This window comes from Anaerococcus sp. NML200537, assembly GCF_026131715.1.
Lineage (GTDB): Bacteria > Bacillota > Clostridia > Tissierellales > Peptoniphilaceae > Anaerococcus > Anaerococcus kampingae.
This window is the reverse complement of sequence record NZ_JAMXSL010000005.1, coordinates 1-57,671: the sequence shown is the minus strand read 5'-3', so window position 1 is coordinate 57,671 and position 57,671 is coordinate 1. Positions and strand designations below refer to the sequence as shown.

Annotated in this window: 41 protein-coding genes and 1 pseudogene (1 of these 42 running past the window's edge); 33 read left to right on the top strand and 9 right to left on the bottom strand. The window is 36.5% G+C overall.

Annotation, left to right across the window (positions count from 1 at the left end):
* From NH288_RS02365 to NH288_RS02345, 5 genes are all read right to left on the bottom strand, one after another.
* Positions 1–55 carry the 5' end (the start) of an undecaprenyl-diphosphate phosphatase gene (locus NH288_RS02365; RefSeq protein ID WP_265212809.1) on the bottom strand. It extends 833 nt beyond the left edge of the window, so only the first 55 of its 888 coding nucleotides appear in the window; it begins with the start codon at positions 53–55; its stop codon lies off the left edge, out of view.
* Positions 52–864: a tRNA 2-thiocytidine biosynthesis TtcA family protein gene (locus tag NH288_RS02360; protein WP_265212808.1), complete on the bottom strand. Its 813-nt coding sequence runs from the start codon at positions 862–864 to the stop codon at positions 52–54. Before NH288_RS02360 ends, NH288_RS02365 begins: the two co-directional genes overlap by 4 nt.
* Positions 861–1,652 (bottom strand): MBL fold metallo-hydrolase, encoded by a 792-nt coding sequence (locus tag NH288_RS02355; protein WP_106461430.1) that lies wholly within the window; start codon positions 1,650–1,652, stop codon positions 861–863. Before NH288_RS02355 ends, NH288_RS02360 begins: the two co-directional genes overlap by 4 nt.
* Positions 1,645–2,466, bottom strand: coding sequence for a Cof-type HAD-IIB family hydrolase (locus tag NH288_RS02350; RefSeq protein WP_265212806.1), 822 nt, complete (start codon positions 2,464–2,466; stop codon positions 1,645–1,647). Before NH288_RS02350 ends, NH288_RS02355 begins: the two co-directional genes overlap by 8 nt.
* A gap of 129 nt (positions 2,467–2,595) precedes the next feature.
* Positions 2,596–3,753, bottom strand: coding sequence for an NADP-dependent malic enzyme (locus tag NH288_RS02345; RefSeq protein WP_265212804.1), 1,158 nt, complete (start codon positions 3,751–3,753; stop codon positions 2,596–2,598).
* Positions 3,754–3,911: 158 nt separating this feature from the next.
* Here NH288_RS02345 and NH288_RS02340 point away from each other — a divergent pair, with 158 nt between their 5' ends.
* Positions 3,912–4,832: a lactate/malate family dehydrogenase gene (locus NH288_RS02340; RefSeq protein ID WP_265212802.1), complete on the top strand. Its 921-nt coding sequence runs from the start codon at positions 3,912–3,914 to the stop codon at positions 4,830–4,832.
* A gap of 1,068 nt (positions 4,833–5,900) precedes the next feature.
* On the opposite strand, the gene groL is transcribed toward NH288_RS02340, so the two are convergent.
* The 3 genes from groL to NH288_RS02325 form a co-directional block, all read right to left on the bottom strand.
* Positions 5,901–7,520, bottom strand: a complete 1,620-nt coding sequence (groL, locus tag NH288_RS02335) for a chaperonin GroEL (RefSeq protein WP_265212800.1) — start codon at positions 7,518–7,520, stop codon at positions 5,901–5,903.
* Between the two features lie 15 nt (positions 7,521–7,535).
* Complete coding sequence (groES, locus tag NH288_RS02330) at positions 7,536–7,820, bottom strand: co-chaperone GroES (protein WP_106461435.1); 285 nt, start codon at positions 7,818–7,820, stop codon at positions 7,536–7,538.
* Positions 7,821–7,940: 120 nt separating this feature from the next.
* The gene (locus NH288_RS02325) at positions 7,941–8,429 is read right to left on the bottom strand and encodes a hypothetical protein (protein WP_265212797.1); all 489 of its coding nucleotides are present in this window, start codon (positions 8,427–8,429) and stop codon (positions 7,941–7,943) included.
* Between the two features lie 152 nt (positions 8,430–8,581).
* Between NH288_RS02325 and NH288_RS02320 the strand changes: the two genes are divergently transcribed.
* The 10 genes from NH288_RS02320 to NH288_RS02275 all read left to right on the top strand — a co-directional run bounded on the left by NH288_RS02320 (position 8,582) and on the right by NH288_RS02275 (position 34,492).
* The gene (locus tag NH288_RS02320) at positions 8,582–9,358 is read left to right on the top strand and encodes a retropepsin-like domain-containing protein (RefSeq protein ID WP_265212795.1); all 777 of its coding nucleotides are present in this window, start codon (positions 8,582–8,584) and stop codon (positions 9,356–9,358) included.
* A gap of 531 nt (positions 9,359–9,889) precedes the next feature.
* Positions 9,890–24,856, top strand: a complete 14,967-nt coding sequence (locus NH288_RS02315; RefSeq protein ID WP_265212793.1) for a SpaA isopeptide-forming pilin-related protein — start codon at positions 9,890–9,892, stop codon at positions 24,854–24,856.
* Positions 24,857–26,129: 1,273 nt separating this feature from the next.
* A complete protein-coding gene (locus tag NH288_RS02310; protein WP_265212791.1) occupies positions 26,130–28,274 on the top strand; it encodes an isopeptide-forming domain-containing fimbrial protein in 2,145 nt (714 codons plus the stop codon).
* Between the two features lie 402 nt (positions 28,275–28,676).
* Entirely contained in the window at positions 28,677–29,300 is a 624-nt protein-coding gene (locus tag NH288_RS02305) for an SIR2 family protein (RefSeq protein WP_265212789.1), read from the top strand.
* Between the two features lie 58 nt (positions 29,301–29,358).
* Positions 29,359–29,811: an SIR2 family protein gene (locus NH288_RS02300; protein WP_265212787.1), complete on the top strand. Its 453-nt coding sequence runs from the start codon at positions 29,359–29,361 to the stop codon at positions 29,809–29,811.
* Positions 29,801–31,690: an ATP-binding protein gene (locus tag NH288_RS02295; protein ID WP_265212785.1), complete on the top strand. Its 1,890-nt coding sequence runs from the start codon at positions 29,801–29,803 to the stop codon at positions 31,688–31,690. The genes NH288_RS02300 and NH288_RS02295 overlap by 11 nt, the downstream gene beginning before the upstream one ends.
* A gap of 723 nt (positions 31,691–32,413) precedes the next feature.
* Positions 32,414–33,373, top strand: coding sequence for a hypothetical protein (locus NH288_RS02290; protein WP_265212783.1), 960 nt, complete (start codon positions 32,414–32,416; stop codon positions 33,371–33,373).
* Positions 33,374–33,499: 126 nt separating this feature from the next.
* Positions 33,500–33,661 carry a hypothetical protein gene (locus tag NH288_RS02285; protein ID WP_265212781.1) on the top strand — a complete coding sequence of 54 codons (162 nt, stop codon included), beginning with the start codon at positions 33,500–33,502 and terminating at the stop codon, positions 33,659–33,661.
* 97 nt (positions 33,662–33,758) lie between these two features.
* Positions 33,759–33,965, top strand: a complete 207-nt coding sequence (locus NH288_RS02280; RefSeq protein ID WP_265212779.1) for a hypothetical protein — start codon at positions 33,759–33,761, stop codon at positions 33,963–33,965.
* Positions 33,966–33,967: 2 nt separating this feature from the next.
* Positions 33,968–34,492 (top strand): DUF2335 domain-containing protein, encoded by a 525-nt coding sequence (locus NH288_RS02275; RefSeq protein WP_265212777.1) that lies wholly within the window; start codon positions 33,968–33,970, stop codon positions 34,490–34,492.
* Between the two features lie 1,669 nt (positions 34,493–36,161).
* Here the strand turns inward: NH288_RS02275 and NH288_RS02270 are convergent.
* Positions 36,162–37,274 (bottom strand): Abi family protein, encoded by a 1,113-nt coding sequence (locus NH288_RS02270; RefSeq protein ID WP_265212775.1) that lies wholly within the window; start codon positions 37,272–37,274, stop codon positions 36,162–36,164.
* A gap of 793 nt (positions 37,275–38,067) precedes the next feature.
* On the opposite strand from NH288_RS02270, the gene gltX reads away from it, so the two are divergent.
* The 22 genes and pseudogenes from gltX to NH288_RS11380 all read left to right on the top strand — a co-directional run.
* Positions 38,068–39,549, top strand: coding sequence for a glutamate--tRNA ligase (gltX, locus tag NH288_RS02265; protein ID WP_265212773.1), 1,482 nt, complete (start codon positions 38,068–38,070; stop codon positions 39,547–39,549).
* The gene (cysS, locus tag NH288_RS02260; RefSeq protein WP_265212771.1) at positions 39,549–40,967 is read left to right on the top strand and encodes a cysteine--tRNA ligase; all 1,419 of its coding nucleotides are present in this window, start codon (positions 39,549–39,551) and stop codon (positions 40,965–40,967) included. The genes gltX and cysS overlap by 1 nt, the downstream gene beginning before the upstream one ends.
* Positions 40,967–41,671, top strand: a complete 705-nt coding sequence (gene rlmB / locus NH288_RS02255; protein ID WP_265212769.1) for a 23S rRNA (guanosine(2251)-2'-O)-methyltransferase RlmB — start codon at positions 40,967–40,969, stop codon at positions 41,669–41,671. Before cysS ends, rlmB begins: the two co-directional genes overlap by 1 nt.
* A complete protein-coding gene (locus tag NH288_RS02250) occupies positions 41,658–42,197 on the top strand; it encodes an NYN domain-containing protein (RefSeq protein ID WP_265212767.1) in 540 nt (179 codons plus the stop codon). The genes rlmB and NH288_RS02250 overlap by 14 nt, the downstream gene beginning before the upstream one ends.
* 7 nt (positions 42,198–42,204) lie before the next feature.
* On the top strand, positions 42,205–43,245 hold the full coding sequence (locus NH288_RS02245; protein ID WP_399525091.1) for a sigma-70 family RNA polymerase sigma factor: 1,041 nt from the start codon (positions 42,205–42,207) through the stop codon (positions 43,243–43,245).
* Between the two features lie 131 nt (positions 43,246–43,376).
* Entirely contained in the window at positions 43,377–44,111 is a 735-nt protein-coding gene (locus tag NH288_RS02240; protein ID WP_265212764.1) for an ABC transporter ATP-binding protein, read from the top strand.
* A complete protein-coding gene (locus NH288_RS02235; RefSeq protein ID WP_265212762.1) occupies positions 44,092–45,741 on the top strand; it encodes a hypothetical protein in 1,650 nt (549 codons plus the stop codon). Before NH288_RS02240 ends, NH288_RS02235 begins: the two co-directional genes overlap by 20 nt.
* 61 nt (positions 45,742–45,802) lie before the next feature.
* Positions 45,803–46,597, top strand: a complete 795-nt coding sequence (locus NH288_RS02230; RefSeq protein ID WP_265212761.1) for a nucleoside hydrolase — start codon at positions 45,803–45,805, stop codon at positions 46,595–46,597.
* Complete coding sequence (locus tag NH288_RS02225; RefSeq protein WP_106461451.1) at positions 46,588–47,073, top strand: FUSC family protein; 486 nt, start codon at positions 46,588–46,590, stop codon at positions 47,071–47,073. Before NH288_RS02230 ends, NH288_RS02225 begins: the two co-directional genes overlap by 10 nt.
* A gap of 113 nt (positions 47,074–47,186) precedes the next feature.
* A complete protein-coding gene (locus tag NH288_RS02220) occupies positions 47,187–47,732 on the top strand; it encodes an ECF transporter S component (RefSeq protein ID WP_265212760.1) in 546 nt (181 codons plus the stop codon).
* Positions 47,733–47,787: 55 nt separating this feature from the next.
* Complete coding sequence (locus NH288_RS02215; protein ID WP_106461453.1) at positions 47,788–48,426, top strand: CpXC domain-containing protein; 639 nt, start codon at positions 47,788–47,790, stop codon at positions 48,424–48,426.
* A 76-nt stretch (positions 48,427–48,502) separates the two neighbouring features.
* The gene (gene hemZ, locus NH288_RS02210) at positions 48,503–49,810 is read left to right on the top strand and encodes a coproporphyrinogen dehydrogenase HemZ (protein WP_265212757.1); all 1,308 of its coding nucleotides are present in this window, start codon (positions 48,503–48,505) and stop codon (positions 49,808–49,810) included.
* A complete protein-coding gene (locus NH288_RS02205) occupies positions 49,803–51,209 on the top strand; it encodes an aminoacyl-histidine dipeptidase (RefSeq protein WP_265212755.1) in 1,407 nt (468 codons plus the stop codon). The genes hemZ and NH288_RS02205 overlap by 8 nt, the downstream gene beginning before the upstream one ends.
* A 129-nt stretch (positions 51,210–51,338) precedes the next feature.
* Positions 51,339–51,605 carry an HPr family phosphocarrier protein gene (locus NH288_RS02200; protein ID WP_265212753.1) on the top strand — a complete coding sequence of 89 codons (267 nt, stop codon included), beginning with the start codon at positions 51,339–51,341 and terminating at the stop codon, positions 51,603–51,605.
* Between the two features lie 156 nt (positions 51,606–51,761).
* On the top strand, positions 51,762–52,493 hold the full coding sequence (gene sufC, locus NH288_RS02195; protein ID WP_265212751.1) for a Fe-S cluster assembly ATPase SufC: 732 nt from the start codon (positions 51,762–51,764) through the stop codon (positions 52,491–52,493).
* Between the two features lies 1 nt (position 52,494).
* Positions 52,495–53,907 (top strand): Fe-S cluster assembly protein SufB, encoded by a 1,413-nt coding sequence (sufB, locus tag NH288_RS02190; protein ID WP_265212750.1) that lies wholly within the window; start codon positions 52,495–52,497, stop codon positions 53,905–53,907.
* Positions 53,907–54,950: a SufD family Fe-S cluster assembly protein gene (locus NH288_RS02185; RefSeq protein ID WP_265212748.1), complete on the top strand. Its 1,044-nt coding sequence runs from the start codon at positions 53,907–53,909 to the stop codon at positions 54,948–54,950. Before sufB ends, NH288_RS02185 begins: the two co-directional genes overlap by 1 nt.
* A 1-nt stretch (position 54,951) precedes the next feature.
* Positions 54,952–56,172, top strand: coding sequence for a cysteine desulfurase (locus tag NH288_RS02180; protein ID WP_265212746.1), 1,221 nt, complete (start codon positions 54,952–54,954; stop codon positions 56,170–56,172).
* Entirely contained in the window at positions 56,172–56,603 is a 432-nt protein-coding gene (gene sufU / locus NH288_RS02175) for a Fe-S cluster assembly sulfur transfer protein SufU (protein ID WP_106461461.1), read from the top strand. Before NH288_RS02180 ends, sufU begins: the two co-directional genes overlap by 1 nt.
* Positions 56,590–56,775, top strand: coding sequence for a hypothetical protein (locus tag NH288_RS02170; protein ID WP_265212743.1), 186 nt, complete (start codon positions 56,590–56,592; stop codon positions 56,773–56,775). Before sufU ends, NH288_RS02170 begins: the two co-directional genes overlap by 14 nt.
* A 95-nt stretch (positions 56,776–56,870) precedes the next feature.
* Entirely contained in the window at positions 56,871–57,122 is a 252-nt protein-coding gene (locus NH288_RS02165; protein WP_265212741.1) for a hypothetical protein, read from the top strand.
* A gap of 218 nt (positions 57,123–57,340) precedes the next feature.
* A pseudogene (locus NH288_RS11380) lies at positions 57,341–57,631 on the top strand (Fic family protein); the annotation flags it as partial.
* Positions 57,632–57,671 lie beyond the last annotated feature (40 nt).

Below are 57,671 nucleotides of genomic sequence, written 5' to 3'. Positions count from 1 at the left end.
CTGTAACCCCTTCTACTATAGATAGGATTAGGACTTTGATTAGGTCAATTATCATTTAAATTCCTCCATGAATGAGTGTTTTTCTCCATTTATTTGGTAGGCTAAGACCATGTCGCAGTTGACATTTTCAGCCGATCTTAGGATTGATTTTTCTACTTCTGGGTTATCTTTTTTAATTTCTGCTATTAGCTTTTTGATCTCAGCCCTGGTGTGGGATGAGCTAGATTTGGTGACTGTGCAGGCACAATCTAGGGCAGAAAGGCCTGCAAAGTCCCTCCACCTGATGATGTCTTCTTCTTTAAGATAATATAAAGGCCTTATGAGGTCCATGTCTTCGAAGTTTTGGGCGGCTAGCCTTGGTTTCATGGTTTTGAAATTTCCTGCATAGAGGACATTCATCATGATTGTCTCGATGACATCGTTCATATGGTGGCCTAGGGCTAGCTTGTTACATCCAAGTTCTTTAGCCTTGGCGTAGAGAAAGCCCCTTCTCATCCTGGCACAGAGATAGCAAGGATTGCCTCCATCTGCTAGGGTCTCTGATATGTCAAAAACCTTGGAATCGTAGATTCCTGCTGGGATTTGTAAATATTCTAGGTTGTGCTTAAGAAGGTCAAGATTTTCCTTATCATAGCCTGGGTCCATGCAGATGTATTTGACATCAAAGCCTACCGGGCCATGCTTGTGGAGCTCTTCTATAAGTTTGGCTAGGATTAGGGAATCCTTGCCGCCTGAGATTGCTACTCCGACCACATCTCCCTCGCTTATGAGTTCAAATTCCTTGATGGCCTTGATAAAGGGCGACCATATTTCTTTTCTATATTTTTTTATAAGTGATTTTTCTATTTCTTTTATATCTGTCATAATATTATTTCTTTCGATGGTTGGTATCTTTTTGCTACTTCTAGGTCTATATCCTTGTCTGTGTCTAGGCCTAGGCCCTTAAGATAGGATTCGACTGTGATTTTTGAAAGTGCTTCGGTATTATTAGTCTCTGACAAGTGGGAAAGGAAGACTGCTTCATTTTTGCCCTCAAGGGCATCGCCTAGGGCCTCTGCTGCTTGGTCATTTGACAAGTGGCCCATCTTGCCCATGACCCTAAGCTTGAGCTTATAGGGATATGGGCCAATCTTTAGGGCCTCCAGGTCGTGGTTTGCCTCCATGTAATAGACATCAGATCCCTTTATTTGGTAGGCGATCTTTTCGTCAATTACTCCTGTGTCTGTGATTAGGCTTATCTTTTTATTGGCCAGGTAAATTACAAAACCTACCGGCTCATAGGCATCGTGGTAGGTTGAAATTGGATAAATATCCATGGCTTTGAAGTTTAAAAATTCATTGGACTTAAAAATCTTAATCGACTCGTCCTTGAGATTTTTGGTCTTTGGCAAAAAGGCCTTCCAAGTGCCTTCGTTGGCATAGATTGGTAGCTTAAACCTCTTGGCAAGGACTGCAGCCCCCTGGCTGTGGTCTGTATGCTCGTGGGTTAGGAAAATCCCGTCAAGGTCTGATGGGTGTTCACCAATTTCTGCCAAAAGATTTTCAATTTTCCTGCCAGAAAAGCCTGCATCGATTAGGATTTTGGTGCCTTCATAGGATAAAAAGCTAGTATTGCCAGATGAACCTGAAGATAGGACTACAAATCTATTCATCTATATCCAGATACTTTCTTATGAAATCTGCTATGGCAGGCTCGTCGTTTGTGCCAATGACATAGTCTGCGGCCTTTTTAGTAGGCTCTGCTCCATTTCCCATGGCTACTCCCACTCCCACAAGCTCGACTGATTTTAGGTCATTGAGGCCATCGCCAAAATACATCATATTATCAAGATTAATGCCTGTAAGCTCTGACAAGTCTCTTAGGGCCTCAGATTTGCCAGCCAGAGGATTTAGGATTTCGCTGATGAAGGGTGCATTTCTCATGTATTTAAATCTCGTCTCGATTGCCTGTCTGTGCTTATCCTCAAAGTCTTTTAAGATTTGAGGGCTTGCTGATAGGCAAACTCTGGCAATCTCATCAGGAATATCATCCAAGCTATCATAGGCTAGCCTTGGCATCCTTACTAGGCCCTTGTCCTTGAGGAAGGCCTCGTTTGGCTTATCTTCATTAATAAAAATGACATCCCTTGTATGAATTGACATCTGAAGCCTAGGGTCATCGATTTGGTCGAAGATATATCTTACATCCGCCTTGGTCAGGCTCTTGTCAATTAGGGCCTTGCCTGTGGAGTTTTTCCTGATGTAGGCGCCTGTGGATGTGATAGAAAGGTCGTCATAGGCCATCAAATCAAGCTCTTCCCTTATCCACCAGTGGCCATTGAAGGTCCTGCCTGTGCAAAGGATGATTTTGATGTCTTTGTCTTTTAATTTTTTTATAAGGGTCTTATTTTCCTTTAGAACTTCGCCCTTGCTATTTATAATTGTGCCATCTATATCAAAAGCTATTAGCTTTATATCTTTTTTCAATTTTTACCTCTTTACTAAATCTAAAACACTTTTCAAATCCTTATTATTTTACTAGTTTAAAGGCTCTTATTCAATAAGAAAAGCCCCATGCTAGGGGCTTGATTTATGGATGGATTTTCTTATTTATGCTTAGGCTTTTACTTCACTTTTTACGGCATCTGCTATGTGGGCTGCCACGCCTTCTTCGAAGGCTCCTGGGATTATGTGATCTTCGTTTAAATCTTCTTCGCTTACCATAGAGGCTAGGGCCTTGGCTGCGGCAAGCTTCATAGAATCTGTGATTTGGCTAGCTCTGGCATCTAGGGCACCCCTAAAAATGCCTGGGAAGGCTAGGACATTGTTGATTTGATTTGGATAATCAGACCTTCCTGTGGCTACTACCCTGGCTCCTGCAGATTTTGCTAGGTCGTAGTCTATTTCTGGGACAGGATTTGCCATAGCGAAAACTATTGGGTCATCGCTCATATTTTCTATGTCCTTGGCATCTAAGAGATTTGCTGCTGATACACCTATGAAGACGTCTTTTCCCTTGATGGCTGCCTTAAGGCTTGCTTTGAAGTTGTCTTCATTGGTTATTTCTGCTATTTGCTTTTTGACTGGATTTTCGCTTTCTAGGTGGTCTTTGTTGATGGTGCCTTTTGAATCACACACCACTATGTGCTTTACTCCCAAATCTATGAGGAGCTTGGTAATTGAGTAGCCTGCTGCACCTGCTCCTGAGACTAGGACTCTTATTTCATCGATCTTTTTATTTACTAGTTTTAGGGCATTGATTAGAGCTGCTGCTGTGACTATGGCTGTGCCGTGTTGGTCATCGTGAAAGACTGGTATATCAAGAATTTCCTTTAGTTTATTTTCTATGTAGACACATCTAGGTGATGAAATGTCTTCAAGGTTGATACCACCAAAGCCTGGGGCAATGTTTTTGACTGTTTCTATAATCTCATCAGGGTCTTGGCTATCTAAGACAATTGGAACTGCATTTACATCTCCAAATTCCTTAAAAAGGACTGCTTTACCTTCCATGACTGGTAGGGCTGCCTTTGGGCCGATATTGCCCAGACCTAGGACTGCTGACCCGTCTGATACTACCGCTATGGTATTGGCCTTTGATGTATAGATATAGGCATCGTCAGGATTTTCAGCAATCTTTCTGCATGGTGCTGCTACACCTGGTGTGTAGGCATAGGTTAAATCTTCGGCATTTTCTACCCTTGCCTTTACTTCTGTGGCGGCTTTTCCCTGCCAAGCCTTGTGTTTTTCTAATGCTTTTTCGTATACGTCCATATTATTTCCTTTCTTAGAATGATAAAACAATATATTCTTACTTAGATTATAACACAAGTTAGGCAGATGTGAAGTATTTTAATAAATTTATATCAAATTGTATATTTGAGTAGGATTATGTGAATATTTTGGTATAATAATTTGCGAGGTGAAAAGAAATGAAATTAGGAATAATTGGATCAGGTGCTGTAGGTTTTGCAGTTGGCTACACTGCTGCAAGGCTGGGACTAGTATCTGATATTAAATTTAATGACAAGAAAGAAGGCCTAGCCAAGGCCCAAGCGATGGATATAGAGGATGCTTCAAGCTTTTATCCTCATTATGTAAAGATGAGCTCAGGTTCCTACAGGGATATGGCCGACAGGGATATAATCGTTCTTGCTACAGGGACCCTTGATGGAATCAAAGATAGGCTTGAAGAATATGTAATGTATAAAGACCAAGTCGAATCCTATGTCAAGGAAGTAGTCGATGCGGGATTTGATGGGATATTTATAGTCGTATCCAACCCATGCGATTTGATGGCAGATCTAGTTTATAGGGTAAGCGGCTTTGAGAAGGAAAGAGTAATCGGTTCTGGCACAGCCCTTGATACAACAAGACTTAACACAACCCTTGCCAAGCTTTTAGATATTGATCCAAAAGATGTGAGGGGTGTAACTCTTGGCGAGCATGGCGAAAGCCAGTTTGTGGCTTGGTCCAGGGTAGCTATAGGCAATATGAGTCTTGATGAGTATCTCAAAGCAAATCCTTGCGAATTTTCAAGAGATGAGGTCGAAAACCTAGTCCGTGAGAGGGCCTGGAGGGTAATAGACGGCAAGGGCCACACCCAATGCGGCATAGGCTCTACAGTTTGCTCGATAATAGATGCCATAGTCAATGACAAAAAGTCCACAATCCTAGTAGCAAGCCTCCTAGAAGGCCAATATGGTATAGATGATATCTACCTATCTACTCCATGTGTTATAGGAAGAAAGGGAGTTGAAAAAGTCCTCGAGGTAGAATTAAATGATGAAGAAATAAAAAGAATAAAACACTCTGAAGAAGTCCTAAAGGCAAATAGGGCAAAGTATGAATAGACACAAGACCAGCGTAATGCTGGTCTTTCTCTCTTCGCTGCGAGGTGGTCTGCACGGGCCCTCAGCTACTGCACGCTCTCGGCCGCTTGGGCAATTTTAGCTTACCATCAAATCACTTCGTAATTTGGGATAAGTATAGACACGAGCAGGACGGGCTTATTTTTATAGTTTGATTGAATTATGATATAATTAAAATGTTATCGCACCCATTCTGATAGCAGAAGGGAGGTGTTCATATGGAAATTATATTAACATTTCTCTTATCCGTCATGGCAGAAGTGGTTAGCCACCTAATCTGCAAATGGCTGGACGGACGTAAAGGCGATAACTAGCCTAAATTAAAAACCAGGAGTAGCCGCTCCTGGTTTTTCTGTGTCCACATGGACATATATTAACATTTCTTCTTCAGTACTATTGTACCAAGGTTAAAAATAATTTCAATATTAATCTTGCTTCTCGCTTCGCTGCGAGGTGGACTGCACGGCTCCTCAGCTACGGCATGCTCTCGGCCGCTTGGGCAATTTGTTTATGCCGAATAATAGTGCGGTAGCACGGAGATCTTCGTAGAAGCTATTTTCGGACGGGCTTATTTTTATGGTTTGATAAAATTATGATATAATATAATTGTTATCACATCCATTCTGATAACAGAAGGGAGGTGTTCACATGAAGATTATTTTATCCTTCTTAATCTCTGTCATGGCAGACGTGGTTAGTCACCTAATCTGCAAATGGCTAGAAACTAGCCCGTCGGCTCTGGGAGACCCTCCACGGAGTGGTCAAGCGAAGCTTGATAAAGTAAACGTGATAACTAGCCTAAATAAAAAACCAGGAGCTGCAACTCCTGGTTTTTTTGTGTCAGCATGGACACATAATAATATCTTTCTTATTCAATGTTATTATACCAAGGTTAAATATAATTTCAATATTAATCTTGCTTTTCGCTTCGCTGCGAGGTCCTCTGCACGGGCCTACTTAATATTTCCACACTCTTTTAAAATATATAGCATATTTCTTATAAAATCCAAAATAAAAAGCACCCACAGGGAGTGCTTTTTATTTTGGATTTTAATACATTGGCATTTGTGGGCCAGCTGGCATAGCAGGTTCTTCTTTTGGTATGTCTGCTACTGCGGCTTCTGTTGTGAGTATCATTCCTGCTACGCTTACTGCGTTTTGTAGGGCTGATCTGGTTACTTTTGTTGGCTCTACTATTCCTGCTTCAAACATGTTTACGAATTCGTTGTTGTAGGCGTCGTAGCCTTCTTCTTTGCCGCTATTTTTAACTTTTTCTACTATTACTGATCCGTCTAGGCCTGCGTTTGCTACTATTTGTCTTAGTGGGGCTTCTAGGGCTCTTTCTATGATTAGGGCTCCTGTTTTTTCATCGCCTATTAGGCTTTCTCTTAGGGCTTCTACCTTATCGATTGCTCCTACTAGGACTACTCCACCGCCTGCTACGATTCCTTCTTCTACTGCTGCTCTTGTTGCTGATAGGGCATCTTCGATTCTGTATTTCTTTTCTTGCATTTCTGTTTCTGTAGCTGCTCCGACATTGATTACTGCTACTCCGCCTGCAAGTTTGGCTAGTCTTTCGGCTAGTTTTTCTTTTTCGTATTGGCTTTCTTCGCTTGCTTGTTGAGTTTTGATTACTTCTACTCTTTCAGCTAATTTTTCTTTATCGCCCTTGCCTTCTACTATGGTTGTGTTATCTTTGTCTACTTTTACTTTCTTTGCTGAACCTAGCATGTCGATTGTTGCTTCTTTTAGGTCCATGCCTAGCTCTTCGCTGATTACTGTTGAGCCTGTTAGGATTGCTAGATCTTCTAGCATGGCTTTTCTTCTGTCACCATAGCCTGGAGCTTTGACTGCTACTACGTTGAATGTTCCTCTTAGTTTGTTTAGGATTAATGTTGTGAGGGCTTCTCCGTCTACATCATCTGCGATGATTAGTAGTGGTCTTGATTCTTGGACGATTTGTTCAAGGAGTGGTAGGACTTCTTGGATGTTTGAGATTTTCTTATCTGTTAGAAGGATGTATGGGTCATCTAGCTCTGCTATCATTTTTTCGTTGTCTGTGGCCATGTATGGTGATAGGTAGCCCTTGTCAAATTGCATTCCTTCTACTACATCTAGGTAGGTGTCTGTTGTTTTTGATTCTTCTACTGTGATTACTCCATCGTTGCCTACTTTTTCCATGGCATCTGCTATTAGCTTGCCGATGTTTTCATCTTGTGATGAGATTGTGCCGACATTTTCTATAGCTTGTTTGTCTTCTACTTCTTTAGAGTTTTCTTTGATATAGTCTACTACTATGTCGGTTGCTTTTTTAAGACCTTTATTTAAAACTACTGGATTTGCTCCTGCTGCTAGGTTTTTAAGGCCTTCTTTGATGATTGCGTGGGCTAGGACTGTGGCTGTTGTTGTACCATCACCTGCTACATCGTTTGTCTTGGTTGCTACTTCTTTTACAAGTTGAGCTCCCATGTTTTCAAATCTATCTTCTAATTCTATATCATTTGCTATTGTCACACCATCATTTGTGATTGTTGGTGCACCATAAGCCTTGTCTAATACTACGTTTCTGCCCTTTGGTCCAAGAGTTACTCTTACTGCATTTGCAAGTTTATCGATTCCTCTTTCAAGACCATCTCTTGCGTCTTTTCCAAATTTAATATCTTTTGCCATCTATATCTCTCCTTCTTAAGCTTCTACTACTGCTAAAATGTCGTTATATTTGACAACTATATATTCGCTATCTTCTAGCTTTACATCTGTTCCTGCGTATTGAGAATAAATAACCTTATCCCCTACCTTTAGGGAATCTTTTTTCTTCTCGTCGTTTTCTATATCTGCGCTTATAGCTACTACTTCAGCATATTGTGGTTTTTCTTGAGCACTTTCTGGAAGCACGATTCCACTAGCTGTAGTTTTTTCAGCTTCAGCTTTTTTAATAACAATTCTATCTCCGATTGGTTTTAAGTTCATGTCTGATCCTTTCTTTTGCTTATCGCAAATGATTAATGATAAATGATAGGTGTTAGCACTCATTAACTTCGACTGCTAACTCATAATAGTAATATACTAAGAAGATTATTTTTTGCAAGCTTAAATGGTATTTTTTATTGTGGCTGTCAAAAACCTTATAGAAGAATTTTGCTCTCTCAAGATTCTCACCATCTCTTCAAACATCAATGATTGGGCTAGATTTTTGCTGGATATTAGGGCCTTTTCGCTGGCGAGTGTTGAGATTTTCTCTCCTGTTATTAGGACTATTTCGCTATTTTCTATTCTTTCGACATATTTCACATTTACAAAGGCTCTTGTTTCCTTGTCGTAATCGCTTTTTCTGTATTTGAAAGGGAAAAATACACCATTTGAGTCGATTACATAAGGCAGGTTGCGGTGGATTTGGTAGTTTGCCTTTATATGCTTGTCAATTCTTTGCTTATCCTTGCCATGATTGTAGTAGAGATTTTTAAGAAATAGGGCAGGGCCCCTTTGGTCAAGATAGGCACCGTCTTCACAATAGATTCTAGAATAAATCCCCTTGCCCTTCACATATTCTGGAAGGATGGCAATTATTAGTTCGTTCATGAAACCTCCTTTCAAACACTAGACAATGAGTGTACTATAATTGTACAATAAAAGTTAGATAAATACAATGGACATTCGCAAGGATAATTCATCTTTATACTTTGCCAATCTTTAAGGTATAATATAATAAAAATACATACAAAGGAGAGAACATGAATTTTTCATTAGTTCCAATAGCAGATACCAAATTTTTAAACTTCATCTACCTAGGCCTAGGTTCAAATGGCAAGGGACTTATCGCCTTATTTAACACCAGAGGCAATACCATGATAAAGGAATCAGTGGCCAAATCCCTAGAAATAGAATTGATTGATAGTGACTATATAGACGAGAAAAAGACCTACAAAAGGGGATTTTTGAGCGAGCTACTCATCGGAGGGCTTAAGCTAAATAGGGTACCAGTCCTTGTAGCAAAGGATGAAGTCTTTGACCTTGGAAGAGATCAATTGGGCAATACCAATGACTGCGACATGGTCATAGGTTGGAATGTCATAAGCCAATTTGCCTGGAGAGGAAATCTTGCCGAGGGCAAATTTGAAGTACAAACATCAGACTTTTTAGAGCCAAACGCTATAAAAACAAACCAACCAATCCTAAATATAAGCCTAAATGACAAGATTATAAAGGCAGCCATAGATACATCTAGACCTCTAACCATTGTCTCAAAGCCAATAGGAGCTGATATAATAGATGCAGATGCAGATCTTTCCCAAACGATGAAGCTTATGGGAGATGCCATAGAAGATGTAAAATTCCTCAATAGGTTCACCTTCAAATTAGACAATAAAGAAGTAAGGATTAGATCAGTTGCCATAGATGAGAGCCTAAATGACAAAGACATCCAAGTAGTCTTTGGAGCAGACCTCTTAAGACAGACCAAATGGTCAATCTATGGTCCACAAGCATTCATCAAATTAGAAAATTATTAAAATCTTTAAAAACTTATTCATATTTAATACAAAAATCACCAAGGCTGGGCGAAAAATTCTTCTCCCAGCCTTAAAATATTTCTAAATCTTCTCTCACAATCCATAATTTAAAATATCACAATATCTTACATTTTTAGAAATCTATAGAAATTTTATACATATTAACATTCCAAAAAATAAAATTAAATAAACTAATAATTAATTTAAAATTTTCCCAAGAAAATCCCAATATATATAAAATTATTCTGATATTTTTAAGAAATTTATATATATTTCGCTCAAAAATATATTTAAAACCAATTTTCCTTAGCATGCAAAAGCGTCAACCATGGCATTTTTATCTGTTGTCAAAAATCAAAAAGTATTATATGATAGATATATAGAAACTAGGCCAATGCGTCCAAAATTAATTATAAAAATATTTCTAAAAAATCACTTATCAATAAAAGGACTAGATATGATAATAATTATCCATAAAAAGAAATACCACAGAAGACAGAGAGCAAATTTAGACGAAGAAAGGAGGTCTATATGAAAGCAAGATTAAGCCTATTGACAAGAAAGGTCTTTGCCCTAATTATTGCAACGTCCATGTCCATTCCGACAAACGTATTCGCAAGCGAGCCTGAGCCACAAAATTATGATGAGGACACATCAATAATGGGCCTTGCTCAAAATGAGACCACAGAGGACGTCAAAGCAGCAGAAATAGATTCAACAAAGCTTGTAGAAAGCAAAGACTACCTTATAGATATGAAGGCTACACTCGATGAATCCCTCACAAAGATTGACTATGAAATAAGGCTAAAGAGAAAGAATCCTCTTGCAGAAGGAGAAGATAAGGACTTAAGCCTATCTCTAGTAGCCATGCCAAATATCAACTCCCTAAGGTTAGTTTCTGCAAGCGCCATAGATGCTAATAAGGAAAACGACCTAGCAGTAGAAACATCTGATGATGAACTTAATAGCCTTATACTAAAAAATAAGGCCCATGATGAAATAATCTATAAGATAAGTGCAGACATCAGAGAAGCAAAAGATGGCAGAAACTTCGATCTAGCCCTAGGACTAGCAGAGGATAATGATGAGGTCTTAACCTACAAGCTAATAGCCAAAGAAGAAGACCTAGATGATGGTGAAAATACCATCAAGACAATCAAGCTAGAACAAAGTGATGCTAACAATCTCACAGCTACATACAAAGAAGAAGGAATTTTAGGAGGCATATTTGTAAAATATGACCAAATAGAATGGACAGACTACCTAGCCAATGAAAAAGAAGAAGTAAGAACAGTAGACTATGTGCTAAAACCTGATGCAAATCAAATCACAGACGAAACAAAAATCAGACTAGACTACTACAAGATGAGCCCAGAAGGTTTTGTAATCAATAAGGAATTTAGCCAAGAAATCGATTTTGCAGAAAAAATAAATTTCGAAATTCCAAAAGCCTACCTAGCTAAGCTAAGCCTAAGTACAAAGGTAGATAAGAAAAACACCCATATCGCATCCTACCAGCTAAATAATAGGGAAATCAAAAACCCTATATATATAGAAGGAAGCGAAGAAGAAAATAAAGAGGGAGAAGAAGACCCAGCGCCGGCTCCTATAGAAAACCAAACTCCTGCCGCTGACAAAACTCCATCAGAAGAAAATGATAAACCAGCTAGCCAAGCTGAAAAGGAAGATGAAAAAGACCCTAGCGAGGAAGAGGAAGATCCAGCCGACAAATTATCAGCCCTCCTCCTAAATAGGGATAGCCTAGAAGCCAGACTTAAAAACGAGTCTAGACTCACAGAGGCCATGGCAAAAACTGTAGATGAAATCACATCCAGACTCTATGCCTACGACAAGGACCAAATCTATTGGGAAGACCTACTAAACTACACCAAGGCCATAGCCCAAAGAGACAAGCTCAATGAAGCTGACCTTAGAGAAATCATAGGAGATTTAATCACTGGTCTAAAGAAGGAAACCTACAAGGTAGCTAATATAAATATCGATGAAATAATCAAATTTGTCTACCCACAAGAAAAGGAAAATCCTGAAAACCAAGAAAACAAGCCAGAAGAACCAACAAATCTCGAAAAGGCCGACAAGGAATTAAAAGAAGCCCTAGCCGATAAGACTAAGGGCATCGAAGAAATCCAAGCCCTCCTAGATTCTTTTGAAAAAAAATACAAGCTTACAAGAGAAGACCAAGAAAAGCTAATGACAGCCAATAATGATGCCATTAATGCTCTTGTAGAAAAGGACAGGGAAGAAAATACAAGATTTAACAATCTTAGACAATTGCCACAAGGAAATTCAGACTCTTTTGAGGGTAAGAAGTTCAAGCTCAAGACAACTATGCAAGTTAAGGCATCTAAAGCCTGGCCAATCCCATCTAGTTGGTACTTTGATGTAAACTTAGGCCCATACCTAAGAGAAGATTGGGGTCAACAGCTTAAGGACCTCAACCATCCTAAACTTGGTCTAGTAGCAACTGCCCAAATGTTAAGGATTGGTAATAATAATGTTATTAGATACACCTACGTAAGAAAGGTTACAGAAACTATAGACCTAAATATAGACCAAAACTTAGAATTTGATGCAAAAGCAATTGGTAACCAAAACCCAATTACTCTTAACATCAAAGTAGCTCCAAAAAATAACCCGGTTCAAAACTTGTATCCAATAACAGTCTATAAAGATACACCGAGCCCAGTCACTAGCGAATATGTTGTAAAAGATGAGGGAGAAACAAAATCAGGTACTTATCCTTACCAACTAGACTGGAGGACAACCTCTCAAAAACTTAAAGACAATAAGGGAAAGGTAATAGACAAGTTAGTTGATTTGGATAAGTCCAGACTAACAGGAGCCTATGTAGAATGGGATATAGAAGTCGATACAGATAAGCTTGTTGACCCTAAAAACCCACTTGACTTTAATAATCTAAACCTAACAGTGTTTGGATCAGCTAACCAAGGCCTTACCAATATCTACTACAAGGCATCTAAAAATAAAGATGACCTAGAGACAACAGATGGTTATATTTCTTCAACAAACCTTGGAGAGCTTTTAAGCCAAAATTCTCAAATAAGTAAAGCTGATCTTGGACAGAAATTAGTTGATAATAAACCAGAAGGAAATAAGTTATACATCAAGGTCAAAGCAACAATTGACCCTGACCAAGTTCACGAAACCTACTCAATTGGCTTTAGACTAAACCCTGATAAGAACTATATTGATGGTTTGTTACAAGACATACTTAATAAATACAACTCTATCCCTACTCCACTCAAATGGCTAAAGGGAGTGAAAGAGGCTAGAAGATTTGCAGAAGTACCATTCAACCTAGTTGAAACAAATATTCCTGCAACCTTCCTCGGTCTAACAGATAGGTTTACCAACGAGAGATTCTACTACGACAACACTAGAACCATAGTTGCAAATAGAAAATCAGATACTAAGGTAGATTGGTACGCACTAGATTTAATCAGACGTGGCGAAAGCCAAGACCCAGCCTTAGATAATCCTGATTTTGATAGAAATAATGGCAAAGACAAGAAAACAATTAGGGCAAAAAAGGTCTACTACCTACCACTCAAAGACGGTGGCTATAGGAGAACGACCCAAGCAGGAGATGTTGTCTTACAAAATGGTCAGTATTTCCCAGGAACCATAGTTTCTTATGAATATCCTAACCACTCAGGAAAAAGAGACGACACCTACAACTTTAGGCCTAACCTAAAAGACAAAAAGAAATTTAACATCGACGAGTCTTACGATTATGAAGGCGGCCGAGTAAACCTCTTTACAGAAAAAATCTCTGCCCAAGACTTAGCCAAAGGCTACATAGCCTATATAGAAAGTCCATACCCAATCATGCGTATCAATAGAAACTTCGATATGGTATCATGTTTCAACGACCGTGTCAATGCCCCAGTATACACAGGCAACACCAAGATCTTCTTAGATAAGCATGAGGATGTATCAGGTGACTACCTCCTAAATAGACTAAATGAATCCATAGGAAACCAATCTGGCACCTATAGCTTAAAGAATTACCTAGCTGGGAACACTTACGACGGAGTTTCTCTAAACCATAATGGTGATTTAAGCCAGGGCCAAGCTATGGAAGAATTGATGAAAAAGATCTACTTCTATGGTGAGGAAGTCAAGAAGGAATATTCGAAAGACAATAACAACCAAGTGATGCACAGGCTCATCGAATCATCCATGTACCAAAGGGTAATTCACCACTTTACAGATGGTAAGTCCCTAGAAAAGGATTATTTCGATGCCCCATCATCCTACAACGTAGATGAGTGGAAAGTTCCTCACACCTTATCAGGTACCCGTCAAACCTACCCAAAAACTGGTTGGGACGGCTCTTTTGAAGGAAAGGACCCTAATAGAAGAATAAATAATGAGCCAGGAGCTCCTAGAAAATTAAAAGATAATGAAACCCAGATAGGAAACTACCCACCAGTCCAATCCACCCAATACGAAATGGCCCAAAAGCTTTATAAGAAGGTTATTGATTCTTATAGAGAAGGCAATAATTGGAATCCTGACAAGGCAGATTCTGTAAAATTAGTATTCTACTCCCACACCGACGAAGGCAAATACCAAGAGCTAATCGCAGGTCGTGTCATGGCTCCAATCGAGATTGATAAATATAAGAAAGACGGCAAAAAGCTCGCAGATGCCAAATTCAGATTTACCAATATCGATACAGGTGAGAAAAAAGAATGGACATCAACAGATGATAACAAGGCTCACAAACTTTACCTAAGACCAGGTAAGTACAAGGTCCAAGAAGTCAAAGCCCCACAAGGTTTTGAAAAAATCCAAGACTTTGATATCGAAGTAATAAGAAAAGAAATCCATCCAGACAATGGCCCATACGATGCCAAAAAGCTTCCAAGAATCCACGTCAACGATGGCTTTGAAACAGAAGTATCAATAGACCAAAAAACTGTTCCAAAAGATACAGACGGCAAAACACCTCTTGTAGTTCTTGACAAAGACAACAAAATCAAAGTCAAGGTCACAAATATAGAAGATAACCTCGGTAAACTTGAATTTATAAAAAGAAATAAGTTCATCAAACTAGACGGTGCAGAATTTAGACTCAGAAAAATAGAAGCAAGTGATTTAGCTGATGCTAAAAATAAATTCAAAGACCCATCTAAACTTACTTATGACACAAAATACGATAAGACCGAAAAGGGAAATATTGGTGAATTCAAATTCGACCAAATCCCAGCTGGTTTCTATGTATTAGAGGAAACAAAGGTTCCAGAAGGCTACGAAAAAGCCCCACTCTACCTAATCGAAGCTAAAGAAATAACAGATGCTAATGATAAGAAAAAGGTTGAAGTAAGCTTTGTACAAGAATACAAAGAAGTTACAAATGAAAAGGGTGAAAAAGAAGCAAAAATAGCAGATGCAAATCTTGAAACAGAAAAGGCCACCAGAGATAAAAAACTCGTTGACCTTCCTATAATTAGGAATAAGGCCAAAAAGACAGAAATCAAATTTAGAAAAGTAAGAACCGAAAACCTAGACACTGCAAAAGAACACCTAGGCTTAGGCGATGCTAAATTTAGACTCATGTCCCTAAAAATGGTAGATGGTGACTTCTACTTAGAAGAAGCCTACACAGATAATTCCACCAAAACCAAAGCTCCAAGAGCCAAGGTCGATGGCCAACAAGCAGAGGGCGGCGGATATATCACCTTCAAAGACCTAAAAGTCGGAGTCTACCTCTTAGAAGAGCTAGAAGCACCAAAAGGCTACAAAAAAACCGACCTCTATGGTTGGAAGCTTATAGTAAGCTTAGATAAAGATGGCAACTTCACCCACAAGCTTTATGAGGTACCAAAGGCAGAAGCTGGAGAGAACCAAGATAAAATCTTCAACTCCAATAAGCTAACAGAAGTTAAGATATCTAATATAATTAAGGGTTATGAAAAAGTCGAAGCCTACCAAATAGGCAATAAGGCCAGAACCATAGATATAGACTTCAAAAAATACAAGGGAAAAATCGTAGAAAAAGAAGGCAAAACAGAAGTAGAAGCTACAGAAGTCAATGAAAAATTATTTGGCAAAGATGGAAAGCCAGTAAGCTTCAACCTCTACAATTCAGACTTCTACGGGGCAATAATTGGCGAAAAGGATGAAAAAGGAAACTTTAAACCAATCAATAAAGAGCCAATCATCCAAGATGAAAAGGGCCTCTTCCACTTAGGAGGCCTAGAATTTGGTGGCTACTATATCCTAAGAGAAACAAACCCACCAAAAGACTACAACAAGGCTGATGACATCCTCCTAAAGGTAGAGGCAGAGGCCATAGCCAACGAAGGCCATATGAAGGTAATCGTAAGAGACCCTAACACCAACGCCAAAACCGACTTCCACTCAGTATTTAAGGGAGTAGTCGACTTCCTTGAAAAAGAAAAACTAGGAAAGTTCTCAATCAAGAAAGTCGGTAACGCAATAGGATATACAGATAAAAATGGTAACCCAATAAGAGTCGGTCTAAGACGTGCCTACTTCAGGCTCTATACAGCAAATGAAGATTACGAGATAGAGTACAAGGATAAGGACAAAAAGTATCCAAAAGAATACATTCAAAAGGTAACACCAGGAGTACCAATCACAAAAGATGATGGCAAAGGCGGCCAAACTGGAAAGAGCCCAAAAGAAATCGAAGAAGAAGCCCCTAACCAAGGTATAGTAACCTTCGACCAACTAAAACCAGGCCACTACGTCCTAGAAGAATTTAGGGGACCTGCAGGCTACGAAAGAGATCCAAACCCATGGTACATCCTAGTAGAAAGAGATGGAACAGTCAAAAAATACAGGGACAACCCAAGCAAGACCAGAAATCCAAAACAAATGGACTACGCTGCCCAAAGCATAAGATTCAGGATGGCAGGTCTAGATATCTCAGAACCACTACAATTTAATAGACCAATGGCAGCTCCAAGGTCAGGTGGACTGGAGATAGGTGAAGAAATCATTCCAAAATCAGTACAAGCTGGAAATGTAGAATACACTATTGAAAACACTAAAAATGCCCAACTTTATGGTGGTACAGAAGTAACAACAAGTGTTAAAGAATTAGGTGGAGGAGTATTTGAAGTTAAAATAGACCTTAAAAACAAAAGTGAGAGAAACTTTGATACAAAGCCATACTTTGACTTCACTTTCAATGATAATTTTAACTTTAAGGCAAATTCAACCCTATCTTGGTATGGAGATATAAGCAATGCACCAACAACAAGATGGCATACCGCTTATAATCCAGATACGAAGAAGATTGGAATTGAATCAGGTAAACCTGCTATAAGAAAAGGACAAACTTATAGTATAAAATTTGAAGTTCAAGCTAAGTCTGATTTAGTAACAGGTGTTTATGATATTATAGGAAATATAACTTATAAGCACGACTCTAATAAAAAAACCACTACACAAACAATAGACCCACCTAGAATTCGTGTAAAAACAAGCGAACCAGTTATATCTTATAGAGAAGGTTACGAAGATGAAATAATCCCAATGACTACAGAAACTAGAGATGACCCAAACTTAGAAATTGGAGAAACTAGAACTGAACCTGGTCATAATGGTAAAAAGAGAACCTACTATAAATATGAACAGATAAATGGCAATGACACTGGTAAAAAAGAAATAGATACAGAAAAAGGTAACAATGGTGTAGAAATAATCACCAATATGAAACCTGAAATCATCTATAATGGTACTAAACAAGTACCTGGAACACAAGAAGGCCACAAGGTCAACACAAGCAGTACAGGTGGCGGAAGCATTAGTGCAAGCCCACAAAATAACGTCAAACCAGGTACAGAAGTTACAATAACAATCACACCAAATCCTGGCAAGAAGTTAGCTGAACTACTAATTAACGGTGACCCTGCAGAGGTTGATGGATCTACCTGTACCTTCGAGATGCCAGATCGTGATGTAAATGTAGAAGCAAGCTTCATAGATGAAAATACCCCACACCCAACAAGTGAGATGATCTTAAAGGCAAACTTCATTTATTCCAACCAAAAGGACGGAATAGATAATAGTAAGGATGAGCCAAAAGGTTCTCCAGGTACAGTTGAACTTTTCGTCAACAAAAGACAAGGCCTAGTAGACAATTGGGTCAAAGTTCCAAATAGCAAAAGAGATGCTCCTTATAAGGGCACCTTAGAATACAAAGGTCTTGACCTAGATTCTGATTACAAACTAGTCTATACTAGAGATACAGAAATAGCTGGTGGTTGGGGATCTGAGACTGTATCAGAATACCGATTTGATTCTAGAGATGTTAAAGAGAATAATACTGTAATAGTCAATATCTCAAATGGTAACCTAACTGAAATCTTCAACCACGATGAAACAGGTTTTAGAATTCCGCTAAGAATTACCAAGGTCAATGAAAACAAGGCTGCTCTAACAGGTTCACAATTTAAGGCTCGTAAGCTTGTAAATGGTGAGAGAGTTCCAATCTATGAGAAAAAAGAAGATGGTACTTATGTCGATACAGGCAAAACAGGTTTTCCAAAATACTACGATGAGAAATTCGACGGAGTGTCAGAGGCTACTGGTAAGCCAGGAGATAACTACTTCAGAGAGCTAACCCCAGGTATCTACGAGCTTGAAGAAATCAAGACCCCAGATAACACCTATAGGCCTCCAAAAGATAAAAATGGTAATAACATGAAGTGGTACTTCAAGGTAGTAATAAACAAAGAAAAAGTACCAAGAGATGCCAACTACATGGATATCACCTTCGACTTTGAACACACCTTCTCTGCAAATGACGATTTCAACATCGGCATAACAGAAGCTGAAAAGAAAGAACTTATAGGCAAAACTATCAAGGGCTTCAAAAAGGGAGACCCTGACTTTGCAAGATATATAGAAGAGGTAAAAGATGATGGTCGTTCCGATCCAGCAAGGCCAGACGCCTCATACAAGTGGATCCACGATGCTAGAGTTACCAACTACAAAAACAAAACAAAGCTAAACTTCTTCAAAAAGGATAAGGCATCCTACCAAAATATAGGAGGAGCAGAATTCTCCTTAAGAAAAGCTAAGCTTGATAAAGATGGAAAGCTAGTATTTGAAAATAACAAGCCAGCTTATGAGAAAGAAACAACTAAAGGCGCAGATGGAACAGACCTTACACCAGAACAGCTAGACTCAATGAGAGTCCAACCTTATGATGAGAAAGAGAAATTTGCCAAGGCAATTTCAAATGACCAACTAGGTGTAGAATTTACCAACATAGGTGAAGGCACCTACATCCTAGAAGAAATAAAACCAGCCGATGGCTTCAAGCCAACCGACTCCTTCCTTGCTATCACCTTTACAGAAGATGAAAAAGGTTCATGGAAGCAAGAGGTAAAAGGCTACGAGAAAAACGAACAAGGCATTTACCAAGAGATGTCTGATACAAACAAGTTCTTCTCCAAAAACACAAAGGGCGAATTTGTAAGTGTAAACAACGAAAAAGCCTACATCGACCTCAAATTCCAAAAAATTGAAGGCAAAAAGGCCAAAGTAAAAGAGGGCGATAAAATTGTTGAAAAAGAAGTTCCAGTAGAATCTGCCGACTTTAAGCTAACCCAAGTCGATAAGGATGGTAAGAAAATTGAGGGTGGTTATGAAAAGACTATCTACTCATACTCCAACTCCAACTTCGAATTCAGATACCTTCCTATTGGCCGCTACAAGCTCCAAGAAACCAGGGCTATTACAAAATTTGAAAAACCAGACCCATGGTTCTTCAATGTAGACCAAGACTCAACAACTCACAAATTGAAATTGGTGTTTGAAAGCGACCCAGACGGCAAACTTGACGAGTCTATAGGCTTTAAGACAAAGCAAAATGGAGACCCTGATTATGATGACGATGGTAACCTCCAAGACATCAAAATCAGAAACTACTCCAAGACCAACTTCTCCTTCAAGAAATTTTCTAGTGACCTAGATGATAAGGGAAATAAAAAAACACTAAAAGACGCTTACTTTAGACTTACAAAAGTAAGATTCTCAATGGATGATAAAGCCAAAGCCTACGAATACTATGGTGAGGCTAATAACGCAACCCTTAAGAAATACACCAACGGCAAGAAGGTCACAGAATACACTACTGAAGGTAATGTGGAAAAATTCACTTACGATAACAAAGAATATAAGTATGATGAAGAAAAAAATCTTATCAGCGTAGGTGGACAAAATCCAACAGAAGAGGACAAAAAAGTCAAACCAGACGAAATCTCATCTGCCACAGGTAAGTACAGTGCCCTCCGTCGTTCCCAATCTACTGGTAAGGTAGACTTCCAAAACCTCGGCGAAGGTATCTACCAGCTAGAAGAAGTAGGCATTCCAGAAGGCTACCAATCTAACACCAAGCAATTCAAGTGGATATTCAAAGTCGAAAAGACAGATGATGGCCTACAAATAGTGAGAACCTACAAAGATAAAGATGGTAAAGAACTTAATGTCGAAGAAGAATACTTTAAGAAGTACGATAATGACTATTACACCAATTTCTACTCAAAGTATAACTTTAAGACAGAATCCAATATTACAGGTGATGGAAAGGATAAACCTTACGAGATAACCAACACCAAGACCACAACCGACCTTAAGTGGAAGAAGATTGGTGGCAGGAATACATCTAATGTAATAAAGAAGGACACCAAGTTCGTCTTACTAAAAACTTCAAACGATCCAAAGGACCTTGATTCTGCCAAGTCAGGTCAATCAGAATTCCCACCTTTCCAAGTAGAAAGCGAAGATGGTAATTTTGAAATCAAAAACCTAGCCAAGGGTGTCTACTTGTTAAAAGAAACCAAAGCTCCAGATGGCTACGAAATCATGGATAGGCAAATAGGAATAAAAGTCTATGAAGACGAAAAAGGAGCCTTACAAAAAGAATACTTTGAAATAAAACTTAACAAAGAGGGAAATAAGGAATTAGTACAAGGTGCTGGAGATTTCCAAAACTTATTAAATAGGAATGCACAAAATCCAGAAACTCATGTAGAAAAGGATGGCACCTTCTACGTAATCAATAAGTCCAAACCATATTTCTTCTACCTACGTAAAGGCTTTATGGAAGAAGGTAAGTTCAAGGATATCACCAAGGGAAAACTAAGAATAAAAATTTCAAAAGACCCTGCTGATAAAACAAATACTGATACAAAAGTCTACGAACAAGAGATAGACCTATCAGATGCAGGTTCCTACAGGATAGACCTACCAAATGATATTCAACTTGGTAAAGACTATATCCTAGAAGAAGTAGAATCCCCAGATGGATATGCTAAGACCAAGTACAGATATAGGTTAAGCTTTAGTTACCTACAAACCGACCAAAAATTTGTAGCAACCTTAAAGGCAGTTCTAAAAGAAGTTAAAAAGGAAGATGGAAGCAAGGACTGGATTCCACTTACAAATAAGGAAGGCAAAAATATAAGTGATTCTAATCAGCTAATAGCTGGTGGACAATCCATTAACTCAGGCTTCTCATTCAGAATTGTCAACAATAAAACCGAAGTAGTCTTCACAAAAGTAGGAAAAGAAAAGGTCAAAGGAGAGGATGGAAAACTTAAAGATAAAGAAACTCCACTAAAAGACGTTGAGTTCTACCTAGAAAAACAAGACCCAGATGATATCCAAAAGGAAAACCAAGGTTATTATCCATTGACAGCAAATATGGAAATGATAAAACCAAGGAAAAACGATGATGGAACTACAACTTACTATTATATAAGTAAGAAAACTGGAGAAGAAGTAAAAGTTAAAAACTACGACCCAGAAAAAATAACAAATCCACCGGTCGGAATCTACAAGTCTGACGATAAAGGTAAATTCAAAATAACAAACCTAACCGACGGCTACTATAGAGTAATCGAACCAAAACCAGCCAAAGACGAAAATGGCAAAGAGTACATGAAAGTCAATGGCCCAATCAAGACCTTCAAGGTAGTAGATGGTAGGGTAAAGATTTACAAAAAAGGCAAAGAGAGCACCGACAAGCCTATAGAAGCAGAAGTAGATGGTACAAGTGAGGCAACCGTAACCCATATCATCAACCAAAAACCAGGCAAGGGTGAATTTACCCTAACCAAGGAAGACGAAAATGGTGGAGCCTTAGATGGCGTTGAGTTCACTCTCTATAAGACAGACGGCGAAACCAAAGTTGGAGAACAAAAAACAGGCTCTGACGGTACAATCAAATTCACCGGCCTACCTTATGGCTACTATTGGCTCAAGGAAACAAAAACCAAAGCAGGTTTCATCCTAGACACCAAGAAGAGACTAATAAGCCTAGGTGGAGATAAAGAATGGAAGGCTCCAGAAGAGCTAAAAGAAGATGTTTCAAAATCAATCACCTTTGATGGCAAACAAGATGAGCTTGTATCAACAGCAGACTCAAAGAGAAAAGATGTTGTATATCCAAACAAGGCTGAAGGCATCTTTGCCAAATACAAATTCAAGATTGATGAAAAAGCAGACATAAAGCCGGGAGATTTCTTCACAATCAAATTCTCCGACAATGTAGACCTAGATGGTATCAATAAAGATAATACTGACAAGGGTCAAAAGGGTGACGAATACTTCAACATCATAGGACCTGCAGGACTTCTTGCCAAGGCCAAGGTAAATGATGACAGAAGGTCAATCACCTACACCTTTACAGAATATGTAAAAGACTACAAGCCAGAGTCCATGTCTATGTTCCTACAACTCTTCCCTAACAGAAGAAAAGTAGACCACAAGCACGACATAGAAGTCACAGCAGATATAGGACATAATACTAATCCAACAAATCCTAACTATTCTAACTATCATTACTCAGACTCTATAACCATAGACTACAGAGGAAGAAATGATAAGATTGGATATAATGGTTACCAAAACCCAGATTCAGATATATCATCCTACATGTTAAGGTTAAACCCAGATGGTAAGACCTTCACAGCGATTTTATATCTAAACCCATGGAATAGAGAGATGTTAGGCAAAACCCTATCATTTACAACAGATGAAGATATCCTAGTAAATGATAATCTATCAGTCAAAACCTATATCAAGAATGGAGCAGGTAGTCATCCAAGCAGTGGAAATATTGATGGATGGGAAGATGGAGACCTACCAGATTCATATGATATATATGAAGAAGATGAAAATGGTAAGCTCAAAGTACGCTCTGACTTAAGTCTAATTACAGATAAGGGTGATGAATACAATTGGTATCCAACTAAAACTTGGACAGAATCATTAGAAGTTAATCCTTATTACGGTTATGATTATTCTCAATATGATTACAATTATGGTAGATATAGGTATTACAAATATGTCACCAAGGACAACAGAGATGATAAAATCACCAGAAAAATAGATATCCCAACTAGATACCTAAACAGAAAAGGTGATTCAAAAACTGCAACCTATGTAATAGAAATTAAGGGTGAGTTAAACAAAAATGCCAAGTCACTAAAAACTAGGGCAGATGAAACTCACTACAACTACAGGACACAAAACCGTACAACCTACAAAGATTCCTACAAATCCTACTTTGAAACCTGGTCACAATTCTTCAACCCAGGAGCAAGTGGAAATGTCAGCAAGGAAATCAAACTTGTAAACTTCAAAAACAAAATAGAATTTGCAAAAGTAGATGGTGGTGTCCTATCAAATGTAGTAGATAAGACTGAGGAAAATTCTCAAAAACTAAAGGATTTGGGCATAGGTCTACCATTAAAGGGAGCAGAATTTAAACTTGTAAAAGATGGAACTGATGTAGACAAATCAACAAGAACATCAGACGACAATGGAATCTTCTCATGGGAAGGCCTAGTACCTGGAACCTACCAAGTCATAGAAACAAAATCACCTGATGATACAAAATATGACTTGCCAAAAGATGCAATTTCAACCTTTGAAGTAGATGCGGATGGAAATATTGTAGAAATCAAAAACAATAAACAAATCCTAGAAAACTACAGAAAAGCTGAAATAAAAATAAGAAAAACTGACCAAGATGGCAATACCCTAGATGGTGCAGAATTCTTACTAACTGCAACAGGCAAACAAAAGTACACTGCAAATATAGGAACAAAACAAGCAGATAATACAATCCTATTTGATAAGCTACCAGCAGGTACCTACACCCTAACAGAAGAAAAAGCCCCACAAGGCTACACCAAATCTAAAACAGTTTGGAATCTAGAAGTCACAAAAGATGGTAAAGTCAAATGGACAAACTCTTTCGATGATACAAATGATATGAAGAAAGTTTCTGTAAATACCTATTCTGGAGATGCTGATAAAGAAAATCTAAAATCAGAAATCCTAGGTATAGACACAGACTCAAAGACCTTCAGACAAAAAATTACCATCAAGGCAAGATCAAGCGAGCTTGAAAAAGCAAGGCTAATCTTAGACTCAGTAAACACTGACCTAAAATTAAGCCAAACAAATACCAAGGTAAGATTGGTACAAGCAAGTGGTGATACTATAAAAGATGCTGATAACACATCTTACACAGTCGAGTTCAATGATGGCAATAGCCTAGATCTAAGAATAGCCCCTCCATACAGAGAGGAAAAGAAAAACAATCCAGTAGGATCAAGCTCTGGAAATACTAGCGAAGAAAACAAAAATGATGCAGACGCAGTAAGAGAATATATCTTCATAGTAGACATGCCATACAAAGACAATGCAAGAATTGGTGCCAAGGCAACCTATGATGTTGGACAAGTCGACAAAACAACAGGTAAAGTCACATTTGGTACAGAAGATATCAAGACAGAACTAGATAAATACGTAGAAAAATCATCTACACTTACACCAAGTGCAGAAACTGTAAATATGAAAACCTACGCAGGTAAATATCTAGCCCGTGACATCAACCTACTAACAACCGACATAGGTAACATCAAAAAACCATCAATCTACTTCCAAAAGATAGACGAAACAAGTAAGGATGCCCTACAAGGAGCTGAATTCGAACTTCAAAAGAAACAAGCTGACGATAAATATATGCCAATCAAGAAAGATGGAACAGTATATACTGGAGTTGGAACAGTACCAGCAGACAAATGGACAGCCAGATCTGGCACAGATGGTAAATTCCAATTTGAGAACATCCCAGATGGCGAATACCGAATCTACGAAACCAAAGCCCCATCAGGCTATTCACTAATGAAAAAAGACCAATACTACTTCAAGGTAGAAAACGGTAAGATTTATAAGTCTGATAAAGATGGAAAAGTTTATGATAAGGAAATTGTAGGTAAAGACGACACAAAACCTAACTCAGAAACAAATCCAATCCAAATAACCAATAAAAAGGCCGAATACCCATACACAGGAGGCCCAGGAACCTGGATAGGATTCACCCTAGCAGGACTAGCAGTAATGCTAGGAGGAGTACTTATCTATTTCAAAAGGAAAGAAGCAATAGAAGCCTAAGGGAAAATGAAGGAAGCTTCAATGAAGCTTCCAACACCTTCCCTTGCTTCGACCAACGTGGAGAAGCCTAAAAGTATTGCTTGAAGTCAAAACAAACCAAGAGCGACAATCCAAAAATATTCAAAACTGGATAAGAAAGCTAAAGCAAATACTCGCTCAAAGCAAACCAAACACCAAAGCAGGACTAATAGATCTCTCGACTCCGCTCGAGATAAGGAGCCCGCCCCTCCGGCGCATAGAGGAGCCCCACAGAGTGGTCGAGCGCAGCTCGAAAGGAAGCTCGAGAGCTTCCCGCCACTCTCCCCATTTCGAGCATTGCGAGAAATCTCATGGTTCACTATATAAAGGGTTCTGTAACTACATCGGCATTAGCTAAATACAACACCTACCCTTGCATCGACCAACGTGGAGATGCCTAAAGGGGTAGTAGGAAGTCAAACAAAAAACTAAGAGCAACAATCCATAAATATTCAAAAATGGAAAGGCACGCCTGCCCGGCGCATAGAGGGTCCGTGCGGAGCACTCGCAGCGAAGCGAGAAAGGAAGCTTCAAAAAAGCTTCCAACCCAACTTCCCTTTTCGAACATAGTGAGAAATCTCATGGTTCTGTATATTAAGGGTTCTGTAATTACATCGGCATTAGCTAAATACAGCTCCCCTTGCATCGACCACCGTGGAGATGCCTAAAGAAACGCTAAGAAGTCAACAACAAACCAAGAGCAACAATCCACAAATATTCAAAGCTGGACAAAAACCCAAGAACAACAATCCATAAGAATCAAAAATGGAAAACAAAAAAGGGGCAACAAACCCCATAACTCACAATAATTATTAGGCCTACAAAGCCTATGATTATATAAAACAAATCGCCGCATCTACTGGGCGAAGAAGACACTTGCCCTAAAAAGCAAGAAAATATGTCAAAATTCCCGAAACTATGGTATAATGGTAAAAAGGGAAATGCTTTCAAATAAGGTAAAACCAAAAAAAGAAAGCAACCGGCATAACGCCACAAAAAATAGACAACCCGTCCCCACTTATAGAAGGCTAAAAGGTACATAAACCAAAGCCCCTATAAGCAGCTGGCCCACCAGCACGAAAGGCAAGCCGCTAGCCTAAGCAAGCCCGTCCGGCTCGGAGAGGACCCGTGCGGAGCACTCGCAGCGAAGCGAGAACAAGCCCGTATGGCCCTTAGAGGACCTCTATAGGAGTGTCAAGCAGTACGGAATTGCAGAACACAGCGACACTGACAAAAAATAATAAAGGAGAATGATATGAAAAGAAAAATTTTGTCATTATTAACAGCATTCGCAATGGTATTCGGAATAATAGCCGCACCATTTACAGCAAGTGCAGCTGAAGGTACAACTTTAAAACAAACCACAACTTCAGTTACAGTTCACAAAATTTTACAATCTAAAGAGAATTTGGATAAAAAAGTTGGTGAAGAAGGAAATCAAAAAGATGTATTCCCAGGTTTAGCAGGAATAGATGGAACCAAGTACGATGGTAATCAAATAAAAAGTATAGATGGCTACTTTGGAGCAGGCTCTAAAGATATTGGCGGAGTATACTTTGTTTGGACAAATGAGAACGATCAAGTTATTACTGCTAGTGGTGAAGTTGTTAAAAAAGGTGATAATATCATCACTGTAACTAATAACAAGCTACCAGAAAAAATCACAAAAGACGATTTTAAAACAGCTTTAGCAGGTGAAACAGTAGAAGATGCGGGTCATGAATTTGATACTTCAAAACTTAAAACAGGTAAGTATAAAATTTATGAAATTCACAGTTTATCTAGCTATGTAAATGGTCAAAATACTCTTACTAAAATGAAGGCTGTTCCAGTTGTTATTAATCTTCCACTTAACGACATAGTAAAAGCTCACGTTTATCCAAAGAATACTGAAGATAAACCACAAATTGATAAAAACTTTGATTCTTCTAATACATTAGGAACAGTAGAAGATAAAGGTAGTAATCAAAAATCTGGTGCAAAATATGAAAATTACGCAGCAGAAAAAGCAACAGCTAAAGCAGAAATTGGTAAAGTAATACCATATGAAGTTAAAACTGAAATTCCAGCTGATTCAAAATATGAGATTCTAAAATGGACAGATAGTATGACTGATGGTCTTACTTTTGACAAAGACAGTTTAAACATTACTGCAGATAATGGTATAACATTTGAAGCTAAAGATTACGATGTAATCGCTGATGATCATGGTTTTACATTAAGATTTACTCAAACAGGTCTTAATAAAGTACAAAACAAAGATAAAGCAATTAACATTACTTTAAAATACAGTGCAACAGTAAATGCTGATGCAGTTATAGATAATCCTGAAAAGAACGACATTAAGTTTGATTATGGTAACAAACCAGGTAAAGAAGTAAAACCTACAGAAATACAACCAAAAAATAAAGAAATTAAGGTTGAAAAATCTTGGGCAATTGATGGAAAAGCAGTAACAGATGCTGATAAAACTGTAACAGCTGTATTCACACTTCAAGTTAAAGATGGTAAAAACTGGAAAGACGTTGATACTTATACTGCTACAATGGCTGAGAAATTTACTCATACTTTCACAGGCCTAGATGACACAAAAACTTATAGAGTAGTAGAACGTGTATCTGGATATGAACCAGAATATGTTACAACAACAGAAGCTGGCAAAGTTGAAATCAGAAACAACAAAGATTCTGAAAACCCAAAACCACTTGATCCAACAGAACCAAAAGTTGTAAATGGCGGTAGAAAATTCGTAAAAGCTGACCAAGATAATGGTGCAAGACTTGAAGGTGCAGAATTTAAGATTAAAAATGCAGAAGGTCAATTCCTAAAAGCAAAATCTGGTGCAAACATCCAAGAAGCAATGACAGCTTATAAAGCAGCAGATAAAGAATATAAAGACGCAGTTGCTTCACTAACACAAACCAATGGCGTTATTAATTACACAGAAAAAATTACAGCTGATAAAGTTAAAGAACTTAGAGAAAAAAGAGATAAAGCCTTTGTTGCAGCAAATATCGCTTATGAATGGACACCAACTGAAGGTAATGCAGCAGTATTCAAATCTAATGAAAAAGGTCAATTAGAAGTAACAGGTCTTGAATATGCTAAAAACTATGAAATAGTAGAGATTAAAGCTCCAGCAGGATACGCTCTACCATCAAATGCAACACAAAAATTCGACGTAGAAAAAGGATCATACACAGCTGACGCAACTGGTGTTGTATACGAAGGAACAGATGTAGTAAAAACTGGCGAAGGCGCAGACGCTAAGAGAATCAACAACAAGAAAGTAACAATCCCACAAACAGGTGGTATTGGTTCACTAGTATTCATCGCAGCAGGTCTTGCAATCATGGGCGGAGCTTTCATAGCATACAGAAGAAGCCAAGCAACAGCTTAATTAATAACAATTAATTAAATAAAAACTTATTGGTCAGTACGTACAATAAGAACAAAACACAAAGCCAAAGGGGCCCCGGCCCCTTTACTTTGTACCTACGCACTTTATCAAAATACTATTATATTATTTTAACGTATACGGTATATACGGTGTAAATATATACATAGTAAATATACATAAGTTGATAATAAAAAATAAAGTGGCGTGCAACCAATTGATAATGAGAATTGGTATTAAAAAATAAGGGTTTAATATTCTTTAAAATTAATTACAAAATTAGAGAGATTAATAGAATTAGATTGATTTTAAATAACATTAATAAATAATGTAAAAATTATATTAGATGATTATTATTTGAGTTGATCCTAAATTTATATTTTATCTTTTAATGAAGGAGCTTACGTGAATAAAGAAGAATTTGATAAATTAGTCAGGGGAAAAAATATAAATTTCTTAATAGGGTCAGGTGCTAGTGTACCTATGTATCCTACTTTAAGTTTTGGTAAAGGATATCCTTCTTTTGAAGATGTTGCAAGTTATAATAAACTAAATAATGTTGGAAGATTCTTTATGTATATATATTATTTTAAAATATATATTGAAATTATGGGTTTGAATTCAGAGATTTTTTATAGAAGATATAAAAATTATGAAACATTGAAAAATTATAGACTATTTATTAACTGTCTGTATGAATTTTTACAAAATGAAAGTAATGAGCTACCAAAAAGAATTAATATTTTTACAACAAATTACGATTTAGTTTTTGAGAGGATTTTTGATGATTTTATTATCGATAATCCTTTAGTGTTTTTTAATGATGGCTCAAGGGGAATGTTTAACAAATATATAAGCAATAAAAATTTTTATTTAAACGTAACTCATAGTGGATACAATGATAATTACAGGAGGGAAGTACCAACAATTAATTTATTTAAGTTACATGGGTCATTGTCCTGGGAAGTTAGTAAACTTAAGGGGAATGAGGACACTATAAGGGTAAAAACTGATTTTAAAAAAAAATGAAAATATTAACAAAATAGTAAAAGATTTAAACCTTAATTCTAAGAATATTTTGAAATTAATGGATAATATTAAATCAAATAATTTAGACGAATTTGTGGAGAGTCTAAATAATATTAATTTAGATACAAACAAATTAGAGGAATTTAATGAAGAATATTCTAAGTTAGCAATAATTAATCCAAATAAATATAAATTTTCAGAGACTGTATTAGAACAATATTATTACCAGATGATTAGGTCTTTTAGTTATGAACTGGAAAAGAAGCAATCTGTATTAATTGTTTTTGGATTTTCATTCGCTGATGAGCACATTAAGGATATATTTGAAAGGTCTTTGTTAAATCCTGAATTAATTGTCATAATGATATGTTATTCAAGTGATTCTATGAAAGAAATGAAAAGAAAATTCCATGGATATAATAATATAAAATTCTTACCAGATGATTTTAATAAGAATAGTGGAGATTTTAATTATTTGTTAAAATTATTAGGGGTGAATTATGAAGTTTAATTATGTAATTGGTAATGTGATATCAGTTGTCGGCATGAAAATTAATATATTGATGAATGAACAATCAAATCTAGAATCATTTCATTATGGCGGATTAATATATGATGGCGTTTCTATTGGGAGTTATATAGGAATTATTAGAGGTTCTTATAAAATCATTTGTAAAGTTGATAATGAATTTTTGAAGGATAAAGATAATGATCCTGTAATACATGAATTTTCTAGAGATAGATTTGAAAGAATATTAGAGGTAAGCCTAATAGGAAATTTTAAGTGTGAAAAGTTTGAATTTGGTATTAAAGTTTTTCCTATGATATTTAATGAAGCAGTATTATTATCTCAGGAGGAAATAAGAGTTATTCTGCAAAATGGATCTAATCATTCGATTTACAATTTATCATTGGGAGTTAGTGCACAGAATAACTTGCCTATTGAGATTTCACGGAGTATGCTTTTTAATACACATATAGGAATATTTGGAAATACAGGAAGTGGAAAATCAAATACGTTGGCGAAATTATATACTGAATTATTTAATCAAAGATTTTCCGAACAAAGATTAAGTTTTAATAATAAGAGTAAATTTATAGTACTGGATTTTAATGGCGAATATGTTAAAAAAGGTATTTTTTCTGAAGATAAGAAGGTGCTAAATTTATCGACTCAATCAAGGGATGGTGATAGGTTAAATATTAAACCTTCTGTATATTGGAATATAGAGACCTTATCCATATTATATTCAGCAACAGAAAAGACTCAACAACCTTTTTTAAACGGCGCAGTTAAATATTATTTGGATGATGTCAATCATGAAATCACAACAGATAAAATAATAGAGGGTTTAGGGAGTGCTTTTTATAATGTTTTCCACGCTAATAATAATGAAGAATCACTTAAACTATTGTTAAAATCTTTAAACATTATAAACTTTGATGAATCTATTAAAGAATTATTAAAATCAAGTCATATTTATTATCATAGTCTAACAATGTTAAATACATTTTGGCACTCTAAGTCTAAAAGTTATTATTATTTAGATAATAGAAACAATAAAATGTTTATTTCTGATTATAATAAAGAAAGTATCATTCAATATAAAAAAGAATTTAAAAAAATATTGAGAAATCCAGAAACTCTAGGTAATATTCAAAACTTGACAGCGACAGAAAAGTTGAGAATATCAGTATACACTCATATGATTTATTGTTTATCTTATGGGAAGATAAATTTTGAACATATAAACCCTTTAATATTAAGGATAGAAGCAAGATCAGAGTTTGTAGAAAGAACTATTAATGTTTGCTATGATAATGATGATGATTATTTTCTAACTGTTATTAACTTTAGAAAATGTAATTCAGATGCAAAAAAGATGCTCCCACTCTTAATATCAAAACAATTATATGAAGAACATAAGAAAAAAGCAAAAGGCTTTGAAATTAACTCGACAGTTCATTTAATTATAGACGAAGCCCATAATATTTTGTCTTCACAGTCTACACGTGAGTCTGAATCTTGGAAGGATTATAGACTTGAGGTGTTTGAAGAAATAATTAAAGAAGGTCGTAAGTTTGGGTTCTACCTTACAATAGCAAGCCAAAGGCCATCAGATATATCAGCAACTATTGTTTCTCAAATACATAATTATTTTTTGCACAGACTTGTAAATGAACATGATATAAGAATGATAGAAAATACAGTAAGTTCATTGGATGGACCTACTAGGAGTAGAATTCCTTCTCTCGCTCCAGGACAGTGTATTATAACAGGGACTAATTTTGAAATGCCGTTATTGGTTCAAGTAGAAAAGTTACCAGGAAATATTTCACCTACAAGCGAAAGTGCTGATTTAATTAAATTGTGGGCGACTGAAGAATAAAATCATGATTTAGAAGTTGGTATGCTAATTTTCTTGTGCATATTTTATTATGGTTTTTGAAATACGTAAATATATGTGAAAAGGGTATAAATGTAGTTAAAATAGTTCGCATATTATAAAAATTGACCAATTTATTAAATAATCTACACTAAGATTTTGTACATTAATATATTCACAAGTGCCTATTAACAAGTCTATTAATTATCTATTCAGTGTATATAATGATTTTAAAATTTAACTTAGTCCATACTCCTTATATTGATAGCAAGAAGGATAATTGTGTAATCCTTCGAATAATAGAAGATTTCTTCAAATCTTATTTATCGTGTAATAAATAAACAATATACTCTTAAGGAAAACAGTATAAAAATAAGTATTTACCCCTCACTTTAAATTGTGATTAAAAATTTCTTATAAATAATACATATAGTAAGTGAAGTGATTAATATAGATTTTACATTATAGTTGTACATCTTTAGTTAAGTTGGTTCTTTGTTGATTTGCCTTGATTAATTTTGTTATAAGAAAGCTATTATTGTAAATCATATATTATACACTTTTAAGTAGGAATGTTTCAGTTTTTTAATTATAGAAAGGGTGATTATTTTGAATATAAGAGCCGGATACATCGTTGTTTGATGTTCTTGATAAAGTGATTAGGTATAAGAGCTAGGACTCTTTTGATTCAAGAATTAATAGCGTTAGTACCATAAGGGGGTTTTTATGAAAGAAATGGATCGTTACGGTAGATTAAAGTACTATATTAGGATATCATTTAATAGGATAAGATTTTTAATTAATTATTTACTCGAAGGATTGACGGTAGAAGCTTTTTTTGGTCTATTTATTCTGAAAGTTTTGCTTGCTATAATTATATTTAATAGCTTAGACATATATACATTAGTTATATTTGTATTTTTATCAGGTATTGATTGCTATATACTTTTTTCCTATTGCCGCTATAGTTTAAATAAAATAATAAATGATTGGAATGGGAAAGATTATAAATTATTGGTGGCAAATTTTATTACTTTGGCTATCTCACTTATACTTTTAAATGGAGTGTCAAGATTAAATTCAAAGGTAATTAATCATAACTTTGAGAGTATCTCATATCTTTATTCATACTTAGTTTTAGCTTATATTATATTTGTGACTTTAAATCTTGTTATCAAGAATAGAATAATAATATTTATTACAATAGCAACTATTCTATATGGGTTAATAGATGATCAAAATTTTAAGATATTATTAGGAATATTAGTTTTTGCCTTAGGTGCAGTGAATAAAGATGATATAAAGTCTATACTAGGGATTGAAAAATTTGCTGAAGATAAGTTTGTAGAGGATAAATTTAAAATTATATTAGCAATAGTATGTAGCATGTTTGTTAATGAATATGGCGAGATCTTTATAAATTGGGTTTCAAAAATAGTAGACTTAAATTTAGATGATAATATTTTCAAATATATCTTGAATATGGGAGCTTTTAAATTATTTACTTCAATTCTCTTGTTCGCAATTTTTCTGAAAATCTATATGTCAAATAAGGAGAATCTTAAAATTAGGTATTTAAGAAAAGAAAATTCGATTACCACTGATAGTTTGGATTATGGTGAAAATTATCATTATAACTCAGAGTGTTATAATTGTATTGACGAAGGTAATGAATCTAATTTATAGAAAAATAATTTTAAAATCTTAGAGTACTCTGTTAATGCAATTTTAGATTATTATTTGATTAAATAAACTAGTATAGTTCGGTTTATTTTGATTGATGACCCAGTGCAAACTATGGATGACATAAATATGGCGTCTCTTGTAGAGCTTCTAAGAAATGAATTTTATGATAAACAGATAATTTTATCGACTCATGAGCTTGAAAAAGAGAATTATATCTTGTATAAGTTTTATAAATATGGGAAATTTGGGCAATCTTTTAATGTGAAGGATGAGCTTTATGGTTATTAGATAGTTGGTGACGTTAGTGACTTCATTATTTTAAAAATAAGATAAATAGTTTTTAATTTAAATCTTGGGTATAATACTATATAAAGGAGGAAGTTTTATGGAAATTAAAGTATTAGAAGATAAAGACTTTGTTGTTAACAAGAGCAAGGCATTTGCTAATGGTTTTTTGAAGGCTTATGATATCTTTGGTATTTCAAATAAATTTAGAAACGTTGATGTTTCTAATTTAAAAACTTACTCATATACAGAAGGCTTTGAGAAGACCGGGCAATCTCTTAGTAAATATATCAGACAAGAGAATTAATCATGAATGAAATAGATAAAAATGGAAGTTTAAAATTAACTGATGAAAATGAGACAGAAAATAGGTCAGATGTTTTCACAGAGGATGAAGTAAATTATTTAAAAAATCTAGTAGATAAAGACCCGGAAGAAGTGATCAACGTTATTAATAGTGAGATTAAGGCGGTTCAAATTTCTCATTCTAGCATGTTTATGGGGCCACTTCCTTCACCATCGTCACTAAAAGGTTATGGAGAAATAGACCCATCCTTTCCAGATAGAATTTTTAAACTTACTGAAAATGATCAAGTTCATAGGATTGAGCTTGAAAATTATGCTATTCGTGAGAATATGAAATTCAATAAAATGGGAATGTGGTTTGGCTTTATTATCGCGATTTTATCTATTTGTATAGGAGCTTTTCTAATTTATCGTGATAAGAATGTTGCAGGTATTGCTGCTATATTTACTTCATTGGTTGGAGTTCTTGCTGTATTTATTTTAAATCAGAAAAATGAGAAAAAAGATGAAGATAATAAAAATAATTAATTCTGGTGTATATAATATCAATTATTAAAAGATATAATTTAATTACAAAATAGTCGCCAGTACGTGGATTAAGTAATACAAGAGAAGAGGAGACAAATTCTCTTCTTTTTCTATACTCTATTTTATATCATAACAACCATTTTAAATAACTTATAGCTAGCCCACGCCAATTGATAATAATAATCTTTATTAACCAATATCTGTTGATTTTGAATAAGAATTACAAAATTTATAAGATTGAGTTTACACGAAAAGTTTGACAGCAACCTTAATTTTATCCTATATTAATTTATTGTTTTGTTTAACATATTTAATAATTAAGTTCATTAAAAATTTTACTGATAATGGTGGTATTTAGTTTAAAAAATGGCTTAATCTAATTATAATGTTATTACATAATGTCGGTATAAAGACTATAAATTTATATATATAGGTCAGCATAGAGACTTAAAACCCATTGCCACTTTAGAGGAAATTGTGAAAAAAATTTAGGGTGTGATTAATGTCGCTCTCTATTTTTTATAGGAGAATAAGGTGGTTTTGAGAAAGTTCTAAATAAACTTGGTTAAGATGTATAAAAATCTAAGGTTTCAGGAAGAGTTGAGAAGAGTTGAGAAAAACGGAGTAGAGTTGAGTAGGTTTTAAAAATCATCTGATGAGTTGAATTTTTTTATTTTTTGAAGGAAGTTGGGTGATGCCGATGTAGAGACAGAACCATTTATAGACATGTTGATGAGGTCCTCAGCTACGACACGCTCTCGGCCGCTAGGGCAAATTTAGCCTACCAACCATTTGTTTCCTCGAGCCGACAGGCTTGTCACAAATGGGGTTAGGAATAGACACGAGCCGATGGGGTCTCAGCGAGGCGACGGCCTAGTCTTCTCACATACGTTCGAGAAGGGAGTTAGAGTTGGAAGCTTATGAGTTGCCTTTATTTTCCCCTTTTTTGATTATTAGGGATTGACGCTCTTAGTTTTTGGTTGACTTCTTACAGTACTTTTAGGCTTCTCCTCGTTGGTCGAAGCAAGGGTAGGTGGTGTTATTTACCTAATGCCGATGTAGATACAGAACCCTTTATAGGGCATGTCGATTAGTTCTCTCACGATTGTTCGAGAAGGGAGTTGTGTAGATTTACTAGACTTTTGTTCATAGTGTAGCTTTTCACCTTAGTGGTTCTAATAGGCATGTCTCAGCTACTGCACGCTCTCGGCCGCTGGGGCAAATTTAGCCTACCATCCATTTGTTTCACAAATGGGGTTAGGAATAGAAAAGAGCCGACGGCCTAATCTTCTCACATACGTTCGAGAAGGGAGCGTTGGACTGAATGTATTATCGATGTATGTACATTTTTCTTAATAGACAGAACTATGATATCTAGCTATATTCGAATTGTGATTTATTTTTTTGTGTTTGGTGAAGAATATTTTATTATGTTGAGATGTTTTTATTATTTTTTGATTTAATAATATAAGTTTTTTTAAGATATATCAACCCAAAAAAACCTGGCATAGCCAGGTTTTTTATCGAAAGCAATGCCGCCATTGCTTAATGCTCTTAGGAGCCTTTTATATACTTATATTGTATGTTTTTTTCTTTTTTATGTCAAATTTTTTATGTTTTTAGGTAACATTCTACATTTTTATCGTGTTTTTATGTTTGTTTATCAATATTAAAAAGTATATTTATTGTTTTGAAGTATTGATAATAATTCTTCATGATTTTTACTTCCTATTTGCTTTAGTAGGCGATTATTTATTTCTAATCCTTTCTTATTTCTCATATTTTCAATATTCGAATTAAAAACATCTTCAAATATTGGCTTTAGAGTGCTTATATCTATGAAAAAACTTAATATTTTTAGGACATCGCTAAGCAAGAGTATTGACGATTTTTCTCTGGATTTATTTTGGGGATTTAATTTGAATGTTCTTATTAATAATGAGTTTATATAGGTGTTTTTGTTTGTTTCAAATCTAGAAATTAGTCTATTGTGTGCACAGGAGTTTCTTAAAAGTAGTATAAAATCTATCATATTTAGGAATTGGTTTCTTTTAGATAATTCTAGATCAAAGTCTGCCATTACTTTTTCCATTACTTCATCTTTTAGATAGTGGGTAAATCTTATTGGTTGACCAAATGTAAGTGTGAGTATCGCAATCCATATTGGAACAGCTACATTTAAATCAATAAACCCATTAAAGTCCCTATAGACTGCTACATCACTTGGGGCTATGTATGCTTTGTCTGTATAAAATGATTTATCTATGAAGTCGTTTTGATTTATTAGGTTTGTTAGATAGTAGGGTTTAAATAGTATGAAGTTTTCAAAATAATTATAATATTTTTTATACTGATAATGTGTAAATGGGTAGTTTCTTGAATATCTACAATATGTATCTGAGTTTGGATCAGATTCTTTAGGATCCATGAAGTTATTTTTGTTAGTATACTGCATTGTATTTTCTAACTTGGAGCAATACTTAGCTGATACATGGTTTGATATCGAGTTTTTTAATTTTTCCTCTACAGAGTAAATTAATTCAAGGATTGTTATGCTTAATTTTTTGTCAAATCTATATATATTTAAAAAATCATCAAGGTTTATATCTTCATACACTTTAGGCTTATTGCTAGATAGGAAGATATTTTCTATTCCATTAAAGAGATTGAAGTAGTTATATTTTTTTAATGCATCTTCTAAATTATTTATATCAAAATTTAAACCACGGGATTTCAATTTTTCTATAATTTCTTCTTGTGATTGGTAAATTTTTATACTCATATTTTCTCCTTATAATATTTTAATTATAACATATGTTGATGAAGATGTAATGGGATGAGTATAGCTTGTAAATTAAAATGAATAGGAGTTTGATTTTACCTTATCTTAAAGGTCTTCGATTTATTAAGGATATTCAGTACAAATTAGTTTGTTATTATAATTAATAGGATTCTATTTAATTGATGAAAGATTTACTTATTTGAGAATAGGAGACGGTTCAATGTTTGATGTTGAATAAATTTTCTTTAAAAGTATGTTAGGATTAACCATGGATTCTAGATGTTTTTGTGAAATGACCGAAAAATTTAAGAATATCGCTCGTCTTTTTTTTAGGCTAGTTATCATCGAAGGATAGAGTATTATATTACTATTTAGTCATTTCAAAAGTAATGGCTTTTCCCATTTAGCCATATGGGGATTGTTCATCTTGTATTTGGAGGATATTTCCAGAAAATTTTGTTAATTTTCAAAAATATATATCTAAGCAAATACATTTTATTCTAGAATTTTCATGGTTTTGACCCAAAAAGGACGAGTTGTTTGGCTCGTCTTTTTTATATTTTGTGATATGGATTATTAATATTAAGTTTTGAGATGGAAATTATTGGTGAATATTTCCTTACAAGCCCATTAATACTTGCTTTAGTCGTAAAAAAATGATATAATTAGATAAGTTAAGGTATTGAAGGGAAGTGGGAGTTGCTTCCCTTTGTTTACTTATTTATTAATTTTAAGTTTTATATTATAATAGAAGTAAGAATTGATTTAAAGAAAAATTATAAAGGAGATTATAATGAGTGAAGTTAGAGTTAGATTTGCACCTTCTCCAACAGGATATCTACACATTGGTGGTCTTAGGACAGCCCTTTTTAACTACCTATATGCTAGACATACTGGCGGAAAGATGATTTTGAGAATTGAGGATACTGATAGGACACGTTTTGTGGAAGGTGCCCTTGAAAATCTTCTTAAGGCCCTTAAATGGTCTGGTGTTGAGATTGATGAAGGTGTTATGCTTGATGAAAATGGAAATGTTACCGAAAAGGGTGACTTTGGTCCATATATCCAATCTGAAAGGGTTAAGGCTGGCATTTATGACAAATACATCGACCAATTAATCGATGAAGGCAAGGCTTATTATTGCTTCTGCTCTCAAGAAAGAGTTGACATGGTCAGAGATCAAATGAGAGCTGATGGCCTTACACCAAAATACGATGGTCTTTGCCGTTCTATTCCTCTTGAAGAAGCCAAACAAAGGGTGGCTAATGGGGAAGAGCACACTGTTAGACTAAAATTACCAAAGGACTATGATATTTCTTTTAATGACAGGATTAAGGGCAAGATTACCTTTAATACTGACGACCAAGATGACCAAGTTTTAATTAAAAGAGATGGTTTCCCAACTTATCACTTTGCTGTAGTTGTGGATGACCATTTGATGGGCATTACCCATGTCGTTCGTGGTGATGAGTGGATTTCTTCTACACCAAAGCATGTTTATTTATACGAAGCTTTTGGTTGGGAGGCTCCAGAATATATCCACCTACCTACCGTTTTAAATAAGGACCACAAGAAATATTCTAAGAGAAATGGCGATGGCATGGTTGAGGACTTTATCGAAGAAGGCTACACACCAGAAGGTCTTATCAACTTCCTATCATTACTTGGTTGGTCACCTGATAGTGAAGAAGAAATCTTTACTCTTGATCAATTAGCTAAGCAATTTGACTTTGATAGGGTAAATAAGACTGGTGCTGTTTTTGATAAGAAAAAACTTGACTGGGTCAATGGCCACTATGTCAGAGAATTAAGCCCAGAAGAGCTTGCAGAAGATATCAAGCCTTACCTAATTAAGGCTGGTCTAATTGATGAGTCTTATGACCATGACAAATTAATTTTACTTGCAGAAACTTGGCAATCAGCTATTGATAAGTTCTCTGATGCAGCTGAACTTGTTAAAAACTACTATATAAAGAGTGCCGATATCGACTATGATGATGATGCAAAAGAAGCTATTTCTACAGATGATGCCAGAATCCTATTTAAGGCATTCTTAGACCATCTTGCAGAAGTTAAGGAAATTGATCCAGACTTTGCTAAATCAATCATGAAGACTATCCAAAAGGAAACAGGCATCAAGGGCAAGAACCTATGGTTCCCAGTAAGGGCAGCTGTAACAGGTTCAGTCCACGGTCCAGACCTATCAAATGCCTTCCTAATCATGGGCAAGGACCTAGTTAAGGAAAGGCTAGAATTTGTAAGGGATAATTTTTAATGAAAATTTATAATACTCTTAGTAGAAAAAAAGAAGTATTTAAACCAATCGAAGAAGGCAAGATCAAGATGTATGTCTGCGGACCTACAGTCTATGATTTTATGCACATAGGCAATGCTAGACCCCTAGTTGTCTTTGATACCTTCAGACGTTTTGCAAAATTTAGGGGTTATGATGTAAAATATGTGGTAAACTTCACCGATGTCGATGACAAGATAATCAAAAAATCAATTGAGGAAGGCATCACTACAAAAGAGGTAACAGACCGCTATATAGGCCAATATATGGCAGATGCCAAGGACCTAAACCTTGATGAAGAAGACACCATCCACCCAAGGGCAACCGAGGTGATGGATGATATAATCGCCTTCATAGATGGTCTTGTCAAAAAGGGTGTGGCATACGAGTCAGATGGGGATGTTTACTTTGATGTAAGCAAAAAAGCTGATTATGGTAAATTATCAAGAAGAAATCTTGACGACCTCATGCACGGGGCCAGCAATAGGCTTGATAATGATGATGTAGGCCGCAAGAAAAACCCGGCAGACTTCACCCTTTGGAAAAAGACAAAAATTGATGGCGAAGTGGCTTGGGATTCTCCTTGGGGAGCTGGCAGACCTGGCTGGCACATAGAATGTTCAGCCATGAATAAGAAATTCTTGGGCGAAACCATTGATATACACGCAGGTGGGGAAGATTTGGAATTTCCTCACCACGAAAATGAAATAGCCCAATCTGAAGCCCTAAATGAAGTTAAATTTGCCAATTATTGGATGCACAACGGTATGATCCAGGTCAATGGGACAAAGATGAGTAAGTCCCTAGGCAATTTCTTTACTCTTGATGATATCAAGAAGGAATATGACCTAATGACCATCAGATTTTGGCTTTTGACCACATCCTACAGGCAGCCAATTAACTTCACCAGGGAAATAATTGAACAAGCTCAAAATTCCCTAAACAGACTAAATAACGCAGCCTTTAAGCTTGAAGAAGACCTAGCAAAGGCAAGCGATAAGCAAATGGAAAAGTGCGAAGAAAAACTTCTTGCAAATCTAGATGCAGCTGAGGCTAACTTTATAAGAGTCATGGAAGATGACCTAAATACAGCAGATGCCATCACAGTCTTATTTGACCTAGCCAAATTTATAAATACCAATATAAGCTCTACTTCTTCAAAGGCCTTTATAGAAAAAACTAAGGCTCTTTATGACAGTCTCTACGATGTCCTAGGGCTTGTGGCCAAGAAAAAGAGCCTAGATATAGACGAAGATTTTATCTTAGCAAAAATTGAAGAAAGAACAGCTGCCAAAAAGGCCAAGGACTTTGCAAAGGCAGATGCCATCAGGGATGAGCTTTTAGAAATGGGCATAAGCCTAAAAGATACCCGTGATGGGGTCAAATGGGAGATAAGCTAATGGATAGAATATATGGCAGAAAACCAGTCCTAGACACCCTAGATTCAGACATTGAAATCTATAGGGCCTACATCCTAAGGCAAAATTCCAAGATAATTGACAAGCTTATAAAAAAGATAAGGGCAAAAAATATTGAAATAGATTTTGTAGATAAGAGTTTTTTTGATAAAATAGATATGAACCACCAAGGGGTCGCCCTTGATGTGGAAAGTTTTAAATACATGGACCTAGCTGACGTCGATACTTACAAGAGGCTAATAATCCTAGATCAAATAGAAGATCCTCATAACCTAGGAGCCATAGTAAGAAGTGCCGAAGCCTTTGGCTTTGACGGGGTAATTATCCCAGAAAGAAGGTCAGCTGAGGTAAGTCCAATAGTCTATAAGACAAGTGCTGGAGCAATAAATAACATCAATATAATTAGGGTAAAAAATATTTCTCGAACCATAGAAGAAATCCAAAAAGAGGGATTTTGGGTCTATGGCCTAGCAGGCGAAGGAAGCCAAGAGATAGATAAAACCGACCTTAAGGGCAAAATTGCCCTAGTAGTAGGTAATGAAGGTAAGGGTATCTCTAGACTTGTAAGAGAGAAATGTGATATACTAATTAATATACCGATGAAGGGTTTTGTAAATAGTTTTAACGCATCTGTTGCCTCAGCCATAGCCATGTATGAGGTCCTAAGACAAAATGGCTTTGATTAAAAAAAACATAACCTATGTTGATGGCTACAATGTCATAAACAAATGGCCGGACTTAAAGGACTTATCAAAAACAAACCTTGCAGCCGCAAGGGATATGCTCATAGAAGAAATGGCTGAATATAGCGTTTTGAGGGCGGAAGAGATGGTAATAGTCTTTGATGCCTATAATCTTGACAGACTTAAAGAAACCATAGAAACAAAGTATAAGATGAAAATTGTCTATACAAAGAGGTTTCAAACGGCAGATACCTATATCGAAGCAGAGCTTGCAAGAGTAGGCCGTCGCCACAATGTCAAGGTCGTAACAGATGATGGGGCAGTGCAAAATATGGCCCTAGGCAAGGGAGCAAGCAGGATGACAGCTCTAGAGCTAAGGGGAGACCTCTTAGGCTTAAGGAGCAAGATTAAAAAAAGCCAAAAGGCAAATTTCAGTCACAACTACAGGTCTTATCCTATATCAAAATCTCTTGCAGCCAAACTTGACCAGCTTAAAATCAAGCTAGAAGATGAGGATAAAGATAAATAAATTCAAAATGGGTGATAATATGGATAAAATAAATTTAGAAGATAAGGAAACTTTAGAAAAGCTTAAAGATTATCTGGACAATCCGGATATGACCGATGAAGACTTGCTAAAAGTCATAGAATCTCTAACAGAAGACCAAAAAGAAGAAATCCTAGAAATAATCGCAGAAGATGACGAAGATTTTGACGATGATGATGACGATGATGACCTAATAGGATCAGCCAAAAAAGGAGTCAACACTTCCCTTGCCCCAATCAAGCGCAAGGACATGATGAAGCTATCAGACCTAAACAACGAAGAGATAGTAGAGCAATTCCAACTTGGCAACCAAAACGCCCTAGCAGCCCTAGTCGAAAAAAACCAGGGCCTAGTAAGGAGTCGTGCGTCCTATTTCTTTAGGTCCCACGGCAATGACCTAGACCTAGAAGACCTCGTCCAATCAGGCATGCTCGGCATGATAAGGGCAGCAGAGAAATTTGACCTAAGCCTAGGCTACAAATTTACAACCTATGCCTACAAGTGGATAGATAAGGCCATCAGAAAGGCCATCAACAAAGAAGGCCACACCATCAGGATTCCAGCAGGCAAATACTTAAAGCTAAATAAGCTTAAACAAATCTTAAAGGCCAACCCAGAGGCAAGCGATGAGGAACTCTACAGGATATTAGAAAACGAAGGCATCAACAAAAAACAAGCCGATGACCTTTTCCTAATAAATAGAAACCAAGTCAACTCCACCTCTCTAAATATCAACCTAGACAGCGAAGACTCCACAGGAGATGAGCTAATGGATATGGTAGGAGATGAATCGACTCCAGTAGATATGCTAATCTTAGAAAAAGACATGGAAAATTTCCTAATGCAAGCCCTAGACCAACTAACAGATAGGGAAAAGCAAATCATAATCTACAGGTATGGCCTAGACAACGAAAAACCAAAAACCCTAGAGCAAATAGGTTCTATCTACGACCTCTCCAGAGAGAGAATCCGTCAAATAGAAAACCAAGCCCTAGGCAAGCTAAAAGATTATTCTGATTTGGTTGGATAAGAAGACAAATACTCTTAGGATATCAAAGATCCTGAGGGTATTTTTTTATAAATTTTTTATATATATTGTATATTTTCCATCTAATCGGGTAAAATATTAAAAACTATTCTTAGAGATTAGAAAGGATTTTTATGATTAAAGTTGAAAATTTTACTAAGGAATACAAGATAGGAAAAAAGGCGGTGGATGACATCTCCTTTGAGGCGAAAGATGGTGAAATCTTTGGATTTCTTGGTCCTAATGGGGCTGGTAAGTCTACTACCATCAAGTCTATTGTAGGGATAAATTCTAAGACTAAGGGGGAGATTTTTATAAATGGCCTCCGTATCGAGGATGACCCTATAGCCTACAAGAGCCAGTTTTCCTATGTGCCTGACAATCCAGAATTATTCGAAAATTATTCGGGAAATGAATATATAAATTTCATAGCAGATATCTATGGGGTGGATACTGAAACTAGGAAGGAAAGGCTTGATTCTTATTTGGATTATTTTGATATAAGAGAAGCCATGAAGGACCCTATTTCTACTTATTCTCATGGTATGGCCCAAAGGCTTGCCATAATCGGTGCCCTTATCCACGACCCACAGGTTTTAATTCTTGACGAGCCAATGGTTGGTCTTGATGCTAAGTCTGCCTTTAATCTTAAGAAAATCCTTAGAGAAAGGGCGGCAGCTGGCAAGTGTGTCATGTTTTCAACCCACGTCATGGAAGTGGCTCAGGAGCTTTGCGATAGGATTGGCATTATTTCTAAGGGCAAGCTTATCGCTATAGGAACTCTTGATGAGATTAAGCATATAGCCAACAACGACGGGTCTCTTGAATCAATTTTCTTGGAGCTTACAGATGAAAAGCAAGAATATTAAAACTATAGCAGCCTATGCTTTAAGGGAAAGCTTCTTTCCTTATAGGCCATCAAAGCAAGTTGCAAACCTGCCCAAAAATTACCTGATGAGGATAATCCTTCTTATCTGGACCTATGTATTTTTGGGAGCCATATTTATAGGGGTCTTTAAGGCAAGCGCCATGATTTATGTGAGATCTGGTCAAAATCACATGTATTTTGTAAATTTTGCCATAGCTATCACCATGATGATCTTCATATTTTATGTGCCTGATATCCTCTCAAAATATTTCACCAAGGCAGATATTTCCAATTATCAGACCCTACCCCTAAGCCAGGGTGAGCTTTTCTTAGGCAAGGTAATAGGCGGGATAAGCTCATTTTTTGACTTTTTCCTATTTTTTGCCATTGGCCTATATATATATTTTGGCGAGGCTGGTTTTGACCCAATGACTTTGATTTTGGGCCTTATCACCCTCCTTCCAATGATTGCCATACCTTATGGGCTTATTTGCCTGATGATTTTACTGATTAAGAAATTTACCAATGTCAATAGGCATGCCAAGCTTTTTAAGACCCTGGGATATCTTTTGATGTTTGGGGTCATGGGAGTGATTTATTATTTCTCCTTCTCATCATCATCATCTAGTGGACCGAAATTTAATATAGATGTAGATAATGTCACATCAATGCTTGGAAATGTGTCAAATGTCTTCTTTAATGCTAAGATTTTTGGCATGAGCCTTACCGGACCAATAATACAGAGACTGGGCTTTAGCTTATTACTCTTGGCTCTTGCGGCTCTAGTATTATTTTTAGTATACAAGCTTGGAGATAAGTATTATTTTGATGCGGTCTTTGATGACCACATAGATATGGATAAGAAAAAGAAGGTTAAGGCCAAGGATGTCGAAATCAAAACATCCAGCCAATTTAAGGATATTTTCCTTAAGGATATTAAGACCTTATTTTCAAATATAGTCTTCGTGGCAGGCCCAATATCTATGGTAATAATCTTTTCGGTTATGGGCTTTACTACAGGTAGGAATCTTATTGAGGATTTGGACCCTGCTTTAATCCAAAGCTCAATGACATCTCTTATATGCTTTGCGGCAGCCTTTGCCCTAAGTCTTCTTATTTGGACTAATGGCAATCCAGCGACCACTTCCCTTTCTAGGGAGGGCAAGAGCTTTTACCTTATCCAGACCCTACCGATAGACCCTAAGAGCCATCTCTTGGCTAGGTTTACTTCAAGCTATGTGGTTATAAGTATTTTTAACCTAATACTTGCCATAGTCTATGGCTTAATTCTAAGCCTTGGTCTTATTAATAGCCTTTTATTCTTCCTTGGCCTAAGCATAGGAGGAGGCTTTGCGACTATGATTAGTCTTTACTTTGGGACCTTTGTGGTCAATACCAATTGGAAGAAGCCTCAAGAAGTTCAACAGGCAAATCCTTTGAAGTCAATAATTTTCTACCTAGGGTCCTTGCTTGTTACAGGCCTTCTTGTTGGAGGATTTTTCCTAATAGATGGTCTTACAGGATCTATGGCTATTGCAGTTGGCCTTATTATCCTTGTCCTAGTTATAATTGTTGGCCTAATCTATATGGCTTGCCTTAAAAAATACAAGAAAGGCTTTATGGACGTATAAAATTTCCCGACTTTAAAAAGTCGGGTTTTTTAGTATAGTAAGTAAGCAGAAAGGAAGAATTATGGAATATCAAAAACCCTTTATTTATATAGATACAAATTTTAGCCCAGCAGATGGGCTTTTTATAAAAATGGCCCTAGACTCTTATGATTTTGAGCTTGTGGGACTTTCAGCAAATAGGTCTTATATGTCAAGTAGCGCAGCTGGTGAAAATATCCTAGGACTTATAAATAGCGAAGAACTATATTTATCTGTGGCTAGAAATTTTGAAGATAAGGAATCTGCCTTTGATAAGGAGATTTTTAAGGCAAAAGGTGATTATCTGGAAGATATGGATGCTTTTGAAAACCTCTACGACATAGCAAGCGACTGCGGAAGATTAGATATAATCGCAAGTGGGGACCTAGGAAATATTGCCAAGGGCCTAAGAGAATTTGAAGATCTGATAGATTTTATCGACCACATATTTTTAATCTTGCCAGATGCCAAGAAAATGGATAAGGAAGACCTTGAAGACCTTGATTTTATCTTAGGATCAGGCATAGAAATATTTGCCATAGATGAGAAATTTGCAAAAAAATTCACCCTTGATGATGAAGATTTGGAAAAAATCAAAAACTCCGACCCAAATTTAGCAAGGATTTTGGAAAATTATGATAAAGAAGCCCTTGCTGGCGCTCTCCTTCTCTACCTATCCCAAAGACCAGAAGCCTTCATCTTTGATGCGGCGGGTCTTAAGGTTAATTTTGATGAAAAGACAATCGACCATTCATCACAAAGACCAAAGGCCTATCTGGTAAATAAGGTGAACGAAGAAAGCTTTTATGACTACCTAAGAGGAGTCCTATGCAATTAAGGATGCCAGGGCCAAGGATTAGAAAAACGGGTATAGCAGTCCTTATTTCCATGATCATATCCCATTTTAGGCCTGGCGAGGGCCTTGCCTTTTATTCGGCAATTGCTGCTATCATATGTATGCAGCAAAATGTCCACCAAACCTACCACAAGGGGCTAGGAAGGATAATCGGGACAATCTTTGGAGGCTTTGTGGGCCTTTTCTACCTTTTGATTTTCCCAGCTGGGTCAATTCCTGATCTTTTAAGGCTGATTATAACGGCAATCCTTGTGACAGTGGTAATATGGGTTATGGCAAATATAAATAAAAAGGATGCCGTATCCATAGCTGGCATTGTATTTTTGTCAGTTACCATCAACCACGCAGGCGACCTTGTGCCTTTTAATTTCGCCATCAACAGGATAATCGACACCCTAATCGGAGTACTTGTGGCATTTTTCGTAAATTATATAGATTTTAAGATTAAAGAATCGTAATTTCAGACTTTTAAGAGCTAAATTTAGCTTCTTTTTTATATTTATTTTAACAAATTACTAAAATGTGGTATAGTAGGGGGGATAGAATATTGCATAGAAAAGAAAGGATTATTATGAAAAAACTTACTACTCAGAAATTCGTATACATGGGTTTATTTACAGCTCTAGTGTACATATTTTCAAGGTTTTTCCAAATTCCAATAGTAACTCCTCTTGGACAAACTAGGTTTCATTTGGGAAATGTATTTTGCCTTTTAGCAGGCCTTCTTTTAGGTCCAGTCAATGGTGGACTTGCAGCAGGTGTGGGCTCAGCTTTATTTGACTTATTTGACCCAGTTTACTTCACATCAGCTCCAGTTACCTTTATCACTAAATTTGCCATGGCCTTTGTAGCAGGCATGATTTACAAAAATAGGAAAGAACTTGTAGATAAACCAAAAATTGTTATCGGATCAATTTTAGGCCAAATCACCTATGTGGTTTTATACCTAGGTAAGACCTTTATTAAAAATAAATTTATCCTTGGTCTAACCCTAGAAGCGACTATGGCAGAAGTAATCCAAAAGGCAGGAGTATCACTTACAAATGCGGTTATTTCAATAATCATAGCATCAATATTGGCTATTCCTCTCCTAAAAGCTGTAAAATTTGACGACTAGTCTCCCAAATTGGGTAAATATTAATAATAAGTAGCCCAAGATAAGGAGATTAGACATGCAAAGAAGAGAGAAAAGATTTGAAATAGCTTGTCCCAAGTGTGGGGTAAACTTTGAAAAAGACTTGCCAACAGCAATTTTTGCTGATAAGCCAGAAAGAAATGAGATTTTAGAGGGGAAATTTGGGGAAATGACTTGTCCAGAATGTGGCAGGGCCTTTATCCTAAACTACCGCTTTGCCTATACAGATGAGTCAAAGTCTTTTATGATTATAAATGACCCAGACTTCATCGACAAGAAGGCAAGGCTAGCCTTTTCCACATCCCTTGGCCTAATTGGCCTAGATAGGAAAAACGAGCTTTATAAGCACAGGCTAAGAATAACTTATGACTATCCATCCCTCAAGGAGAAGATTTTAATCTTCGAAAAAGGCCTTGATGATAGGGTAATTGAGCTTATGAAATATTTCCTAGTCCATTCCGATGACTTTGCCTATAAGGTAGAACAGATCAAAAGCTTCTACTATGGGGCAGACAATAAATTCTACCTAGAAACAGCCCTCAATGTAGGGGCAAGCCTGGATTTTTCACAAACCCTATATGATACAATCGTAAATAATTACGGGGAAATCATCAAAAAAGACCTAAATCATTTGATAGATAGGTCCTGGGCAGAGGAATTTTTGAGGGCTAAATAAAATATTTTAATCATTTAAAAAGACTTGGCTATTTGATTAGCCTGGTCTTTTTTTGAATATTTTGTATAATTTTCCTATGAAGATAAAATTAGAAGAAAAAAAACAAAGAAAAATCGTATATGACATCCTAAATATATTTTTTGACCACGAAGACATAATTTTTACCGAGGATGATTTTGACCTAGCTATTGGCCATGAAGAAATTTTCTACAAGGGCAATGTCTATAGTTTTGTTGATAATAAGAGTCTAAAGAGGACTTTGTATGAAATCTTATCGGCCCTTACTGGCTACAAGTCACCTTGGGGGACTCTTACAGGATCAAAGCCCTCCAAGCTTTTAAAAGCTAAGAGTTTAGAAGAAATCAAAGAGACCTACAAGGTCTCAGATGAGAAAATTAGGCTCTTAGAAGAGGTTAAGAGCGAACAAGAAAGGCTATCCTTTGATGAGAAAGCCTTTAGCCTTTATATAAATATCCCTTTTTGTCCCACTAGGTGTGATTATTGCTCCTATCCGACTTTAGTTGGTCCCCATCATGACAAGGGAGCTTATGTCGATTATTTAATCAGAGAGATAGAAGAAAGCAGTCTTCCAAGGACCCTTGATGCAATTTATATAGGTGGAGGTACTCCTTCGTTTTTGAGGGCGGATGAGACTATCAATTTGCTTGCTGCCATAAATAATAAATTTACCTACCAGGAATTTACCTTTGAGGCTGGCAGGGAAGATACGCTTGATAATGACAAACTTGAGGTCCTAAAGGCAGGAGGAGTTGATAGGATTTCCCTAAATCCTCAGACCTTTAATAAAAATATCCTAAAATCTCTCAACAGGCCTTATGATTATGACCATTTCCTAAATATTTATAAAAAGGCAAGGGACCTTGGCTTTATAATAAATATGGACTTTATAATAGGTCTAGAAGGAGAAAGCTCAAAAGATTTTGCCAAGAATTTTAAAATCCTAGAAGAACTCTTGCCAGATAATATCACCTTCCACGCCCTAGCCATAAAATCTGGTTCAAAGTATAAGGAGAAAGATTTGGTTGGTGGGAGAGACCAAGCCCTTATTATTTCAGAAAAAATTGATGAATTTACTAGGAAATTTTCCTACAAGCCCTACTATCTTTATAGGCAAAAAAATATCGTATCTAACCTCGAAAATGTCGGTTATCAAAGAAATAATACATCGCAGAGGTATAATATTATTATTAATGAAGAAGTCTCAAATATTATTGGCCTGGGCATGAATGCCAATTCCAAGCTTAAAAATGGAAATAAATTCAGAAATCCTAGAAATTTAAGAGATTATTACCAGGATTTTGATGAGATTTTAAGGGCCAAAAATAAGATGATTAAAGAATATTTGGAGGATATAAATGGATAAAGCTTATTCAGATTACGTATTTAAATTTTTTAGACAATTAGCAGAAATTCCTAGAGAAAGTGGCAATGAAAAGGAAGTATCTGACTTTCTTGTAAATTTTGCCAAGGAAAGAAACTTAGAAGTAAGCCAAGATGAGGCCCTAAATGTGATTATTAGAAAGCCTGCATCTAAAGGCTACGAAGACCACCCAATTGTTGCCCTTCAAGGCCACATGGATATGGTTTGTGTCAAGGTTGAGGGAAGCGATCACGATTTTGAAAAAGACCCAATCAAACTAATTGAAGAAGACGGCTGGATTACAGCTGATGGAACAACTCTAGGGGCAGATGATGGTATAGGTGTTGCCTTTATCATGGCTGTTTTAGACGATGATTCCCTAAAACATGGCCCAATTGAGGTAATTATCACAACAGAAGAAGAAACCTCAATGGGTGGTGCAGGAAGACTTGACCTTAGCCAAATTACAGCCAAATACCTAATCAACATAGATTCTGAAGAAGAAGGAATCCTAACTGTAGGTTGTGCAGGGGGTCTTGACCTTGAAGTAAACTTCCCTAAAGAATATGAACAGCCACTTGGAGACTTTGTAGAAGTTGGCCTAAAAGGCTTTGCAGGCGGCCATTCAGGTATGGAAATAGATGAATTTAGGCTAAATGCTATAAAAACCCTAGCTCGCCTTATCCAAGGCATAGATGGCCTACAAATTGCAAGGGCAAATGGTGGAGTTAAGAGAAATGCCATCCCATCAGCAGCAAGTGCTGTATTTGCAGTAGCAAATAGGAAAGATGCAATAAAAATAATCAAGGAAAGAATTGCAGAAGTTAGAAACGAATACAAGGACGTAGATCCAGATGGGGAAATTTGGGTAAAAGAAGCTAATTTTGATGGCAAGGTCCTAAGCAAAGACCTTTCAAAGAGAGTTATTGACTTTTTATACACAATCCACGATGGTCTATATAAAAAGGTAGACGGATCAATTGTCACAAGCTCAAACCTTGGCCTTCTAGAAGATAGGGAAGATTCAATCTTTGTCAACCTCATGAATAGGTCAGAAATCGACTCTCAAAAGGAAGACTGGGCCAAAAAACAAGCCCTCCTTGTAGAATATTTTGGCGGTAAAGCTGAAGTTGTAAGTGAATATTCTGGCTGGCAAAGGGAAGATTCTCCAATAATTGACCTTGCAAAAGAAGTTTGGAAGGATGTTCACGGAGATGAAATGGAAGTTTCTACAACTCACGGTGGCCTAGAATGCGGACTTTTCAAAAAGACCCTCAAAGATACAGAGATGATTTCCTTCGGTCCTGATATAGAAGGTGCCCACTCACCAGCAGAAAGGGTAAATATAGAATCAGTAGCAAATAACTACAAATTCCTAGTAGAATTACTTGAAAGAATTTAATTAAATTAGCAATAGCTGAAATCTGCTAGGGTTTCAGCTATATTTGAATTTTTTATAAAATCGTTTGCAAATTAACAAAATTCGAGTATCTTTATATTAGGGAAAAGAATATATAACGAAGGAGGTATCATGTACGAACAAAAAGTAACGCTTTCAAATGAAATTGGTTTACATGCTAGACCAGCATCCATATTTATAAGACAAGCCGTTCAATTTCCTTGTGATATAAGTGTCGAAAAAGCAGGCAGGTCATACAATGCCAAGTCTATCATGTCAGTTCTGAGCATGAGTGCTTCTAAAGGCGATGACATAATCATAAGAGCAGAAGGCGATGAAGAAGAAGAAGCCGTTAAATCGCTAATAGATTTAGTAGAAAATAAGCTAAATAGCTATTAGCATATAAATACTTACTTACTAACAAACATCAAGACGAGCAAGGGCTCGTTTTTTTGTGCCCTTTGGGGTATTGTGATTAGTGGAAGTTTATTGATAATCCCTAGTAAAAAGGTATGATTTAAGAGTAGAAAAAAAGAGAAGTATAAAGAGGTAGATATGACTGAATTATTAAAGATAGAAAATCTCCACGTTTCAGCTGGAGAAAAAGATATATTAAAGGGTATTGACCTTAAGGTAGGAAAGGGCGAGGTCCACGTAGTCATGGGGGCTAATGGATCAGGTAAATCAACCCTTATGAATGCCATCATGGCCAATCCTATTTATGAAGTTAAGGAAGGAAAGATTTATTTTGAAGGCGAAGATATAACAGATCTTAGCGTTGATAAGAGGGCTAGACTAGGTATCTTTATGTCCTTTCAACACCCAGATGAGATTCCTGGTGTAAAATTATCAGACTTTCTAAGAATTTCTGAAGAGCAAATTACAGGTTCTAAACCAAAAATTCTTGCCTTCAATAAAAAATTACAAAAAGAGATGGAAGACCTTAAGCTTAATGATTCTTATGCCAATAGGTATGTAAATGTAGGCTTTTCTGGTGGAGAGAGAAAGAAATCAGAAATCCTACAAATGCAAATGCTAAGTCCAAAGCTTGCCCTACTTGATGAGACAGACTCAGGTCTTGATGTTGATGCGGTAAGGATTGTATCAAAGGGTATAGAAGACTTCCTAGATGGGGAAAAATCTGTAATAATCATCACCCACCACAGGGAAATTTTAGCCAATATCAAGGCTGACTATGTTCACATTCTAAAAGATGGCAAGATCAAATATTCAGGGGGCGATGACCTAATGGATAGGATCGAAGCTGAAGGATACGAATGGGTGTAATATGAAAGAAATCAATATTGAAGACCAACTAAAGGATATTGACCGCGGTTATTATGACTTTTTTAATGAATTTATTTATTCAGATATCACTGAAAAGGGTCTAAATGCTGATATAGTCAACGAAATATCCGATAAGAAAAATGAACCAGAATGGATGAGAAAGAGAAGATTAAAATCTCTTGAAATATTTGAAAAGACACCAAACCCTTCTTGGGGACCAGACTTATCTGAGCTTGATATGGCAGATATCACTACCTATGTCAAGCCACCAACAGATAAGAAAACTGCCTGGGAAGCCCTACCGGAAGATATAAAAGATACCTTCGATAGGCTTGGAATACCACAAGCTGAGCAAGAAAGCCTTGCAGGTGTAGGTGCACAATACGATAGTGAGGAAGTTTACCACTCTATCCAAAAACACCTAGAAGACCAGGGAGTAATCTTTATGGACTTCACCTCAGCTATTAGAGAGCATGAAGACCTAGTCAAAAAATATTTCCAAAAGGCAATCCCACCTACACTTCATAATTATGCAGCCCTTCACGGTGCTGTTTGGTCAGGTGGTTCCCTAATCTATGTGCCAGAAGGAGTAAAGGTAGATATTCCTCTCCAATCCTACTACAGGTTAAATGCCCCAGGAGCTGGACAATTTGAACACACAATGATAATAGCAGAAGATAATTCTAGGGTTCACTTCATAGAAGGTTGTTCTGCGCCAAAATACAATGTCGTAAACCTACACGCAGGTTCAGTAGAAATTTTTGTCGGCAAAAATGCCGAAGTAAGGTTCTCAACTATAGAAAACTGGTCAAGGAATATGTACAACCTAAATACCAAGCGTGCCATAATCCAAGAAGGCGGCAAGATGATTTGGGTATCAGGATCCTTTGGATCAAAGGTATCCATGCTTTACCCAACTTCAGTCCTTGCTGGTAGAAAGGCCAGAGCAGAATATACAGGTATCACCTTTGCAGGTGACGGCCAATATATAGATAATGGTTGCTCTATGATCCACCTTGCTCCAGAGACCTATTCAACAGCGCTAACCAAGTCAATTACAGCAGGTAATGGTAAGTCCATGACTCGTTCCCTAGTTGAAATGAGGAAAAACTCAGCAGGCTCAAAATCAACCGTAGACTGTGAAAACCTAATGATTTCAGAAGGTTCCCAGTCAGATACCATACCAGTGCTTGATATTAGAAATGACGATGTAGACTGTGGACATGAGGCAAAAATCGGTTCAATTGACCAAAGCCAGGTATTTTACCTAATGAGCAGGGGAATTCCAGAAGATGAGGCCAAGTCAATGATAGTAAGAGGTTTTGCAGAGCCAGTATCAAAGCTCTTGCCTCTAGAATATGCAGTTGAGATGAATAATCTAATCGATATGGAACTTGAAGGAGCAAACGGCTGATGACAAAGATAAATCAAATGAGACAGCCAACTTGGGCCTACCTAGGACTAAATTCGGCTGATTATGAATTAGTAGAAATAGAAAAAATTCCTTTTGAAAATGAAAATTCAGAAGGCAGCTTAGATAAAGTAGATGAGGCTTTTGCTAGCGAAATTTACGGCCTAAGCGATGAAATAAAAAAAGAAAACAAAGACTTTAGAAATTATTACAAGGCTTATGATATCAAGGATAAAAAGGATACAGAATTTATTCACTTTAAGCTTGATGATGAAAATAATATCCTAGTTTCTGCCATAGACATAAATGCAGGAAGGGATTCTGAGTCTTCCTTCTTGGTTGATTTTTCTGACCAAGGAGCCAAAAAAGCTTTTATCAACTCACAAATAAGAGTGAATCTTGAAGAGGATTCTAAGGTGAAATTAGTAGTCCTTGTTAATTTATTAAGTGAGGCGACAAACCTTAACTCCATAGCCACAAGGCTAGGAGATAGGGCAGAGCTTGATATCACCTATATAGAAATAGGAGTCAGCCAATCTATGGTCAACATCAGAAATATCCTAAGAGGTCATAAGGCCAAGGTCATAGAAGATGGTATTTACTTCAAATCCAAGGAAGAATACCTAGACCTAATGGCTGTAAATGAACACTACGGCCTAGAGACAGACTCATCTGCCCTCTTTAACGGGGCCTTAAAAGAAAGAGCTGAAAAGAATTTTAAGGGCATAGTAGACCTTAGACGTGGATGTACCAAGGCAGATGGCAAGATAGGAGATTATTCTATGATGCTATCAGATCAGGTCATCAATAAGTCTGCCCCAATCCTTCTCAATGAAGAAAGAGAAGTAGCAGGCAAGCATGCCGCAAGCGTGGGCAGGATGAACAGGGAAATGCTCTTTTATATCATGAGCCGTGGCTTTAGCAAAAAGCAAGCAGAATCAATGATGCTAGAGGCAAACTTTGCCCCTGCCATAGATAAAATTGAGGATGAAGATCTAAGAAATCACATCAAAGACCAAGTCCACAAGCTAAATAGCAGGCATTAATATGGATATAGAAAAAATTAGAAATGACTTTTCCTACCTTGACTCAAAAAAGGTAGGAAAGGATGTAATATACCTAGATACAGCAGCAACTAGTCAAAAACCTAACAGGGTCATAGAAGCTGTTGATTCTTATTATAAGTACAAAAACGCCAATCCCCACAGGGGAGCCCACTATTTGTCATGGGTAGCTACAGAGGCCTATGAAAATGGTAGGGATGTCATAAAGAAATTTATAAATGCAGGATCAAGGAATGAAATAGTCTACACCAAGACTACAACCGAAGCCTTAAATCTCTTGGCCTATTCCTATGGCCTAGACAATCTAAAGGCAGGCGATGAGATCCTAATTACAATCCTAGAACATCACGCAAATCTCGTTCCTTGGCAAATGGTAGCCAAGGCTACAGGGGCAAAGCTAGTCTATGCCTACCTTAAGGAAGATGCTTCCCTAGATTATGATGACCTAAAAGCAAAAATAAACGATAAGACAAAAATTGTCTCCATAACAGGAGCTTCAAATGTCACAGGCGAGATTATAGATGTCAAAAAAATAATAAACTGGGCCAAAGAAGTAGGAGCTACAACTATAGTAGATGGGGCCCAATTAATTGCCCACAAGAAGGTTGATGTAAGAGATTTAGATTGTGATTTCCTAGTCTTTTCAGGTCATAAAATCTACGCCCCAATGGGCATAGGTGTTCTTTATGGCAAGGCTGAGCTTTTAGATAAGATGAAGCCTTTTAATCTAGGCGGAGATATGATAGAATATGTCTATGAAGATTATTCAACTTTTGCAAAAGCACCCCTCAAATTTGAAGCGGGTACACCAAATGTAGGTGGGGTAATAGGTCTGGTTGAAGCGATAAAATATGTAGAAGAAATCGGCATGGAAAATATTCACGCCCACGAGATGGAACTTACAGAATATGCCTATGACCTAATTAAGGACATAGAAAATATAAAGCTAGTTCATCCAAAATCTGCCGAAGAAGGAGCCCTAATCTCCTTCGCCTTCACAGACATCCACCCACACGACATATCCTCAATCCTTGACAGCAAGGGGATAGCAGTAAGAAGCGGCCACCACTGTGCTATGCCACTTCACACCTATCTTGGCATAAGCTCCACAGCCCGTGCATCCTTTGCCATTTACAACACCAGGGAAGAGGTCGAAATCTTTGCAAAAGAGCTTAGAAATGTAAGAAAGGTAATGGGACTATAATGGATATGCAAGAAATCTATAGTCAGATAATCCTAGATCACTCAAGAAACCAAGCCAACAAGCATGACCTAGAAGATCCTGACATCAAAGAAGACGGCCACAACCCATCTTGTGGTGACGAGATAGTATTACAATTAAAATTAGATGGGGATAAAATCGTAGATGCAGCCTTCACAGGTGATGGTTGTGCCATAAGCCAGGCAGCCACATCAGTAATGTGTGACATGCTAATAGGCAAAACCAAAGAACAGGCTGACAAGATGGCAGACATCTACCAAAGAATGATCAAAAGAGAAGATGTGACAGATGAAGAGTTAGAAGAATTAGAAGATGCAGTAGCCTTCCAAAACATCAGAAACATGCCACAAAGGGTAAACTGTGCTCTTTTGTCATGGAACACCCTAAGGGCAGTCTTAGATGAAGAAAAATAAGCTAGAAAACTTAGAATTCATCACATCCCTAATCACAGCAGGCCTAGTCTACATCCTTTGTTTCCTCCAATACAAAAAGGAAAACAAATTTTGGTGGCTAATCCTCTTAGTAGCGATATTAATGACTGCTAATGCTTATGTAAAATACAAGAAAACCAAGGCTGAGAACTAAAAGTTCTTGGCTTTTTTTAGTATAAAGAAATCTAAGCATGAGGAAAATTTTTACCAAAGTGATATAATAAAAACAAATAATGAAAAGGGAAAATTATGAAAGTCACTTATAGAGACCTAGAAAAATTAAAAGAATATGTAAATTCCAACATCAATTCCCTACCTAGGCAAACTTATCAGTCAATAGTAGATGATTTTGAGATAAAATTTACTCATGAATCAACAAAAATAGAAGGAAATACCCTGAGTATAAGCGAAGTAAAAACTCTTCTAGTAGACAATATTTCAGTAGGGGGCAAGGACTTAAGGGAAATTTATGAGGTAATAAATAACCAAAAAGCCAATTAATATATTGAAGGAGAAATTAAAAAAGGAGCCAGCCTAGCAGAAGACTTAATTAAAGACATCCATCAAATAGTAACAGAAAACATCATCCAAGGCAGTCTTACTAGAAATCACAACGTAAGAATAACAGGAGCTTCATTCAGGCCACCAGATTGGGTGGGAGTAAGGGATAATATGAAGTGGCTTGTCGGGGATTTTAATGAAAAAAATCCAAAGAAAATCCAATAGAGCAAGCAGCTTTTTTCCACGCTGAATTTGTAAGAATCCACCCATTTCCAGATGGCAATGGAAGGTGTGCGAGGATTTTATTAAACTTCATCCTAGAGATTAATGGATACAAGGGAATAATAATTAATTATACAGATAGTCCAAGATATTATGAATCCTTAGATAAGTATGCAACAACTAAGGGGCTAGATGATTTTTATAATTTGATTTTAGAAAAGGAATATGAGGTCTTAGAAGATTATAAGAATGAAATAGATAAGGCCAAGGCCTATAGGGATAATTAGTTTGATTTAATTATTATAAATTTATGATATAATATTATTA

Coding starts and splice junctions, on each gene's coding strand:
- NH288_RS02360 (WP_265212808.1), bottom strand. CDS start 864: ATGACAGATATAAAAGAAATAGAAAAATCACTTATAAAAAAATATAGA.
- NH288_RS02355 (WP_106461430.1), bottom strand. CDS start 1,652: ATGAATAGATTTGTAGTCCTATCTTCAGGTTCATCTGGCAATACTAGC.
- NH288_RS02345 (WP_265212804.1), bottom strand. CDS start 3,753: ATGGACGTATACGAAAAAGCATTAGAAAAACACAAGGCTTGGCAGGGA.
- NH288_RS02340 (WP_265212802.1), top strand. CDS start 3,912: ATGAAATTAGGAATAATTGGATCAGGTGCTGTAGGTTTTGCAGTTGGC.
- groL (WP_265212800.1), bottom strand. CDS start 7,520: ATGGCAAAAGATATTAAATTTGGAAAAGACGCAAGAGATGGTCTTGAA.
- groES (WP_106461435.1), bottom strand. CDS start 7,820: ATGAACTTAAAACCAATCGGAGATAGAATTGTTATTAAAAAAGCTGAA.
- NH288_RS02325 (WP_265212797.1), bottom strand. CDS start 8,429: ATGAACGAACTAATAATTGCCATCCTTCCAGAATATGTGAAGGGCAAG.
- NH288_RS02320 (WP_265212795.1), top strand. CDS start 8,582: ATGAATTTTTCATTAGTTCCAATAGCAGATACCAAATTTTTAAACTTC.
- NH288_RS02315 (WP_265212793.1), top strand. CDS start 9,890: ATGAAAGCAAGATTAAGCCTATTGACAAGAAAGGTCTTTGCCCTAATT.
- NH288_RS02310 (WP_265212791.1), top strand. CDS start 26,130: ATGAAAAGAAAAATTTTGTCATTATTAACAGCATTCGCAATGGTATTC.
- NH288_RS02300 (WP_265212787.1), top strand. CDS start 29,359: ATGGATAATATTAAATCAAATAATTTAGACGAATTTGTGGAGAGTCTA.
- NH288_RS02295 (WP_265212785.1), top strand. CDS start 29,801: ATGAAGTTTAATTATGTAATTGGTAATGTGATATCAGTTGTCGGCATG.
- NH288_RS02290 (WP_265212783.1), top strand. CDS start 32,414: ATGAAAGAAATGGATCGTTACGGTAGATTAAAGTACTATATTAGGATA.
- NH288_RS02285 (WP_265212781.1), top strand. CDS start 33,500: ATGGCGTCTCTTGTAGAGCTTCTAAGAAATGAATTTTATGATAAACAG.
- NH288_RS02280 (WP_265212779.1), top strand. CDS start 33,759: ATGGAAATTAAAGTATTAGAAGATAAAGACTTTGTTGTTAACAAGAGC.
- NH288_RS02275 (WP_265212777.1), top strand. CDS start 33,968: ATGAATGAAATAGATAAAAATGGAAGTTTAAAATTAACTGATGAAAAT.
- NH288_RS02270 (WP_265212775.1), bottom strand. CDS start 37,274: ATGAGTATAAAAATTTACCAATCACAAGAAGAAATTATAGAAAAATTG.
- gltX (WP_265212773.1), top strand. CDS start 38,068: ATGAGTGAAGTTAGAGTTAGATTTGCACCTTCTCCAACAGGATATCTA.
- cysS (WP_265212771.1), top strand. CDS start 39,549: ATGAAAATTTATAATACTCTTAGTAGAAAAAAAGAAGTATTTAAACCA.
- rlmB (WP_265212769.1), top strand. CDS start 40,967: ATGGATAGAATATATGGCAGAAAACCAGTCCTAGACACCCTAGATTCA.
- NH288_RS02250 (WP_265212767.1), top strand. CDS start 41,658: ATGGCTTTGATTAAAAAAAACATAACCTATGTTGATGGCTACAATGTC.
- NH288_RS02245 (WP_399525091.1), top strand. CDS start 42,205: ATGGGTGATAATATGGATAAAATAAATTTAGAAGATAAGGAAACTTTA.
- NH288_RS02240 (WP_265212764.1), top strand. CDS start 43,377: ATGATTAAAGTTGAAAATTTTACTAAGGAATACAAGATAGGAAAAAAG.
- NH288_RS02235 (WP_265212762.1), top strand. CDS start 44,092: ATGAAAAGCAAGAATATTAAAACTATAGCAGCCTATGCTTTAAGGGAA.
- NH288_RS02230 (WP_265212761.1), top strand. CDS start 45,803: ATGGAATATCAAAAACCCTTTATTTATATAGATACAAATTTTAGCCCA.
- NH288_RS02225 (WP_106461451.1), top strand. CDS start 46,588: ATGCAATTAAGGATGCCAGGGCCAAGGATTAGAAAAACGGGTATAGCA.
- NH288_RS02220 (WP_265212760.1), top strand. CDS start 47,187: ATGAAAAAACTTACTACTCAGAAATTCGTATACATGGGTTTATTTACA.
- NH288_RS02215 (WP_106461453.1), top strand. CDS start 47,788: ATGCAAAGAAGAGAGAAAAGATTTGAAATAGCTTGTCCCAAGTGTGGG.
- hemZ (WP_265212757.1), top strand. CDS start 48,503: ATGAAGATAAAATTAGAAGAAAAAAAACAAAGAAAAATCGTATATGAC.
- NH288_RS02205 (WP_265212755.1), top strand. CDS start 49,803: ATGGATAAAGCTTATTCAGATTACGTATTTAAATTTTTTAGACAATTA.
- NH288_RS02200 (WP_265212753.1), top strand. CDS start 51,339: ATGTACGAACAAAAAGTAACGCTTTCAAATGAAATTGGTTTACATGCT.
- sufC (WP_265212751.1), top strand. CDS start 51,762: ATGACTGAATTATTAAAGATAGAAAATCTCCACGTTTCAGCTGGAGAA.
- sufB (WP_265212750.1), top strand. CDS start 52,495: ATGAAAGAAATCAATATTGAAGACCAACTAAAGGATATTGACCGCGGT.
- NH288_RS02185 (WP_265212748.1), top strand. CDS start 53,907: ATGACAAAGATAAATCAAATGAGACAGCCAACTTGGGCCTACCTAGGA.
- NH288_RS02180 (WP_265212746.1), top strand. CDS start 54,952: ATGGATATAGAAAAAATTAGAAATGACTTTTCCTACCTTGACTCAAAA.
- sufU (WP_106461461.1), top strand. CDS start 56,172: ATGGATATGCAAGAAATCTATAGTCAGATAATCCTAGATCACTCAAGA.
- NH288_RS02170 (WP_265212743.1), top strand. CDS start 56,590: ATGAAGAAAAATAAGCTAGAAAACTTAGAATTCATCACATCCCTAATC.
- NH288_RS02165 (WP_265212741.1), top strand. CDS start 56,871: ATGAAAGTCACTTATAGAGACCTAGAAAAATTAAAAGAATATGTAAAT.